Source organism: Anaerocolumna jejuensis DSM 15929, assembly GCF_900142215.1.
Lineage (GTDB): Bacteria > Bacillota > Clostridia > Lachnospirales > Lachnospiraceae > Anaerocolumna > Anaerocolumna jejuensis.
In genome coordinates this window covers 1-57671 of sequence record NZ_FRAC01000012.1, presented here as the reverse complement: position 1 = coordinate 57671, position 57671 = coordinate 1, and the positions used below count along the sequence as shown (strand labels likewise).

Genomic DNA, 57671 nt, shown 5'->3' with positions numbered 1-57671 from the left:
TCGTTCCTGCTTAATCAGAATTCTAAGCGCTTCCACACCAACCTTAACTGCTGCGTCCGTATCATGGACAACCGGATTATCGAGGCCTGATTTCTCTCTTTCCTGATTTGCGACTACCAGGAAATTAGAGCCGCAGCGAACTCCCAGGTAACTTGCTACAATAAACAATGCGGCTGATTCCATTTCGGAAGCTTTGCAGCCCAGACGAAGCCAGGCTTCCCACTTGCTCATTAATTCATAGCTTACCGGCTTTATTTCAGGTTCATGCTGGCCATAAAACGAGTCCTTGCATTCTACAATTCCAGCATGGTAGGAATTCCCCAGGTTCTTTGCTGCCTGTATCAAAGCGTTGGTAACCTCAATGTCGGCCACTGCCGGAAATTCAATGGGTGCATATTCCTTACTGGTTCCTTCCATACGGATGGCACCGGTAGCAACTACAATATCTCCGCCCTTTACTTTCGTATCCATGCCGCCGCAGGTTCCTACACGAATAAAGGTATCTGCACCGCACTTCACAAGTTCCTCCATTGCTATGGAAGCGGAGGGTCCGCCGATACCGGTAGAGGTTACACTCACCTTTTCCCCTTCCAGATATCCCGTATACGTAACAAACTCTCTGCTGTCCGCCACCAGACTGGCATTATCAAAATATTGGGCAATCATGGCGCATCTCTTAGGGTCTCCGGGAAGAATAACATATCTTCCTACATCTCCCTTTTTAATGGCAAGATGATATTGCATTCCTTCTTCTGCATATTTCATATTAAAGGCTCCTTTCGCGAACATGAATCTTTGATTTCATATTCCTTACCATATAGTTATTCATTTTCCAATTTTAAAGCTTATTTATTCAGACAAATATGTCTATTATTTTATACTTGTATAATACCATTTATCTGGCTTTATTGTCAACTGTTAATCCTGTGGTTTTCTATGAATTTAATACGAAACCCATTATATTATTTGATATTATCTGTATGTTTTCACCATATTATTCTGATGATGATTTAAATCTGTTGTATTTTTATACTATTTGACAGGCTAATGTATTTAGGGTATACTTAAAAGTGCCGGATCATTTATAGAAGAAACTTGTCTAGACAAAGGAGACAGTATGATTTTAGAAGATAATATTGAATCAGGAACTAATATCTCCGAAGAAAAACAGAAAAAATTGAAATATGTTAAAATATATGATGCCCTTTATCTTAAAATCATGAATGGTGAATTTCCGCCGGGAAGCCAGCTTCCCAGTGAACCGGAACTTGCCAGAATGATGGGGGTAAGCCGCATGACCCTTCGCCAGGCACTTTCCCTGCTAAAGGAAGATGGTTTAATCAGCAACGCAAGAGGTAAGGGAACATTTATAATTGATGCTAAAAACAACATTACCTTTGAACAGCCCTTTACCGGACATCCTGTTTATAACTGGTGCTCTGTCACTCCGGAAAAGACAGAGCTGGAATTTCGTATTGAGCCCCCTTCCGAATCCATAACAAGAACCCTCCAGCAAAAAACACCTGCCGTTGTGATTGCTGACCGGTGGTATAAAAATGACGGCCGGGTATTTGCCTATTCTCTTTCCTTTTTACCCATCGAGACCATTTCAAAATACGGGATTGATTTAAATGACAACGCGGGCTTTCTTAATTTTATCCAGAAAAATCTATATGAAAAATCGGAAAGCACCCGCATTAACATCCGTTTTTCCGGTGCCGGAAATTTTACTGCCCAGAAATATACCCTGTCTGAAAAAGGGCATTTTTTAATGATACAGGAAACACTGCTGGACGAAAGAAAAATACCGATAGCAGTAACAAAGCATTATATTCCGGTGGATACCACTAATATTAATTTTACTCTTAATAATTCAACTATTTAGCAGATATTATTTATCCGCTCTTCCTGAAGGATTATCCTTTTTAAGACTTGCCGCAGGATATGCATATATGTCCTTCGGCTACTCTTTTGTCCAAAATCTGCCCTCCCTGGCTTTCTTAAACTTCCCAAGTCTTTTCAAAGTATTCAAGAATCTTTTCAGTCTGATCAAGATAAGTTTCAGGTATATCGCATATCTGCATTGCTTTGATAAACTGCAGATAGGCATCCTTTTCCCACCTTAAATGCTCCTGTTGGGCAAGCTTCCCTTCTTCCGTAATTTCAAGAGCGTAGGACCTGCGGTCCTGCTTGTTAATAACCCGGCGCAAAAATCCCAACTCTTCCAGTTTATCGATGACTCCTGTCATGGTACTTTTTGATACTTGAAGCCATTCACTCATATCCCGCATAATCATCTGCGGATTTTCGCAAAGGAGACTTAAAACGGATATTTCTATTTTGCTCATATTTTTAATTCTATGAAACGAATTTTCGTCATACTGTTCATTCAATCTTACAATCCGGTGTGAAAGCCGGTTTACGCGCTCTAAGAGACGCTCTGTATTACTATCTGGCTGCATTGTATAGCTCCTCCCTTTTCGTACAATAAAATTATAACACAGGATGGATTGTTTTTAAATCATTTTGTTTTAATAAAATATATTTCAATACATAAACTATTTATAAAATAGACTATTGACTATCCGTACTATTTGTTTTATGATAAAAATCGGATTTATTCTAATAAAAGGAAAGGAAGCTGTTATGATGTCAATTAAAAGTTCAGAAGACCCGGTAATCCGTTTTGCAAAATTATCAGCAGAACTCTATTATTTTCTTGCCGATGCACTGATTGAAAATCTTGGTGAAGAAAAAGGAACAGCAGCAATAGAGGAATCCCTGAGGAACTTTGCCGAAAAACGAGTTGCCGATATGAAAAAAGAAGCAAAAGAAAGGGGACTGCCGCCGGATGCCCCTGACACCTACCTGAAAGTACGTGATATGCCCTCAAATGGCTGGGAGCATGATTCCGAAAATACGCTGCTTATAACACAATGCCCGATGTTCGATATCTGGAAAAGTTTTGGTGAAAAAGGGATAGCCATGGGTGCCCTATACTGTGAAATTGACCACATTCTTTTTAATGGCTTTGGTTTAGTACTTAACCGTTCACAATGTAAAACCAATGGTGACCAGGTATGTGATTTCAGGGTACAGCTGAAAGAGGGGCAAAGAACTGATGGAGAAAGATAATATACAGATTGTACATACCGATGTGCTTTGCATTGGCGGAGGCGGTGCTGGAATTACGGCTGCCATATCCGCTAAAAAGCAAGGGGCTAGGGTTACACTGATTTCCAAAGGAAAGCTGGGAAACAGCGGGAATACCATTATGATTGGCGGTTCCTATTCGATGGACGGGAAAAGTGCTAAAGATTACGGCTTCAAAAAGGCAGATGCCTCTTTTACTAAAGAGTATTTATTTGAGCAGATTGTTAAACAAAGCTTTTATCTTTCAGAGCAAAATCTTGTGCAGCAGTATGTAGAGGAAAGTCCCAATATTGTTTATCAGTGCTACCAATGGGGTGAGCAGGCGAAAATCAAGCAAAAATTTTTCTCGCCGGGAGGCTGGATGCTATCCGGTCATGCAATGGGAAAGGCGCTTTTACAGGGCATGAAAGAAACACCTGGCATTGAGCTTTTGGAAGACATCATGATTGTGGATTTGCTAAAAAGCGATGGCAAAATTTCAGGTGCCGTGGGATATCATGTATACACCGGGCAGGCAGTGCTGATTCATGCCAAATCCGTAGTAATCGCTACAGGCGGATACCAGCCCTTTTCAGTGACCAGTACCAACAGCGATGTGGTTTCCGGAGACGGCATTGCCATGGCTTACCGTGCCGGCGCACAGCTTGCCGATATGGAATTCCTGCTGTTTATTCCAACAGCCCTGGAGCCCCAGAGCAGCAAGGGCTCCATCCTGCCCTTTCTTCTGTATTCCTCCGGTATTCCAATTGATACGGTTGATTGTGAAGGCAGCCCGGTTAAGATTCCGCCGCAAATGCGTAAAATGGCAAAGGGAAGCGAGCTTGACAAGGTTATTTTCAATTACTATTGGTCCAACCGACTGGCTATGGGTAAGGGAACCGAAAGCGGCGGTCTTTATATGGATTTTTCAAAGCTTGCAAGGCTGCCAAAGTTTATACTTAATTTCGGCTTTCAGGAATCCCTCAAGTATTTTAAAGATTTTTATAAATACGGTTATTACCACAGTGACAATCTATTTTATTTTAAAGAGCTGATGCTGGAAAAAAAGAAGCTTGAGTTCGCTCTTTGCTCCGAATATTCTATGGGAGGGATTGTAATTGACGAAGCAATGGCTACAAGAGTGCCGGGACTATTTGCGGCCGGAGAAGCCGGAAGCGGTGTTTTCGGTGCATGCCGTGTGGCGGATGCAACGACCGAGATGATGGTCCAGGGAGTAAAGGCTGGCTGTTCAGCGACGCAGTATGCCCAATCCAATGCCCAGCCGGCAGTGGATGACGGGCAGCTGCAGAAGCTGCTGGATAAAATTCAGGCACCCCTTGAACGCAGCAGCGGCGTAAATCCCCTTGGAGTTATTCAAAAAATCCATCAGGCAGCTGACAGGGGCTTTGGCTCTATCCGCAATGAAGAAGGGTTAAGCAGAGCATTAGCAGAAATTGAGCAGCTGCGGGATGGTGAACTTCCCTTTTTAGCAGCCCGGTGTAAATCGCCAAGCTATAACTATGAACGGCTATGTGCCATACAGGCTGAAAATATGCTGACCTGTACGGAAGCCGGAATCCGCGCTGCACTTATGCGGCGTGAAAGCCGCGGTTTCCATGTGCGCTCCGATTATCCCCAGGTAGACAATGACGGCTGGTCCGTTCGTATTCTGGAAGAACAGGGACCAGACCATATGATCATGAGTAAACGAAAACCGGTTGTGACAAAGCTTCCCATTCCAAAGGGAACAGAAATGAACATTCCGGAATTCATGATAAAACAAAAATTAAGGTTTAAAAATGCCAGCATTCGATAAGATCTGATGGGAGGGAAAATTTTGAAAATTAAACTGTATCGTTTTAATCCAATGACAGATTCAGAAAGCCGCTTTGACTCCTACAATGTCCCCGCTGCTTCCAACTGGACCGTAATGGATGTACTGGACTATATCAGTGAAAATTTAGACAGTACGATTGCTTATTTTAAACATGGTGCCTGCGACCATGGTATATGCGGCAGGTGTGCCCTGCGTGTAAACGGCATAGCAAAACTGGCCTGTTCCACTGAAATCGCAGAAGAAGAAACTCTTGAAATTACACCAATAAACGAGAAGGTTATAAGAGATCTTGTTGTAAAACCATAAGTTATTTGAGTTTAACCTATCAGAATAATAACTGTCACTTAAAACTATGACTGCCAATACTATGAATACTAAAATCATGAATTCCAAAATCATGAATGCCAATGACATAACTATCAAAACCATAACTGCCCATTATGCATTTTATCTGATTGCATGATGGGCAGTTAGAACTTCTTCTCTTTTACAAGCACTACCGTAAGATAACCACTCTTTTCATCCAGTTCGCTTATACCTGTAGTTATCTTCTCGTTGTCCATACCGCAGTTAGACACTGCGTAAACCTCATACTTTTCCGGCTCATGCTCCAGGAGTGCTTTTTTTAGTTCCGCCAGCTTTTCTCCAGCCTTCATATAAATTCTGGTTCCCTTAAGCTCCAAGGTATGCTGTATATCATAGGAGGCGGGAATGATATGTATTTCATCCTTGTTATCACCCAGGGAAATACCCAATGCGGCAGATGCAGCACAAAAGGATGGGACTCCGTTTATGATGACTGCCCTTCCTCCCTTCTCCGCCACTCTGGTATGGATGTAGCTGTAGGTGGAATATACGCAGGGGTCACCTATGGTAAGAAAAGCAACCTTCTTTTCTTCCGCCAGATATCCCGCTATCCGGTCATATATCTCATTGTGAGCCTTCATAAGCTTTTCTTTATCCTTTAACATCGGAAAAGGCAGACATGCAATTTCCTTTTCCTCTATCTGCGGATATACTTTTTTAACAATTTGGTAGGCGTAGCATTCTTCCTTCGGCTTTGAAGGCAGAATAATAACATTGCTCTCTCTGATACACCGCAATGCTTTTAATGTCATCAGTTCAGGGTCACCGGGACCTACTCCTATACCATACAAAATACTTTCCATCTATGTTTCAGCCTTTCTGAATTCTTTATCTATTAAATAGCTTAAGCAATTAATGAGATTTCAAGCTTTTATCTCTTTATTTTTCAAAATAAAAATGCTTTCTGCCTGCCTCGTCCGTAAAGCTTTGGGCTTTTACCTGAAAGACCTCATCAATTACATGGCTTTCCTGAATTTCTTCCGGAGTACCTATTTTTACGATTTTCCCCTGATTCATGACAGCTATGGAATCAGAAACATCCATGGCATAATCCAAATCATGCAGCACGGTAACCACTGTTTTTCCTTCTTCCTTTAACTGCTTCATCAGCTGCAAAAGCTCCAGCTGATAATGGATATCCAAATAGGTAGTGGGCTCATCCAATAAAAATACATCCGTTTCTCCCGCAAGTGCCATAGCAAGGTAGACCTTCTGTCTTTGCCCGCCGGAAAGCTCCTCCAATTTCTTATCCTGAAGCGGTAGTATTCCCACCTTTTCCATGGCTCGTTTACAATATGCATAATCTTCCTTACTGTATCGCCTGGGATAGGAAAGATAGGGAAATCTACCGTGGAGGACCATTCTTCCCACGGTGATTGCTCCCAAGGTGTGGCTCTGGGACAAATAGGATACCTGCTTGGCAAATTCACGGTTACCCATATCTTCTTTTCTTCTTCCCTTCAGATATACGGTCCCCTGACTGATTTCACAAAGATTCACGATTGCTTTCAGCATTGTACTTTTACCGCTTCCGTTTGGTCCGATAACGGCAGCTATCTTCCCTTTTTCAAATTCAATATTAATGCCCTGAATTACCGGGACTTTTTCATAACCGGCTGTAATATTCTCAAGCTTAAGCATTCTGTCTCCTCTTTCTTCGGTGAAATAGCAGCCATACAAAAAAAGGGGCTCCTACAAAGGATAAAATGATTCCCACCGGAAGTTCATAAGGTGCGAACCAGGTTCTGGCAATGTAATCACAGACCAGCAGGAACAATGCCCCAAGAATAGCGGAGGCTGAAATGAAATATTTGCTTTCCTCCCCTACCAGCATTCTTGCAATATGGGGAATAATCAATCCGACAAAGCCCAGGAGTCCCGCAAAGCTTACTGCCGCACCGGACAGTGCCGCAGCCAGGGCCAGAAACAAAAAGCGGTAAGCGGAAACCGAAAGCCCAAGAGTCCTTGCCGTCTCTTCCCCTAAGGATAAGACTTCCAGCTCATTGTGGAATAAGAGCACCAGAATAAGGGAAATTATCACAACAGCCCCGGCATAGGTTAATACAGATGTATTGATACCGCTTAAGCCTCCGATCCGAAAGGACGTGCTTGCCAGCAGAGATTCCTCCTGAAAGGTATACAGGGCATCCGTTGCGCCATTCAGCAGGCTCCCGATTGCCACTCCGGCCAGTATCAGTGTCATTTGAGAGGCTCCCGTCTTTTTTCCAAGGTAATATACGAACATAACGGTAAGAAAGGCTCCCCCAAAGGCTGCAAAAGGCAGTATCTGATAGGCTTTGGGAAGCAAGGCGCTGCATAGGACAACTGCAAAACCGGCTCCTGAATTTACTCCTATAATATTGGGGCCTGCAAGAGGATTGTTCAGTATTGTCTGTATGATGGCACCGGCTACCGACAACCCCATTCCGGCAATGACGGCGCCGATCATTCTCGGAAGGCGGATATACAGTATTATTCTTCCGGCTGCTGTTATCTCATTCCCTGCAAACAGATTCCAGAAATCATGAAGAGATACCTTTACGGCACCTCCCATGATTCCTGCAACCATCATTAGCAGCAGCAAAAGAAACATAATGCCTATTCTTTTTCTTGTCCTTCTCTCCTGCTTACTTCTTTCCATACAAATAATCAGCTAATATCTGATAGCTTTCCCCCCAACGCTCATTTGGCTTCGTATGGAACAGTGCTTTAGGCAATACATAGTAGTGTTTCTCCTTTACCGCAGTAAGCCCGTTCCAGGCCGGATTTGAAGTCAGGAGCTCATCCACCATGGCAATGGCAGCGTCCTCGGATTCTCCCATGGTAGTCACAAAGATATAATCCGGGTCCTTTTGGACAATGGCTTCCATACTTAAGTTATCCAATAAGCTTTTTTCATCGTCTGCAATATTGATGCAGCCTAAGTCCTTTAACATATGTCCGGTCATGCTGTCACTGTTCTGCGCCTTTACCCCGGAGGAAAAAGCTCTTAAAAACAGCACTGTCTTATGGCTTTCATCTGCCCTGTCTGTCTGCTTTTTAATTTCCGCACTCACATCTTCTACATTTTTCTGGTATAACTCTTTTTTTCCTGTGATATCGGTGAGTATTTTCATCATCCTTGCATAATCCTCAAAGGTCTCCACTTTAAAATATGCAGAGGGAATGCCTGCCTTTTCCAAGGTGTCCTTTAATTTCACCTGGTCGGAAATCGCACCGGATAATATGGCAAAATCAATTCCCTCTGAAATCATGGTTTCAACATTGGGATGATTTAAATCTCCCAGAATAACCATGTCATTTGTAACTTTAATGGTATCACCTGCATCCTTAGTAACCGCAGCAGCCACGCCTCCTGCCAGCTGCCAGGCATCTGCATAGCTGCCGGTCAGTACTGCCGTTTTCTTAGGATGATCTACCGTAATCTTATTTCCAAGGTCATCGGTAAAGGTAACTGCTTCTGTCTGATTTGTTGTCTGCTTACTATCCTGGTCCGTATTTCCGGTTGAATTATCTTTTCCCTTCCCGCATCCGCAAAGCAGGCAGGCAGTCATCACAAGTAGTACTTTTATCATTATTTTTTTCATATTTTAGTCTAAAACCTCTCTCAAATGTTCAATATATATGTTTCGGATATGTTCATACTCGCCAAGGCCTTTTAAGATGCATTGCACTTCATAGCCCTCTGCTTTTAACTTAGCGGCAAAAGAATCCTCTTCTCCTGCCATATCATTTATTGCATGGTCCCCTGCTACCAGCATAAACGGCAGTAAGAGAGCTCTTTTATCTTCCCTCTTAAGCCTGTTCAGCCGATCTATCACAGAATCAATGGTAATACTGCCTTCCACTGTAGCAATATAAATTTCTTTCCCGGTATAGCTTCTCAGTACCTCTTCCAGCTTCCCATAGCAGCTGTCTGCCTCATGAGCGGAGCCATGCCCCATTAAGATTACTGGGGAATTGAAAGCGAGGGACTTAATCTCCTCCCAAAGCCCTTTTGCAATCCTTCGGTAGTCGTCTTCCTTCTCCATAAGAACGCCTGCTGTCTGGATCTTAGTAAATAACCCCCGGCATTCCTCAATGGTCTGCTTCATTCTGCTATTTTCGATTCCATCGATAATATGCGTGGGAAGTACCACCGCCCGGGTAATCCCGTCCCCTGCCATCTGAAGCAGTGCTTCCCTTGTATCCGGGATAATCAGGTTATCCCTGTTTTTTAGAATTTTTCTTACAATATTACTGGAATATGCCTGATAGACCTGCCAGCCAGGGAATTGCTCCTGTACTTCTTCCGCCACCCTGTCAATATTTTTCTCTCTGGTTTCTTTATATGTAGTTCCAAAGCTTACAATCAGAATTCCCTTATTCATTTTAATACCAATACCCTGCTTTTCGCAAGCTTTATTGCGAAACTGCCTCGATAGTTACCATAACTCTGTACGGTACTGCCATTATGAAAGGCTGAAAGAAGCTGGCTGGCATCCTTTCCTTCAATATTTTTTCTTTCAGCCCTGCTCCTATCATACAAGCCGGTTTACACCGCTGTCAATAAGGATACCTCCTGCTGCAAAAAACAGCTTATACATTTGACTCTTTCGTCTTACCATTGGCCCACTTTTTACGTTCTACAAAGCGTCCCATGATAAAAGCAATAATGCCAACTCCAATACCGGTCTGAAGGCAGAAGAAGAGGCTTTCTACTTCTCCCGGGAGCTCTCCGTGTATCATGGTTTCCAGGACAGGTGTAAACCATGGCTCATAGCCTCCGGTAATCTGTTCGATCATAACACTTCCCGCATCATCAGAGCCCCCGAATTCGGCACCCTTTAATGCAAATAACGGTACTAATGCAATCAGTACTGCAACTAATATTAATATGATTACGGTTCTTTTTTTCTTAGTCATTTCCCTCTGCCTCCTTTATAAAATGAATGGACTTTAATTCCGGCTGTGCATAATTTTCCAGAGCCATAATAATAAGGACTGTCAGGATACCTTCCAATATGGCAAGGGGAAGCTGTGTCGGTGCAAATACACCAAGGAATTTTGCAACGGAAGCCATTACGCCGCCCTGTGGGGACGGATAGCTCAAGGCAAGCTGGAAGCTGGTCACACAATAGGTAAAGATATCTCCCAAAAAAGCTGCCAGAAAGATGGATACGAACTTATTTACCTTTAACTTCTTGCACAGGGTATAGATTCCAAAGCTTAAAAGCGGCCCTGCAATAGCCATGGAAAAGGTATTGGCTCCCAGTGTTGTAAGTCCTCCGTGGGCAAGGAGAATTGCCTGGAACAGCAATACGATAATCCCCAGAATACTAACGGTGCTGGCTCCAAATAATATGGCTCCCAGTCCTGTTCCTGTCATATGGGAACAGCTTCCTGTTACAGATGGAATTTTCAGGGAAGAGATTACAAAGATAAATGCTCCTGCCATGGCAAGCAGCGTAATATTTTTTCTGTTCTCCTGTAATTTCTTTTTAATGGACAGAAATCCCGCTGCTAAAAATGGAATACATAAAATTCCCCATGCAATACAGTATTTCGGCGGAAGATAGCCTTCCATTATGTGCATTGCATTGACACTTGGGGTAATGCTGAAGATGACGGACAATATCCCCAGAACTACAATCAGTTTTTTTTGTTTTCTTGACATTGAAACTCCCTCTTTTCATAATTTATATGGAACAAATATAAAATTTGCTGCCACTCTTATAAAAGTAAATCCAGCTCGGCTAACTGCTTTGGATAGACTGGCGATTCCTTCACCTTGCCCTTTTTCCTCAATAATTCGTATAGCTCTAAGTAAACAGGCTTTTTCAGATTTGCCTCTTTTAACAGTTCTTCCTTCTGAAAGATTTCCTGAGGCGTACCATCACCTATCAGCCTGCCCTTACTAAATACCAATACTCTTTCTGCAAAGCGGTATGCAAAATCCACGTCATGGGTGGAAAGAAGAATAGTCCTTCCTTCCTGCTCCATTTTATTCAGCACCTCTTCCAGCATCTGTGCATTTACCGGGTCTAAAGAAGCCGTAGGCTCGTCAAAAATCATGATATCGCAGTCCATTGCCAGAATGTCCGCAATGCTGACCCGCTTCTTCTCACCGCCGCTCAGGTAATGGGGCGGTCTCATTATATAATCCTCAAGGTTCATTTCCCTGATGGCACCCATTGTCCTCTTCTCTACTTCTTCTCTTTCAAGCTTCATATTCATAGGGCCAAAGGCTACCTCTGCCTTGACCGTAGTAGCAATAATCTGGCTGTCCGGGTCCTGAAAGATAATTCCCACATGCCTTCTTAGCTGGCTTCTGTTCTTCTTTCCCATAACCTCGCCCCTGTAGCGGATTTCACCGCATTCCGGTTCCCGGACTCCGTTCAGATTGAGAAAGAAGGTGGATTTTCCTGCCCCATTGGCACCAAGCACTGCAATTTTCTCTTTTTGAAATATCGAAACATTAATATCCTCCAGGGCCCTCCGGCTTTTATCGTAAGCAAATGACAGCCCGCTTACCTTCAGAATTTCTTCCTTCATTTACCCTCTCCTAATTATGTAAAAAATCAGTATCAGCAGCGCCGTATACAAAAATCCGTATACCAGCTGCCCTCCTGTCAGTTCCTTTCTTTCTTCCCAGAACCGGCAGTCACCATCATAGCCCCTGGCTTCCATGGCATCATAATACATATCCGCTTTTTTCATAGACATAACAAAAAGATTGGCAATCTCCCCGCTAAAGGTACGAAAGGATGTCTTAAGGTCACAGTATCCGTTTCTGGATTTTGCCGCTTCTTTCTGTGCACGGTTGGTATCGGAAAGGATGAATATATAGCGGTAAATCAGATGCATCAGTTCTAAAATCAGCCCCGGCACATGGACTTTACGAAACACCGAGATGATTTCTCCCATGGGGGTGGAAAGAGTTACCATATAAAATGCACTGATTGCTGCAAATGCCTTTAATGCGGTATCCAATGCAAGTATCAGGCTGTCCTTTGTGATAAATAGCCTTGTCCAGAAAAACGGGATAGAAAACAGGCTGCCCCTCCCATCTCCAAACTGAATCATTATGGCTGCTCCTCCAAGCAGGATAAAGGCTGCGGGAACCCATAATAATCTAAGATAATCCGTGCACGGTATTCTTCCGCGGCCTACATTCAGATACAGCATAAAGACCATGGTTGCAGCGGACACCAGAATCGAGTCAGCAGCTATTACCGTTAGCAGCGCCCCTAGTGAAAAAATAACCTTATAAACGGTATTCCAGTTACGTAAGCCCGATATATAGGCATAGTAATCAATGGATACATGACTGTGTGCTTTTTTCATACTCTTTTGCCCTTTCTAAAAAACGGCTGACATACTCAGTATTTGAGTAATAGTATAAATGAGGGAACCCCCACCAGTGATTCCTTCCTGCATGGACACACTGCCAGCTCCTCCCTGTCACAGGTTTTTGCGCCACACAGGAGTTTCCGTTATTCTCACTGTCAAAGTAATGGAATTCATGTCCTCTGATTTTGGTGTTTTCCTTCAGATAGCTTTCTGTATTGGCAATCAGCTCGGTAGTGGCAATCCTCTTGGCATCGGCAATCGTCTCGGTATTGGCAATCGTCTCGGTATTGGCAATCGTCTCGGTATTGGCAAACGTCTCGATATTGGCAATCCTCTTGGTATTGGCAGTTATCTCAGTATTAGCAATTACCTCAGTATTAGCAGTTATCTCGGTATTGGCAGTTATCTCGATATAACCGAAGCGTACCAGCTTTCCGGTATAATAACAGCTTCCCTTTACCGCACCAACCATAGGGAAGGTTTCCCCCTCTATGTTCTTTAGCGCTTCATGCAGATATAGGAATCCACCGCATTCTGCAATAGAGGGCATACCCCGGCGGATAGCCTCGTTGATGCTGTCTTTCATTTTCTTATTTTCGGATAGTGCCTTCCCATAAAGCTCCGGGTATCCTCCCCCTAAAACCATGCCCTGGAGATTCTCCGGAAGCCTCGTATCCCGCAGGGGCGAGAAGAAAACCAGCTCTGCATTATGCTGCCTGAGCAGCTTGAGATTATCCTCATAGTAAAAGCAAAAAGCCTCATCCCGTGCTATTCCAATCCGTACCTTTTCCGTCCGTACTGGGATAACTGCTTCTTTTGCCGTAAGCTCCTCTGCCTGTGAAGCAATCCTGCAGAGCATATCTATGTCTGCTGTGGCTGCCATGACTGCCGCCAGCCCTTTTACCTCTTCCTTTAGCCCTTCCACCTCTTCCGGCAGCTTAAGTCCCAGATGCCGGCTTTCCAAATGGATGTCCTTTTGCCTTGGGAAATATCCAAGTACGGATACCGGCAGCTGCCCTTCTATTTCCGGCTTAATGGTCTCATAAAATGCCTTTGAAATACCATTCAGCAGAACTCCCCGTATCAGACGCTCCCTGTCAAACTGTAAGAATCCGCTGATCAGGGGAATTACCGACCTCCCCATACCATGGGCATCAATTACCAGGATAATGGGTGTTTTCGTTACCCTTGCCAGATGATAGGAGGAGGCTTCTTCCTTTATTCCTCCCAACCCGTCATAAAGCCCCATAACACCTTCGATAACAGAAATATCCTTATCCCTGGCTCCCTCTAAAAAAAGGTATCTGGTGGTGTCTTCACTGGTAAAGAAGGTATCCAGATTTTTTGACGGCACTCCGATAATCTTTTGATGAAACATGGGGTCAATATAATCCGGACCACATTTAAAAGCAGCTGTCCTTTTCCCAAGGTCTGACAGGACCTGAAGAAGCGCACAGGTCAGAAGAGTCTTTCCGCTGCCGCTGCTTACCGCAGCAATCATAATTCTTGGCACCTTCATTTTCACTCATCCTTTCCGTCCTTTGTGAAGAAAAAGGACAGGATATACACCGGGTTCTCTGCCTGCATCAAATGATAGCCTCCTGCCGCCTTCGCCCTTGAGACCTGTATCTGTATAACCTCTTCCTTTTCAACCGGCATGGTTTTTAAGAGCCCTGTTACTTCGCCGACGGTTTCCAGGGTAATGGCATTGACAACGATACGAGCTTTGGGATTCTTCTGATACAATACCGCCAGTATCTCCTTCATATTCCCGCTGCTGCCTCCGATAAATACGTGGGTAGGTGCCGGCAGGCCGTTTAATGCCTCCGGTGCTTCTCCCCTTACGAGCGTCAGGTTGGAAAGGCCGTACTGTGAGCGGTTTTCTTCTATAAGCTCTGCTGCCTCTTTCTTCTTTTCGATGGCAAATACCTGAATCCCATCCGATAACCTGGCACACTCTACCGCAATCGAGCCGGTACCGCTGCCCACATCATAAAGAACAGCTTCTTTTGTTAACCCCAGCTTACAGACGGATACCTCCCTAACTTCCTCCTTGGTCATAGGCACCTTTCCTCTTAGAAAGGCTTCATCGGGCAGACCATGGGTCAGCCTTCGCCTTTCCGCCCTTTCATTCTCAAGAAGGCAGACATATAAGCCTTCCTCCTCAAGAGTCAGACATTCCCCGGGAGTTAGAGTCAAAATCTTCTCTTCCGGATAGGAAAGCTGGTATCCGGCAGATATTCCTACCTCTTCCATTCCTGCTGTTAGCAGCATATTTCCAATGGCTCTCATATCCGCCACCCCCGATACCAAAAGGAAGGTCTTTTTATTTTCCCTGACTGCCTCCAGCACATTGGCAGCTCTTCCATGGATACTTACAATCTCTGCTTCCTGCCAGCTTGTATGAAGCCTTGCCGCCAGATAAGCAACGGAGGAAATGCCGGGATAAATGCTTACTTCTGCTCTCAGACCTCCCTCCTCTGTCTCGTTCTTTAATGCTTCATAAAGCTTTTCAGCCCCGCTGTAAAAGCCGGTATCGCCGGAAAAGAGAATTGCAGCCCGCTTCCCCTTACTTTCCTTCAGATATGGAATAATATCCTGTGCCAGATAATAAGGGATCTTCTCCTTCTGCCAGGGAATCCCTTCCAAAAGTCTCCTGGCACCGATTATAAAATCCGCTTCCTTCAACTTTTCTTCCGCTTCCCTTGTCAGGAGCTTCAGGCTTCCCATTCCCATACCAATGAAGGAAATCTGCATTTTCTCTTCCTCTAAAAGAGCCTTCCCCGTCAGCTTCTCCAATTCCGTGTAGACTTCATTATCTGTTAAGCCCCCTGCCCCTTCGGGATTTCCGATTACCATTACCTTGGTTCTGTTCTTCCCTGCTGCCTGTATTTTTTCAAAGAATCCTCCGGTGCTTCCGCTTTCCTTGGTTACCAGACAGCTGATATCAAATTGTTTCAGGATTGCTTCATTCATTTCCACGGAGAAAGGGCCCTGCATGGCAATTATCTGCTTTCCGGTTATTCCGTTCTCATAGCAAAGGGATATACTCTCCAGCCCCGGCAGTACTCTCACATATAAACGTCCTTTCAGCTCCGCTATTCTGCTGTATACAGCCAGCTCCTTGCTTCCTGTGGTAAGCAGGATATTTCCGGCAGTCTCCTTTAAGGCCTCCGCACATGCCTGACTGGTTGGATAACAGGATATATTCTTCTCATGGGAGAACATTGATTTCGTATCCCGTTTTAAACGCAGATATGGTATTCCGCTTCCCGCCATGCTGTCCCTGATATTTTCGGAAACAACCGTCGCAAAGGGATGGGTAGCATCTACCACCGCAAGGTAATCTCCCTGTGTAAGAAAATCCTTCATTTCCATAGCGGTCATTCTGCCCTGCCGGACTGTAAGTCCCTCCAGTCCTTCCAGCCTTTCCATGACCATTTCCCCATATTCCGTGGCTACACAGGCCGTACAGCGAATGCCGTTTCTGCATAGAACTTCCGCCAGCCTCCGCCCTTCTGTTGTTCCTGAATAAATCAGTATCTGCTTCATAAATGATATCCTCTTTTTGCCACCAGTTTTTCTTTGATAAGCTCTGTCCTGGAATTACCGATAAATACTGTTGTGAACATGTTTACCTGCTTCTCTTTCAGTTCCTTTAAGGTACAGGTAACCGTTTTGGTTCCTTCCCTTCCGATGTTCTCCACATACCCGCAGGCTCTCTCTTCCTCTATCTGTTCCAGCAAAATCTCACAGGCTTTTTTTAGATAATCCCCTCTCTTATGGCTGGAAGGGTTATAGAGTGCAATGGAAAAATCTCCGATGGCTGCCGCTCTAAGCCTTTTCTCTATCTGCTCCCAGGGTGTCAGTAAATCACTGAGGCTTATAACACAATAATCATGGTTCAGGGGAGCTCCAAGGCAGGCAGCGCCGCTGTTGGCTGCCGTAATTCCCGGAATGACGGTAAGCTCGCAATCCGGATATTCCTTTCCGATTTCATACAGTAAGGAGGCCATTCCATAGACTCCCGCATCTCCGCTGCATAGCATTGCCACCTTTTTTCCTTTTTCTGCTTCCTCAAAGCACATTTGGCAGCGCTCCACTTCCTTACGCATCGGTGTGGATAAGAATTCCTTTCCGGAAAAACGCTCTCCCAACAGGTTCAGGTACACGGGGTATCCGATGATAACATCACTGTCCTCCAGAGCCCTCACTGCTTGAAAGGTCATCATATCCTCTGTTCCCGGACCCATTCCGACTACATAAATATTATGCTTCATCAAAAGCCACACTCCATTTCCTTTTTGCTATTGCAACTGTAATCCCGTTTTCTGCGTATTTTGATAATAGTAAGCTTCCACCCTCCTTACAGGCTGCCATGGCAGAACGCTCACATACATTGTCAACTCCTACCTGTTCCTCCACAAAGGAAGAGGTGGTAAATTCTCCGGTAATTTCCCTTAAGACTTCACTGGAAAAGGTCATAAAGGGCAGCCTGTATTTTTCGGCATACCGGACCAGTCCTTCCTCCCCCTTCTTCCTGTCAATGGAGGCCAGGGCTGCTACCGCTTCCAGCCTTATACCGGCCTGCTCCAACTGCCTGCCGACTACTTCTTCTATCTCCTTCAGGGCCTTTCCGCGCTTACAGCCAATTCCCACCACATAAGCCTTGGGACATAGCTGCAGGTCCGCATATTCTGCATCTGCCAGGAAGGGAGAGACAAGAAAGGATACCCGCTGCGTTACAGGATAGGGGACAAGGGTCAGCTCCTCCGGCACCTTCCCCCTATATTCACCTGCAACCGCTGCTGTCACCGTCTCCTGATTTAAAACAGCAGAAGCTACTTTGGCGATTCCTTTTCGGTTGCAGATGGCAAGCTCATTCTTTCTGGCAAACACATCCACTGCAAAAAGCCCATTTACGTCCGAAGCTGTTGTGAGGACTGCCGTCCCGCCCAGCTTTTCCGCAATTTCTTCCGCCAGCTCGTTGGCACCGCCGTAATGGCCGGATAATATGGGAATAACAAAGCTCCCTGCCTCATCCATTACCAGAACCGGTGAATCGGAAAGCTTATCCTTCACAAAAGGTGCAATGGTACGGACAGCGATTCCGCAGGCTCCGATAAATAACACTGCATTCCCTTCCTCAAACTGTTCCCCGGTCCACCTGGACAGGTTTTCTATGATACGGACTGCCATTCTGTGTTCACATACTTTATCCGTGCTTTCCGGCTTCTCTTTATATTCCCTTTCTGAAAAGCCTCCGAACTTAGTAAATAAATCTGTCTCTCTTTCCTCTTTCAGAGCTTCCCCGACCCTCCGGGAAAGCTCCATACCCCTTCTGGTAAAGCTAACTATACGAAGCTTCATACCCTCTTCCCCCGGTATTCCGTTTCAAAGTCCGGCGCATATAATCTGGAACGCTTATAATTCTGATGAGCTATGGCAGCTCCTACCAGAATCAAGGCTGTCTTTGTTATATTATGGGCTTTTGCTGTTTCATCCAGGGTGCTGATGGTGCAAAGGTAAGCCTCTTCCTCCGGCCAGGTGGCCTTGTAAACAATGGCTGCCGGCGTATCCGGAGAATACCCCCCCTTTACCAGCCTGTCCCTTAGCTCCCGGAGCATACCGGTGCTTAAATAAATTGCCATGGAAGCCTTATGTGCTGCCAGGCTTTCAATACTCTCTGCCTCCGGTACGGCTGTCTTCCCTTCCATTCTTGTAATAATCAGACTTTGGGAAATTCCCGGCAGCGTATATTCTAAATTCAGGGAAGCAGCAGCTCCAAAGCAGGCACTTACTCCAGGGCAGCTTTCATAAGCTATTCCAAGGCTCTCCAAAATATCCATCTGTTCTCTGACTGCACCATAGATACTAGGGTCCCCCGTGTGAAGGCGTACGGTTGTCTTCCCTTCTCCCTCGGCCTGTGTTATCACTTCTATTACTTCCTCCAGGGTCATCCTGGCACTGTTATGGATACAGCAGGCCTTCCCGGTATAATTCAAAAGCTCCGGATTAACAAGAGAGCCTGCATAAATGACCACATCTGCCTTTTCCAACAGCTTCCTTCCTCTTACCGTAATCAAATCCGCTGCTCCGGTTCCGGCTCCTACAAAATAAACCATTTCTACTCTCCCGCCTTTTTTATTTTCTGTAACAGTTCCGCTGCTCCGGCGCTCCTTACAAGCTCTCCGCATTCATTTGCATACATAATACATTCTATATGAAGCTTTCTATCCGCCCGTTTGTTCAGATGAAAGCTGGCTTTCTCCATAATAACAGCCATGGTCTCACTAAGGCTTCCACTTCTTTCCAAAATCCTGACTGCTTCTTCCGTTGTGACACAGCCAAGGATTGCCTTTGCAGCTGCCGCATCAATTCCGGCCTGTATTCCGGCCGCTGCCATAAGCTCCATCCGGCAGTCCCCTTCCCTGGAATGAGTATTCATCATCCCACCGGAAAGCTTGATTAATTTCCCGATATGTCCGGTCAAAAGCAGCTCTTCAAAGCCCGCTTCTATTGCCATATCAATGGTATTTCCTATGAAATTACTGCACTTGATACTTTTGTCAAGCTCGTACTGGTATGCCTCTTTCATAAAGGCCTGTCCGTAATTTCCCGGCGCCACTGCAACAGCCTTACAGCCTTCTGCCCTTTTTACATTCAACTCCACCCGTATGGTATCGAGTAAGGCCTGGCTGCTCATGGGCTCTACAATTCCGGTGGTCCCAAGAATAGATATACCGCCGGTTATTCCAAGCCTTGGATTAAAGGTCTGCTCCGCCAGCCTTTCGCCCTCCGGGACAGAAATTACCACTTTTAACGTGCCTTTGTAATCCGTTAGCTCACAGATTTCCGTCACTTCCTTTACAATCATCTCCCTTGGCACATGATTGATGGCGGCATTGCCAACTGGCTGGTCTAATCCGGGCTTTGTTACTCTTCCTACTCCAACGCCACCGTCGATTAGTATTTTTCCGCCTTCCTCTCCCTCTGTCCTATCTGACAATAGAACTGTGGCAAATACCAGAGTTCCATTCGTCACATCCGGGTCATCTCCGCTGTCTTTTCTGACGGCACAACAAACCATGGCTTCCGTCCTTGTAATCTCTTCCACCTCAGCCTGAAAGGGAATTCCTTTGGGCGTATCAATTATAATTGTCTTTTTCTCTTTTCCGGTAAGCAGCATATAGGCCGCTGCCTTTGCCGCTGCCGCTGCACAGCTTCCGGTGGTAAAGCCATATCTCATATTAGGCTCCCATCTGCGTGCTTTAGCACGCATACTAAATCAGGGGGAGTAAAAGATTTCGTTTTCACTCTTCCCGGCATAATGCCGCTTTATGGCATCACAAACTTCTTCTGTGTGAAAGTGTTTTTTTTTCACACTTGCTCCCATTGCATGCCGCAGACTGGTCTGCGGTACTATACATAGTCGAATTTAATAGTCTTAAAATATGATTATGACCCTCCTCTTTCAAGATCATAAAGTATGGCATTTACAATTGCTGCTGCCACATTGCTTCCACCCTTTCTGCCCCGGTTTATGATGGAGGGTATCTCAGTTGACAAAATCAATTCCTTTGCCTGTACCACATTTACAAAACCAACGGGGACACCGATAATAAAAGCCGGATAGTAGGTCCCTTCTTTTATCATTTCATAGAGCTTGAGCAGTGCGGTTGGTGCATTCCCAATAGCAAATAGCACCGGCTTTTCTATTTTTGCTGCCATCTCCATGCTGACTGTGGCTCTGGTGGAGTGATTTTGCTTTGCCAGCTCACCCACCTCCTTTTCTGCCATAAAGCAATGAGCCTCTCCCCCAAAGCGAGCCAATACGTTCTTATTGATTCCCGCCAGGGCCATATTGGTATCTGTCACGATGTCTGCGCCCTTTTGAATCAATTCCCTGGCCTTTTCCACGGCACCCTGTGAAAAGGCAAGAGTCTCTGCATAATCAAAATCCGCACTGGTATGGATAACCCGCTTTGTAACCATCTCCTGCTCCGGTTTTAATAGGATATTCCTCTCCTTCAGCTCTGCCGTGATGATTTCAAAGCTTCTCTTTTCAATCTCTTCCGGAAGCACAAATTCTATTTCCTGCATTCTTTCGCTTCCTCCATCTCTTTTATCGTTTTTATCAGCAGTTCATTCTCAGAATGGGCCTTTACGGCTATCCGGTAAAAATCCTTTCCCAATCCCCTGAAATTACTGCAGTCTCTGATTAATATTTCTTTGTCAAGAAGCCTTTCATAAAGGAGCCAGCCTGTCTTTAACAGCAGATAATCGGCCCTGGAAGGATATACCCTGATGCCCGCCTGCCTCAATTCTCCTGCCAGGTACTCCCGTTCCTCCTTTACAAGGCTTACGGTTTCCTTCAGATATTCTCCTTCCTCACAGGCTGCCCTGCCGGCTGCCTGAGCAAAAACAGACAGGTTCCATTCCGGCAGCTGCCTCTTGATGTCATTCTTTAACTCCTGATTTCCGCATAAGAGATACCCAAGCCTTACTCCCGGTATAGCAAATATCTTGGTAAAGGCCCGCACAACAATTACGTTAGGATACTCCGCCAGTTTATTTTTAAAGCTGCGACTTCCTTCCTCCCCTGTAAATTCCAGAAAACACTCATCCAGAACAATGAGAATTCCTTTCTCTTTACAGTGCTCTGCCATTTCCTCCAGGAGGGAAGCCTCTATCATATTTCCCACCGGATTGTTGGGATTTGCCAGGAAGAGCAGGTCTGTTTCATCCGTAAGGAATTCTTTGATTCCTTCCTTCAGGCTAAATTGATGCTCTTCTTTCATTTCATAGTAGACGACCTCTGCTCCGGTAGAGGCGGCCGTCCATTCATACCCGTAGAAGGAGGGCACCGGTATTACAATCCGCTCAGGCTTTACGGCATGTACAATAGCCATAAATAATTCCGACGCACCGTTTCCAAAAAGGAGGGAATCCTCACTGACACCTGCCATCCCGGCTACGCTCTTTGTAAGCTCCTCTGCCTTTATGTCCGGGTATTTACTGCACTCTCCGACAGCTTCGATTAAGGCCCTTTTCACGGAATCCGGTATCCCCAGGGGATTCACGTTTACTGAAAAATCCATCTTTACTTTATTCCGGTAGATATCTCCGCCATGACGCATACTCTAGTTCCTCACCTTTCGCCCTTGTTCTCAATTTCTCTATGTAAACCATTATCTTGCAGCTATAAAAGCAGCCAGTAGCAGACACAGCAGGCAGATTCCTTCACAAAGTCCTGCTGTCAGATACAGAAGGCGGTTCGCACGGGCAATGTCCTCATATTCCACTGCCCTTTTCTCATCCCCGATAAAGGGCTTATGATGTATCCTTCCAAAATAGCTGGCATCTCCCGCAAGACGTATGCCCAGTGCTCCGGCACAGACTGCTTCTGTGTGGGCGGAGTTCGGACTGGCATGATTTCTCCTGTCTCTTTTATATATCCTTCCAGCTTCCTTTCCGCTGTATTCTTTGCCGGCAAGATAGCTGGCCAGTATCATAAGCAGGGCACTGATTCTGGCAGGGATGAAATTCATGGCATCATCAAGCTTTGCTGCTGCTCTTCCAAAGTAAAGATATCTGTCATTCTTATAGCCCACCATGGAATCCAGGGTATTGACCGCTTTATAGAAAAATCCAAGGACCGGTCCTCCGACAGCCAGACAGAGCATTGGCGCTATTACACCATCGGAGGTATTTTCCGCCACCGTTTCAATGGCAGCCTTTGCAACACCTGTTTCGTCAAGGCATTCCGTATCCCTCCCTACAATCATGGAAACTGCCTTTCTGGCTCCCTGCAGGTCCTCTTCCTTTAACTTTTTATATACCTTCATGCTCTCCTGCTTCAGGCACTTGGTCGCAAGAATCTGATAGGTCATGATGCTCTCCACTGCAAATCCCAGACAGGGAGTGATTTTATATGCCGCATACAGAATAAGAAGGGTAATGGTCACAGTAATCACTAGTACCAGAATTGTTAAAAGAACCCCTCTTCGAAATTCCTTTCTGTTATCTCTTTGTTCTCCCTCTTTTTCCGGAAGCAGCCCATGGTCTAATTTTGCTATCAGACTTCCGATCAGCCGGATTGGATGAGGAAGCCAGTATGGGTCTCCCAGGATAAGATCCAATAGAAAACCGGTAAAAAAGCCTGCGATATGGTATATCATCATCAATTCCTCTATAACTTTCGTATTATTTCCAGCATTGGCTCCTGCTCATTCAGAAGCTTTAAGCTGCATACATAGCCTTCTGCGTTCTTACACTGGTAATCATAGTAACTTCCCCCCTTACAATAACAGCTGAGAAGTGCCATGATAGTACCGCCATGGACCACTGCGGCGGCATTGAAGGACGCTGTTCCCACATTTGTTACCAGCTCCTTCCATACCTTTTGCAGACCCTTTTGGCATCTTATAAGGAATTCTTCCCTGCTTTCACCTCCGGGAAAAGGCAGCTCACCGTTACTGTCTATCCAGGCCTGATAATCTGCATCCCCGTTAAGCTCTTTATAATTTTTTCCTTCAAAGCTGCCAAAATTAATCTCTCTCCACTCTTCTATCAGGACCGGAACCTTACCTCCATAAAGGAGTTCTGCTGTCTGGGTACAGCGTTTCATGGGACTTGAAAAAAGAATATCAGCTTTAGGATATTTCCCCATTTCCTTCTGGTAAAGGAGTTTCTCCCTTCCTGCCTCCGACAAATCCTCCTCCCCCCTTCCAAGGTATCTTCCCAATGCGTTGGAGGGAGTTTCCCCATGCCGTATAAATATCAGGTTTATTTGATTCTCTGTCCAATTCCGCATATGATCCGCTCCACCTTAACCGCTTCCTCTGCCAGTCCGCACAGAATACGGCCAAGCCTTTCCCTGTATTCTCTTTCTTCCGCTTCCATGGGTACGATTCCGTTTCCCACTTCATCACTGATAATAATCAGCTCCCTGTTCTTTGCTGTGATAGCTTTTATCAAATCCTCCGGGTCTTTGCCCTGCCTTAACAGGCTTCTGATAAGCATATGGAAATGATTGATGACCCTCACTTCTTCCATCTCGTTTTCCGATATTTCTGCAGCATCTATTACCTTATCTCGTCCAATTCCCGTCTGCTTTAAAACATAATTCAACTTTCCCTGGGCACATCCGCCAATATACAGTTCCATATTCATCCTTTCCGATTGCCTCCGGTAATCAAATCTGTTACTTTTCATGATAGTTCATATATACAGCATCCATATTGGGGTCATTCTTTTTTATATTGCGTGCCGAATAGATGAAGATTCCTATTAGATTCCAATCAAATATTTCAAAAGTTATCACACACAGATCCGCCTGCATATCACAAGCCTGTTTGTGATGCAACTTAGCTAGAAGACTGAAAAGTACACTTCATTTTCAAGCTAAATTACCTTCATAATGCAGCATGCGGAAACAATCACCACTGTAATGACCTCACTGATTGTCACATAATACCCTGCCGTATCCCCTGTTATTCCGCCGAATTCCTTGTAGCAGCGGTAACGGTAATAGAGAAAGGTCAAGGCAGCTCCTATTGTGATGGCAATTCCTGTCACGAAGGAAAGATAGAGCATAAACAGCACGCATAAAACAAGCTGAATATACAGGGAAATCTTCACGACCTTTTCATGTGCCTTGCTGGAGAAGAGGTATAGCAGTCCTTCTTTTTTCGCACATTTAAGGCTCACTACTCCAATTCCGCTTACGATGCGGGATAGGACAAATCCCGCTCCCACCGTCGCCATGGCCCTAAGACCGCTGATTTCTGAATAAGCTCCTGTAAAAATGAAATAGTACAGGATTATCTGTATGACGGAAAAGGCACCAATGTGGGAATCCTTTAAGATTTCAAGCTTCCTTTCCCTGCTCTGGTAGGAATGAAGGGCATCCATGGTATCCATAAAACCGTCCACATGAAATCCGCCGGATACCAGCAGCGGAAGAGCTGTTCCCACTGCCGCAAATATAAGCTTACCCAGCTGAAAATCCTTACAGATAATCCCCCAAAGATAGGTTAAAATACCGATTACGGCTCCAACCCAAGGAAAAAAGCAAAGTACATATTTCATGTCCTGGTCCTTCCACTCAAATTGCGGAACCGGTATCTTGGAATACATTGAAAATGAAATAAAGAATGATTTTACAACTGCCATGGTTTTACTCTCCCCCTATAATCGGTTTTCCTTTTACCGGAACCGGAATACCAACTACAACCTCTGTTACAATATCCGCTATTCCTGCCAGCTTCTCATTTATTCTGCCAAGAGCCTCCAGGTAGCCTTTCGTTGAAGCATCATATAGAATGCCATCCTCAAATACATTGTTGGTAACAATCAGCAGATTTTCCGCCTTTTCTTTTAGAAGGGCCACTTCCTCACAGACCTTTCCGGCGACCTCCTCCGGCTTCTTGCATACACCGGAAGAAAACATTTCATTGGCTGCAAGATTTGACATGCATTCCAGCAGTATGGTTTTCTTACCAGCTTTCATTTTATCAATAGCCTCTGAAAGATTATGGGGCTGCTCTATGGTCTGAAAGCCCTTTCCGGCCCTTAAACGCTGATGCCGCTCTATTTTCTTCCTGCCTTCGTCATCATAAACCTGCATCGTTGCAAGATAATACAGAGTACCTTCCTGTCCCAGCAAAACGGCTGCCTTCTCTGCATAGGCAGATTTCCCGCTGCCGCTTCCTCCTGTAATAAGCACCATCATAGGCTGCTATTGATATCATCAAAGGTTGAGCTGCCTTCGTATACGGACAGCACCGTATCCAGTAAGGGAAACAAAAATACAGCCCCGGTACCTTCACCAAGAGCCAGAGAGGCATCCAGCACCGGATGGAGTCCAAGTTCCTCCAATAATCTTTTTGCGGCAGGTTCCTTGCTCAGGTGGGAGGGTATCATATACTCCTTCACGCCGGGAACCAGCCTTTCAGCTGTTAAAGCAGCCACAGCACTGATGACTCCGTCTATTATGACCGGAATATGGTATAGGGCACCGCCGATAAATACTCCTGCAAGTCCTGCTATATCAAGTCCTCCCACCGTCTCAAGAATCCGAAGGGTCTCTTCCTTTTTAAAGCGGTATTTCTCTAAGGCTTCCTTTATCACTTCACCTTTACGCTGGAAGCCTTCTCTGCTGAGTCCGGCTCCTATACCCACGACCTCCTCCGCGCTGCAGCCAAGAAGTGCGGCTGCCATGGCACTGCTGGTGGTGGTATTGCCCATACCCAATTCTCCGGTTGCCAGAAGGGTATAGCCCTTTTCCTTACATTCCTTTACGGTTTCCATTCCAATTTCAATTGCCCTTAGAGCTTCCTCCTCCGACATAGCAGGTTCAAATCTGAAATTCTTCGTTCCGCAGACAACCCTTTGCTGAATCATACCCCTTATCTCTTCTACCTGATGAATTCCAATATTCACCGGCAGCACATCCGCCCTGGCACTTAATGCCATTCTGCTGACAGAGGCTGTCCCCTTTACCATTTCTCCGGCAATAATGGCTGTCATCTCATATCCGAAATGGCTTATTCCTTCTTCTGCGATTCCGTTGTCGGCACACATAACAATTACTGCCCTTTTCGAGATATCGATATCAGAAGTCCCTGTTATGGCACCAATCTGAGCAACAATAGCTTCAAACTGCCCAAGCCCGTTGACAGGTTTTGCAATTCCGTCCCAGACAGCTTTTACCCTCTGCCTCTGCTCCTTATCCGGCCTATCTGTTTTTAGTTCCTTTAACGCTTCTTTCGTCATGTTCTTCCTCGTTTCTATGTAATTTTGACACCTCGCATGTTTACTGTTACAAACCAGGCGCCAACAATTTTATATCTTCATTATTTTATAAATTTCATCCATGTCCAAATACTCTCTTAAGGTCTCTGCCAGCTTATCGTACTGGGTTTCCTTAAAAGCTTTATAGTCCATCATTAATCCATCTTCCAGAGTCAGTCCTTTTTTTCCGGCCAGCTCTCTGACTATAACCGATGCTGCTCCGCCTTCATCAAATATGCCATGGACATAGGTTCCATACACATTTCCTGCGGCAATTCCATCTGCTTTTTCCTGCCCGTCCAATTGGTTTGTAAGGCTGCAGAAGGAATCAAAGCCTTGCTCCTTTACCGTACTTCTTCCCATATGAATCTCATAGCCCTTTAATTCCATGCCCGACAGCCCGGACAAGAGCCCCGGTACTTTTCCGAAGGTTCCCTGGACCTGGGTCCGCACCTTTTCTTTCTCCAATACCGTGTCCATGGGAAAGAAGCCCATACCGGTAAGCTCTCCGCCCTCTTCGATTCCATAAGGGTCTGCTAACCTTTGACCCAGCATCTGAAAGCCCCCGCAGATTCCGAAAATAACGCAATCCTCCTGCCTTTTTTTCACTGCCGCTTCCAGCCCGTTCTGCCTCATCCATTTCAAATCGCCCATGGTATTTTTACTACCCGGCAGTATTATCATATCGGGATGATGGAGCTGCAGGACAGAATCCACATATCGGACGGATACTCCCTCTATCTGCTCAAATACCATAAAATCTGTGAAATTTGAAATTCTGGGGAATCTGATTACGGCAATATCGATCTGTGCTTCCTCTCTCCTCTCAAACCGGCTGCTAAGGCTGTCCTCATCCTCTATGGAAAGCTTCATATAGGGAACTACGCCGATTACCGGAACCTGGCCCTTTTCTTCCAGCATGGTAATCCCAGGGTCAAGAATGGTTTTATCTCCCCGGAACTTATTGATAATAAGTCCCTTGACCCTTGCCTTTTCCTTCTCTTCCAGCAGCATCAGAGTCCCCACAAGCTGGGCAAAAACGCCGCCTCTGTCGATATCCCCCACCAGGAGAACAGGCGCATCCAGAAGCTCTGCCAGCCCCATGTTTACAATGTCATTCTCCTTCAGGTTAATTTCCGCCGGGCTTCCCGCCCCTTCTACCACAATAATGTCAGCCTGCATTTCCAGGGCATGAAATGCTTTTTTGATATCCGGCACCAGCTTTTTCTTATAGGCAAAATAATCCCTTGCCTTCATGTTCCCGATGACCTCCCCATTTACAATTACCTGGGAGCCGATATCATTGGTCGGCTTTAAGAGGATTGGGTTCATTAATACCGAAGGCTTTATTCCTGCCGCTTCCGCCTGCATTACCTGCGCCCTTCCCATTTCCAGCCCTTCCTCCGTAATATAGGAATTTAACGCCATATTCTGAGATTTAAAAGGAGCCACCCGGTAGCCGTCCTGTTTAAAGATTCTGCACAGACCGGCTGTCAGCAGGCTTTTTCCCGCATTGGACATGGTTCCTTGGATCATTATCACTTTTGACATAAAAAAACCTCCATTGCCACGAATGGGCATGGAGGTATAAAAAGACGTAATTCAAGACAAAGTCCGACCTGTCTTATCCATTCCAAACCAGTTTCTCGTGGCTGTACAAGCTTCATTTAAGGCAGGTCTCCTGGCTGAAAGATCATAATTTACGGCAGCCTTCCCGATTAATATCAGTGACTTTTTTGCCGCAACTCCCTTATCACAGTGACGAGTTCGTACAGGATTTGCACCTGTTTCCCTTTTCATCAGAACAAAGCATATGCTTTTCTGACACCTTAAATGTATTTAATTTTCAGTAAACTATTATATTATAAATCAGAAGCTTTTACCAGTCTTTTTTTCCTCGCGGATAGTTTCTGTTGTTACAGCTCAGTATTCGACTTTTGGTCTTCATTAGATTTAAGTCTTGGGAAACGGACGATGGTTTCTGGTTCCGTTCAGGAATTTTCTCGTTCACGGTTCCAATTCCACTAAAATGCCAGCCGTTATTCCTGGAAGGTTAAATTGCACCAAACTCGCTTTACAGTTACTGGGTATATTAATACTGTGCGCTCAAACACTGGTGTAATTTAACCAGTCATAACGGCTGCCATTTAAGTGTCATAAGGAACCCCTCAATAGAAAATGCCTGAACGGAACCAGAAACCATCTGTATTTTGCCTTAAAATTTCTGTAAGTTGATGTGCAAGGCTGAACAGGCTTAACTGGAACTTCCTGTTTTTTTTGCGGGTTCTCTGACTGATTTAAGAAATTACCTTCCGAAATAAAATACACTGCTAAAGCTTACTTTGGGATTCTGCATGACTTTAATATATCTGATGCTCGCCTTCTAATGCATCGTCTAACCGTTTATCGGTACATCTTCTTGCAGCTTCTATGTCACGCTCTTTGACACATTTATATAAGCAAAGTACACTGTCATATAAGGCTTCTTTTCCATAACGGTGGCAGAAGCGCTTCCAGAGCTGTGTCACAACAGGTTCAAAGGAGATATAAATCAAGGGCATTATACTGTTTCCGCTAATCACGGAGAGTCTGTGATGAAAGGAAAAGGTAGCTGATACCGTCTCCTGAATCGATTTTGCAGCTGCAACTTCCTCCAGTAATCCTTCCAGCCCCAGGATATCCTCATCGGCAGCATTTTTAATGACGGAGTCCGTTGCCAGATGCTCCAAGGCCCGGCGGACCTCCAAGATGGAGTAAATTTGAGACTTTCCAAGGGTATCTCCGTGATATTCCATGATGGCGTTCAGGGTATTGATGTTTCCATTCTTACCGTAATCTGCCACAAATACTCCCTGCCTTGGATAGATATCTAAAAAGCCCTGTTTTTCCAGCTCCGCAAACCCGCCATTTATCACTGCCCGGCTGACCTGCATCTGCTTGGATAGCTCTCTTTCAGGTGGTAATTTGCTTCCGACGGGAAGGTGTCCTGATAAAATCATGTCACGAATCTGACAAATAAACATCTCTTTTAAGCTCAAAGCACTAAGCTTCTGAAATTCCATTGCAATTTCCTCTCATTCTGCTGCCGGAAGCGGCATAGGCTCCCTCATACTGGCTCTGGTCATACCAGGAGCCAATACTATTTTATCATACATTCTCACTAAAATCCAACAAATAAATATGTAATAGTGACAAATTTTTTTTGCATTATTGCTAGTATTCATAGAATATTCTATAATAATATTGTTAAAAAATATACGAATCTATTTCCTTGGCTGAACCAGAAAACTTATGAGAAATAATCCTGCGACTTAATTGTAAAAAGGCCTTCCGGCGACAGGAAAAATACCATAAACTGGTTCTCTTAGCCAAATAACTGAATTAGAATGTAAAAGAAAGGAGCGTGACACATGGAAGAATTTAAAGTTCTTGAGATAAAAACAAGTGTCTTTGCTGACAACAACATACAGGCCGGAAAGCTTCGTGAGGAATTAAAGGCTGAAAAGGTCTTTCTTCTTAACCTGATGTCCAGTCCCGGCGCCGGTAAGACCACAACTCTGACCCGTACCATTGAAGCCTTAAAGAGCGACCTGAGAATCGGCGTTATGGAAGCGGATATTGACTCTGACGTGGATGCCCGTACCATACAGCAGACCGGTGCCAGGGCAATCCAGCTGCATACCGGCGGTATGTGCCACCTGGATGCTGAAATGACCCGCCAGGGATTAGAGGGACTGAATACGGACGGACTTGACCTTGTAATACTGGAAAATGTGGGCAACCTGGTCTGTCCCGCCGAATTTGACACCGGTGCAGTCAAAAATGCCATGATTCTCTCCGTACCGGAAGGGGACGACAAGCCTCTTAAATATCCGCTGATGTTCTCTATCTGCGATGTGGTACTGATAAACAAGGTGGATGTTATGCCGTATTTTAACTTTGATATGGAAAAATGCAAGGCTAACATCAAGCTCCGCAATCCCAAAGCCAAAATCATTCCCATCAGTGCTCTGAAGAACGAAGGCATCAGGGAATGGACCGACTGGCTGGGCAATGCGGTAAAAGCCTGGTGTGAATAGCTGTACGTATAACCATCTTAATAGGAATGAAGTATGAATTTCAAATGCGTATAATAAGCGCAGGAAAGGAAACTATGAGTGAATTAAGACCTAAAATCGTAAAGCTTGCAAAAATGGTAGGCGGTATTGCCGGTGCCATGAATAAAATCGATGAGAATACTCCCGAATATTATTCACTGGACTGTGTCGTAACAGATGACATGGCTGATATTGCCATGATTATCGGCCTGCGTAAGCCCCGTACCTTCGAGTATGTAGCCAAGCGCTCCGGTAAGAGCAAGAAGGAGACAAAGGCTCTTTTAGAGCAGCTGACCTACACCGGTGTTGCGAAGGTATGGAAGGATAAAGAGGATAAGAAAGACAGGTACTTTGTAAATATTTTTGCCCCCGGCATGCTGGAAATGATGGTAAATAACCGTGAACAATTAAACGAGCATCCGGAAATCGGTAAAGCCTTTGAAGAATACACCAGGCTGCGTCTTGCCCCTATGGCTGCCAAGTTCCCTCAGGGTATGGCAATGATGCGTGTTATTCCTGTAGAAGAAGCCATTAAGGATATTCCCGGAACAAAACCCTGGGAACGTCTCTCCTACTATCTGGACAAATATGATACCTTTACCGTATCCGATTGCTCCTGCCGCCAATCCCGCCGTGTACTGGACGAAGGCTGCGGACATCTGGAAAAAGATATCTGCATCCAGATGGGTGAAGGTGCCGAATACTATATCCGAACAGGCAGAGGCCGCCAGATTTCACGTGAGGAAGCAAAGGAAATCATTCAATTTGCAGAAAACAACGGACTGATGCATGAAATGCCCCATACCGACGGCCTTGGTGAATCAGCGGCTATCTGTAACTGCTGCGGCTGCTCCTGCTTCTCCCTGCGGCTTGCAACACTTTTCAATACCCCGGATTCCATACGTTCCAACTTTACTGCCAAAGTTAAGAAGGAAAACTGTGTAGCCTGCGGACAGTGCGTGGAAAACTGTCCTGTCAATGCCCTGAAGCTTGGCCAGAAGCTCTGTTCCAAAACACCTGTTTCAGTAAAGGCTGAACCTACTGCCCGTGACCATATCTGGCGGGAAAGTGACTGGAATGTGGATTACCGTGAAAACCGCATGGATGTTACGGAAGAAGGTACATCACCTTGCAAAACTGCCTGTCCGGCCCATATTTCCGTACAAGGTTACATAAAGCTTGCTGCTTCCGGCCGTTACCACGAAGCACTGGAGCTGATAAAGAAGGAAAATCCTTTCCCCGCCGTCTGCGGACGGATCTGTCCTCATGGCTGCGAAAGTGAATGTACCCGTGGTGATATTGATGAACCGGTATCCATTGATGAAATCAAGAAATTTATTGCCGATAAAGAGCTGGACGGCTCTATCCGTTATATTCCGCCCATGCGTTACAACCTTGGAAACAAAATCGCAGTGGTAGGCTCCGGTCCTGCCGGTCTTTCCTGCGCTTACTACCTGGCAATCGACGGTTACCAGGTAACCGTGTTCGAAAAGGAAGAAAAGCTTGGCGGCATGCTCACCCTTGGCATTCCCTCCTTCCGTCTGGAAAAAGATGTCCTTAATGCGGAAATCAATGTTCTGCGTGAAATGGGCGTAACCTTTAAGACAGGAGTTGAGGTTGGTAAAGATGTCACCTTGAAGGGGCTTCGCGAAGAGGGCTTTGAAGCTTTCTATCTGGCAATCGGTGCACAGGGCGGAAGAAGCCTTGGCATTGAAGGAGAAGAGGCAGAAGGTGTTATTGCTGGTGTTGATTTCCTCCGTGATGTAAACCTGGGAAGAAAAGCAGAGCTATCCGGAAATGTAATAGTTATCGGCGGCGGAAATGTGGCAATTGACGTAGCACGTACTGGTACAAGGCAGGGTGCTGCAGCCGTTGACCTGTACTGCCTGGAAAGCCCCAGTGAAATGCCGGCATTACCGGATGAAATTGCAGAGGCCGAGGAGGATAGCGTGACCTTCCACAATGGCTGGGGCCCGAAACGTATCCTGACAGAAAACGGCAGGGTAACCGGTGTGGAATTCAAGCGCTGTATCAGCGTATTCGATGCAGACCACCGTTTTGCTCCTAAGTATGATGACAATGATACCATCATAGTAGAATCAGATACCGTACTGCTTTCCATCGGCCAATCCATCCAGTGGGGCGGACTCCTCTCAGAAAGCAAGGTCGAGCTTGGACGCGGCGGCATTGCAAAGGCTGATAGTCTGACCTTACAGACTTCCGAGCCGGATGTTTTTGTAGGCGGTGACTGCTTTACCGGACCTAAATTCGCTATTCATGCCATTGCAGCCGGAAAAGAGGGCGCCATCTCCATCCACCGCTATGTACAGCCCGGTCAGTCCCTCGTATTTGGCCGTGACAAACGTGAATACCATGCCTTTGATAAGAATAATGTCGCTGTAGGCGTACAGGATTTCGATACCACTCCCCGCCAGAATCCTGGCCATTCTCCCGAGAAAAAGGGCAGCTTTCTGGATGACCGTATGACCTTTACCGAGGAGCAGTTAAAGAAAGAGACCGAGCGCTGCCTTGGCTGCGGTGCTGTGGAAATTGACAGCTATATGTGCATTGGCTGCGGCATGTGTACCACGAAATGTAAATTTGACGCAATCCATCTGGAACGCACCTATAACACAGTTCCCAATACCTATGAAAAGCTTCCTGTCAAAATAGCGACCAACGCAATTGTACGTACCGGAAAGATAGCTGCTACTACACTGAAAGAAGGAGTTAGAAGGAGCTAGGGAATGGATTGCCGCTAAAAGCGGCGGAATGAGAGGTAACAATGCATGAGCTTGGTGTATTGAACTCTATGGTTCATACCATTGAACGAATCGTTAAGGAGCAGAACGTAACAGAGGTCCGCAAGCTTGTCATAGAAGTTGGTGAGCTGTCCGGTATTGTACCCAGATACCTGGAGCAAAGCTGGCCTGCTGCCTCCTACAAGACTTTTATGGAAAAAACAGAACTGGAGCTTATTGTGATTCCTGGTATTGTCAAATGCAAAAGCTGCGGCAGGGTGTTCAATGCAGTCTACAGTGATTTACAATGTCCTGATTGCGGCAGCAAGGATATGGAAATCCTGGAAGGTGATGACATGATAATCAAGGAAATCCTGTGCAGCTAACGGCTGGTTCCATACTCTATTTTTATAAGTTAAATTTTATGCATATCCCAGGTTCGCCTGGGATATTGCTTATATAGGCAGTGAATTTGTGCACTTTCTTCTAATCGCTTGATTTTACATACTGATTATGGGGTATTGAGCATTTATAAATGGCAATTATAACTTCCATCTGACTGTGAGTAATTCCTTTTATGAAAAGACTTCTCACCCAGATACTTCTGAATCAATCAGGTCATAGTGAAGATTAACTGCCTGCATGCCAAGTAACAGGTCTCCGGTCATAAGCCCTTTTAGCATATTTTCATGGGTTTCCATAAAAATACGCTGTAATTCAGGTGCGGAGCCAGTGACCACTTTTTCAATTAAGCTGCTGCATACATTGGATAAAGAATCCATAATGCTGATAATCAAAGTATTATTGCTGCCGGCAATTATCATGTCATGAAACCGCTTATCCATTAAGGCTTTTTCCCGTCCTGTGTTCTGTTTCATGCTTTCGGTGATTTCAGCCAGTTCTTCCAGCTGGGAATCCGATAATTGCTTAAGGGCACAGCCATAAGCATAAAGCTCAATGGCACGGCGCAGCTTGCTGATCTGGCTGTAGTCAATTTCCTTAATCAGGAGCATCAGTTCCATGGATTCCGTGAGGTTTTTTTCAATGTTCGTTACCAGATAATTTCCGGAGCCCTGCCTGCTCTCTATCATTCCCAGGGCATCCATGATTCTTATCGCCTCGCGGATAGAATACCGGCCAACGGATAGAATGTCCGCCAGCTCCCTTTCTGTGGGAAGCTTATCCCCGGAATGGAGCTCACCACCGGCAATCCGTTCTTTGACATATGTGATTACTTTCTTATATTCTCTGTTTTCCATATCCTATTTTATGAGGTTCCTTTTCTTTTTTTCAATAAATTCAGAAATCAGCTGGGTACAGGCTTCCAATCCAATTTCACCGCTATTGATTGCAAGGTGATAATTTCTGGAATCTCCCCACTCCTGGTCCGTATAAAATTTATGGAAGGAGGCCCGGCCTTTATCGGTCTTTTCAATAACTGCTTTCAGATTCTTATCGTGGACTCCATATATATCCCTGACCCGCTGGATTCGTTCATTGATGTCAGCGTGAATGAACACACTTACGGTATCGGGAGTGTCCTTGAAGATATAATTTCCGCATCTGCCAATAATGACACAGGCTTTATTTTCCGTAATACTCCGGATAAGGTCAAATTGCATCTTACCGATATTCTCCGAATAGGTATTCATTGCTATGGCATACAAAAGGCTGTTTACAGGCTTTTCATCATAAAAGGAAATGATTTCATCATATACCCCTTTTTCCTTTGCGATTTTTACCAGTGCATCTTTATCATAAAAGGGTATCTGGTATTGTTCGGCCAGTCTTTTCCCGATTTCATGACCGCCGCTTCCGTATTCTCTTCCGACTGTAATAATCATATAGCATCCTCCATTTGAATTTGCTTACATAAAGTTGGCAAAGACAGAAGCCCCGACAACGGTAATAAGCCCTGCAACGGCAATTGCCAGGCTGCTCATTGCTCCTTCCACTTCTCCCATCTCCATGGCCTTTGCTGTGCCGATCGCATGGGCTGCCGTTCCAATAGCGACACCCTTTGCAATGGGGTCCTTGATACGGAATATTTTGCAGACCTTCTCAGCAATTATATTTCCAAGGACTCCGGTAACAATAATGACCGTAACGGTAATTGTCACAATACCGCCCAGTTCTTCGGAAACTCCCATCCCGATAGCTGTTGTAATAGACTTCGGAAGCAGCGTGGCATATTCCCTGTGAGAGAAATGGAACAGAAGGGAAAAGAGAAGAATACTGCCAAGGCTTGCCGCAACACCGGATATAATTCCTGTAAGAATTGCCTTTAAGTTATTCTTCAGCAGTTCCATCTGCTCATAAAGAGGAACTGCAAGGCATATGGTCGCAGGCGTAAGTAAATAGCTCAGATATTTGGCACCGCTGTTATAGCTGTCATATTTCACATGAAATGCCAGCAATACTATTATAACGAAGATAATGGATATAAGCAGCGGATTGAAAATGGCCAGTTTGAATTTCCTCCTTAAAAACAGCCCTATCTCGTATCCTATTATGCTGATTAACACACCAAAGAATGTTGATTCTGCCAGTAAATTCCTCATGATTTTCTCCTCTTATCCATTCTTATGACCAGCTGTGTTACCCTTCCCGTGACCACCATTACAAAAACTGTCGTAACAACCGTAATAATGACGATTGGAATAAAGATTCCTTTTAATACTCCCCACGTATTTAGTATCCCCACAGAGGCCGGAATAAACATCAGGGGCATAATTTCAATGAGAAAAGCGGAAACCTCTTTTAACTGCTCCAATTGAATAACTCTGGTCATAAGTGCGGCAAGGAGCAGCACCAGGCCGTATATGCTCGCCGGAATCGGCAAAGGTATAAGGTACTTGCATACTTCCCCAAGAAAGGTAAAGATAAGAATAATTCCAAACTGTTTTAATAATTTCATGATTCCTCCATGCAATCCGCAAGCTTACTTGCAAAACTGCCTCTTTCCGTATGATGTCAATTGCTGTCTGTCCAAACTCCGGATAAATTGGTAACACCAATTTTAGACTATTTTAGACCTTTCAAAATATAAAGTCAATATACTTAATTAATAAAACTAATCTGCAAAACAAGAATAATAATATCTTTCCTATAATTGATTTTTTAAGCTTCTTGTGCTATTCTGCTTAATATATTTAAACGAAAGTGAGTACTCCATGCGAATAGGATTATGTGATGATGATTCCGTCTTTCTGAACTATCTGCTTCATCTGATGAAGCAATATTTTGTTAATGACAGGGACACCACTCTTTCCGCTTTTATGCCTGATAAATTAAATTCCTACATAGAAGCTTCCCAATTTCCCTTTGACATTTTCATAACTGATATTGACATGGGCAAAATAAACGGTATTAAAATTACTGCCAAGATTAACCGCATCAACTCCTCCTGTATTATTATATTTCTAAGCAATTATATTAACTTTGCTACGGAAGTATATGATGTAAGGCATATCTATTTTGTCTTAAAGTCCCAGCTTGAAGAGCGCCTTCCAAAGGCAATTGACAAAGCTCTGGCCTTATACCGGCAACGAGCCAGTCATTATTTGACTATTCGATACCAGAATAGAGAATTTCTTATACCCTTGGAGGATATTCTTTATATGGAAGCCCTGGGGCGCTATCTTTATATTCATACTGCTGCGGAAACAATTAAGAGCATTAACACCTTAAAGGATATTTCCCATCAATTGACGGATGAATTCATACGCTGTCATCACAGTTATATTGTTAATTTTTACCATATTCGTTCAGTGAGCCGAACCGAATGCGTCTTAACGGCAAACCATAAGATTTCTATCAGCCAGACTTACTCCAAGAGTTTTCAGGCAGCCTATGTACAGTTTGTCTCCCGGAAACTCTCATAAGCAGCCGACGTTAAAGAACTTCCAACACTGTGAATATTGGAAGTTCTTTGCTTTTATTATTCAATTACACCAGAGTTGTATCCAACTAATTCGATTGAACTCCCCCCAGTGTACGAGCAGTTTTTAATTTTAGAATTATTTCTGCCAGAAATCCCACCTGAATTTTTATTATCTTTACTTGATATTTCTCCTGATACGGTGCAATTTTCTATTGAACCATCATTAACAGCACTGATACCTCCTGTATAATAGCTGTTATTATAAGTACTGATAGAATCCAGTACAGCAGCAGAAGAATTACTTAATATAATGCGGCCTGTCTTGCCATTAATTCCGGTTATACCGCCAGATGCTATATAATTGTAATCCCAGGTTGATTTAACAGTTCCACTTGTAGTACAGGATTTGATTAACCCTTCATTGTCACCTGCCAACAGACCTGTTGCACCATTTCCACTTATGAAACCATCTGTAATACTGCACCTTTCTACGGTTCCTGAATTTGTTCTTACCAAAATCCCAATATATGCAGAATCTGTATTTAATGTTGCATTTACCAGGTTCATATTAACTAAAGTTCCATTAGTGCCAAGGGCTGTAAACAAAGAGCTGCTTAAGTTTAAATTAAAGAGTGATTTATTATTTCCGTCATAATAGCCTGTAAAAGGCACATCGCTTGTAAACAGTGATTTAACTACGGAATCTCCAAAGTCCAGATCAGATGTCTGTTTAAAATAGCGTCCATTGTACATTGCAACTAATTTGAATTGTTCTGCTGAACTGATCAGGTATGGATTTTCTTTTGAACCTGTTCCTCCTGCAAAGGGACAATTAACATATATTTTGAATTCATTTGTATCCGTTTTTATTGTCCCTGCTGTAACACTTATTTTATAATATCCCTCTTCCAATAAATTACCATTTTTATCTGTACCATTCCAAACAAGTAAATTTTCCTTTTTCGCATTTATGGTATTAAAAGTTTTGCTATAAACAACTATATTAGAATCATTCATTATCGATAGGATTACATCTGTTGATTTTTTATCCAAGCTGAAGGTGATTCTGCAATCCGTTTTATCAGAATAAAAATCCCCATCCCATTTACTATTGATTATTGCTGCAGCATCTGCATTTTTAACGTTTACAGCATATTTGTAGGTATCCTTTCCAATTTTTACGCTAACAGTTGTTTTTCCGGCTTTAATACCCTTTACTTTTCCTGCTGCACTAACTGTTGCAATCTTTTTGTTAGCTGATGTCCAGACTACTTTTCCTGTAGTACCTGTTTTTAAGGTGCTGCTATCCCCTACCGTTAATGTTACATTTCCTTTTGAAATAGCCGCAGCGTTTACCGGACTTGGGTTCATCATTGCAGTTGAAATCAGGACTGCAATGATAATCATAATAATTCCTTTGAAACCAGGATTTTTACTTTTCATTCTCATATAATTTTCTCCCTTACATATGTATTGTTATTTCCATTGTAAAGACAGGAAGTATGAAGCTATGAACAAATACAATTGCTATCATAAATCTTTTTATATATACTTCCTGCCCTTTAATGATTTATCCTTCTATACCAGATTAAATAATTCTTTCTTTAATTTCTATAGGAATGTCATAATTCATTATAATCCGGTTATAACTAAACATTTATGAATCATCACTGCTTTATAACTTTATAATAAAAAACGGCACAATAAGCCTGCGACTTATCATGCCTGTTCTAGTTTTTATTACTATTGATGCAATAATTATAAAAGCACCTATATCTGGCCCTAATAATCATTACAAAATCAATTCACAGAAACAATATTGGGTTTTTTAAGTTTAATACTTATTGATATTTCCTTTTCCTCTATTTTTTGTTCCATACTGCCTTTATAACGCTCAATTATTATGCTGAGCGTTTTCATCTCTCCGCTGACAGCCAAAGGACTTTTTTTGCTGATTTTATTAAGCTTGCTATAAGCTACTTCCGATGACGATCTGCTATATATAACCTCTACTATAAGCCAGAATCCCTCCATGTTTGCATTTATTTTTATAAAACTGTTTTCATTGCAATTGTTTTGGCAATTCTTTTTGGCAACTTCTATCAGGTTTGCGAAAATACTAACCAGGTCCAACTCATTTATAAAAATATCATCCGATAGATTAATATTCACTTCCGTAACAATATTTAATGAATTGCACTGTTTCACCTTATCTGAAATAACAGTGTTAATAATACTATTCTTACTATACACAGTTCCATTAATGGCATTGTATTCCTTTAGCAGCATATCCATATATTTCTTTGCTTCCTTTACTTCCCCGTTATGAACCAAAAGCTGTATTGTCCTTAAATGATTACCGCTATCATGGTGCATTCGGTAAATCCTGATTTCCTGCTGTTCCATAATGAGATAGTTTTCCATCTGCAATTTACTCTGCTCCTTCAGCATCCTGTTTTCCGTAAGTAAATGTTGTCTTTGCATATAAGTAATCAGCAGTATCATTATCAACATGATAATGAAGAATGCAAAAGAAAAGTAATCTATATTTCCTATGCCCTCTTTCCAAATATTACTTTTGTTTATTTCCCTTGCTGTATGATTGGTATAGGATTTATTACCTGTTATCACTAAAAAAACTATGATAATATTTAATAACAGCCAGAAAAAATCTGGCAGTATATGATTTGATATAAGTTTATAAATAATTTTCAGGATTTTTATCAGTAAGAATGCTAAAATTATAAGCAGTATGCTTAACAGAATTATTTGGTATACATTATTCCAGGATATAGCTTTAAGCATATGATAGTTTCCCTGGTGATATGTGTTTATATTAATATAGGTATACTGCCCAACAAGTGCAATGCTCAATTCAACTATGAAAAATATAAGCCAATAAATATGATACCATAAAGCTGCCACAAACCTTGCTATAAAAGTGATAAGTATAAATTCACTTAAAACAGCCAGGCATTTATTTAATAGCAGAATAGCAGCCGTCTCCTCTATATACCCCTGGCCAATAAATACCACTGAAAAAGCTGAGGTTATGCAACCAAACAATGAATAATACAGTCCCTTTATAATAGCTCTTTTCCTGCTTATTTTTAACGGAAAGCTAAAGCATACAACAAAATACGGTACATAATAGATGATTAAAAAGACAATATGCATACTAAGCACCTGGTTTAACAACAAAATATTCAAAGTATCCTCATTTCTTCCTTTCGTGCTTCATCCTGTGATATCGAAAGCATTACCAAGGCAGAAAACTCCTCTCCCAAATCCAGAAATTCTTCATGACCTTTATAACGTTCTACTATTTCCTTAAGTATCTTAGTTCCCTGCCCATGTACTTTCTTATCCTTCTTCCAGGTCACATGGAACTTATCGATTATTTCATCTGCCTTTTTATTGTTTATCACCTTAACCGCCAGATAATCTCCTACAATGGAGGCTCTGACTTTGATATAATGATTGTTCGAGGTACTTCTATTACAACCCTCAATGGCATTATCCAATAAATTTGCAAATATACTCATCAGGTCTATCTCACGGATGGACAGCTGGATTGGAATGTTTATATCAATATCCGCTGTTATATGGCATCTCTCGCACTGCTTTGCTTTATCCGTTAAAACTGCATTAATGATTCTGTTTGTACAATAATTGTACTTGTAGATACTTTTATATTCTTCCAATAGATTATCTGTGTATTTTTGAGCTTCTTCCTTTTCACCATTTTCTACCAGAATCTGAATCGTCCTTATATGGTTTCCTATATCATGATATAGTTGATGCACTCTCGTTTCCTGTTGCTGCATAGCCAGGTAATTGTTATACTGAAGCTCATTCTGTTCCTTCAGCATACTGTTTTCAAGCAGTAAAAACCGGCGTTGTATAAAATATAGGGTTATAACAAATATAACAAGAACTGCCAATATTATTACAAGGGCAACATAGAAACTCCCAATCCCTCTGGTCCAATGAAATGCTTCCCCCTGAGCCGCTGTATATCCTTTGTTTATGCTTAGAATAAGAATTCCCAGCAAAACGTTTACAATAATCCATATTTTTACAGGTATTTCAGGGGATTTAACATGGTTTCTTACCCAGCGTATTAAGATAATTAATACGGTAACACAAATTGACTGTATTATCAGGGTGGAAAAGAGAAAGTCAGGCAGATTGTTCCAGGTTATAAGCTTAATCGTAATAAATTCATCGGAATATTTTAAATACCTGTCTATATATAATACTTTACTAAAGAAAGAAATTACAACAGAAACAACTAACCAATCAACCCAATAAATACGGTACCAGGGGGTTTTAACCGCTTTATGTAAGTAAGCCACCATGATGCTCTCCCCTATCAAAGTAATAATTCGGTATAAGAGCTTCATTTCAAAGGTTTCATGTATTTTATAATGATTTATAAAAACACATAATACTGCTGAAATAATCGATACAAAATTAGAACAAATAAACCCCCACAAAATAGCCTTGCTTCTGCTTACTTTAATAGGAAAACTGTTCCCCATTACCAGGTAAATCCCAAAATAATTTGATAGATATACAAGGTAACTGCTTATTAACTGGTTTACCAAAATTTCCATTACCATTCCTCATTTAACACCATGCATTTCGCAAGTTAACTTATGAAACTGTATGTATTGCATTTTTCAAATTAATTCTTTACTCTAATAATTTGGGAATATTATACAACAGCTCATCAAAATTTTTGGAATAATACTCTTTGCTGATTAATTTTCTTGCAGAAGAAGAATTCCCTAGATACTGAGTGCCCTTTCCTATTTCAATGGTCAAAGTTTTAAAGGTACTGTTTGATGGGCTCAATTTAAAATCGGCTCTATCCAGATCTTTTAACTCTAAAAGTGTATATTCCTTCTTTTTATTTATAATAACTCCAAATCCATATGCTCTGGAGTATTTACTCCCCATAGCCAGTCCTGTGGCATAATCTGTTATAGTAGCTCCGACACCCTCCAAGCCGTAAGTTGAACCGTCATTTGCGTTTGTATAAGTGCTTCCGCTCTTATTTAACAGCCCTAACACCTTCGTCCGGAAATGATTACTGGCTTTTTCCTGTTTTTGCGTGGACCATTCTTTTCCGGCATATACTATGCCGCCTTGCTGATGCATGTCAATTAAACAATCCGCTTTCTCTACGGCTACATAATGGTACAGCCACTTCATAAGGGCCTGTGTCTCCGTGTTGGAACCGCCGAAGCTGCCGCGATACATACCGGAAGCCGGAGAGCTTACGGCCGTATAGCTTAACTTATTACCGCCGGATAACTGAGCCCAGGATAATCCAGGGAAATTCCTGTTTCCGTCTGTACCATTCACATAAGCCTTCCAGCTATTCCATTTTGACGAATTATTAATTATATTTTCTCTGGTGTCTACATTTATAATCGGTACTGCAACAAATTTTGTATTTTGCAGCAGCTTCATGACAGATTTATCCTTTTGGGCATCCTGAACCAAATCTACAAGCTGCTTTACGATATAAGTCCCGCCGGCAAATTCTCTGCCATGTACATTTCCCGTCAGCATGACTATTTTTTTATTGGTATTCTTGGAATCCACATCTATGTCTATAGCATATATATCACGCCCATTCGTGGAACTTCCGATCTTATACAAATAAACTCCATCGTACCTTGATAATTTCTTCAGTATGGAGCTGTATTTCGTATATGACATGGTTTGTGTCAAATCAACCGATAACTTTTCTGGTTTATTCTTATAATCAGTCAGATCCTGCCATTCATATCCCATTGTTTTTTTATATAGGTTATAACTCATTCCATCTGCAACTACTTTTCCATATCGGCTTAATTTTTGATTCATCTCTGAAACAGACAGTTTATGTACAGATATCGTAGAAGTACTTTCCTCAACATAATTATGATTTTTCATAATTGATAAGGTGTTTGGAATAAATGGTGTGGGCGTTGGTGCCGGTGTAGGTGTTTCTGTCGGTATGGGTGTGACTGTTGGTGTGGGCGTTTCTGTTGGTGCTGGTGTTTCTGTTGGTGTCACCGTTTCTGCCGGAGTCACTGTATCTATCGGCGTAGGTGTCACAGTTTCTGTTGGTATCACCGCCTCTGCTGGTGTCACTGTTCCTGTTAATGTCGGTATCACTGATTCTGCCGGTGTCACCATTTCTGCCAGCATAACTATTTTCGCTGCCTTAGATGTTTTCGCTTCCTTAGCTGTTTTTACAGATATCACTGTCTTTGCTGGTTTCACTTCTGACACACCTGCCAGCTTTTCTATTGCTGTATTAGTACTGATATTGCCTCTCTCTACTATGCTGCTTCCTTCAGCAACTTTATAATTTCCCCAAAAAGCAGATACAAAAAACAATAATGCAAATAAGATTGTCCCTGTCTTACGCTTCAATGTGTACTCCTTCCCATCCTGCTCCGCTAATAATTGTCCGGTACAACATTTTATTACTTATTTAAATTCCAGGCTATTTCATTCGTTTAAATTTCTTAGATTTCAGACGATAGACAATGGTTCTGCATTAATTTCATACATATGCTGATACATATTTTGTACAAACTCGCCTTCCGTTTTTATGTATTTTATTTTAATCCCATGCATATCGCAAGTCTGCTTGCGATATTGCTTATTTTTACTGCTATTCCCCATGCATTGACAATCTTGCTTGGGATACTGCTTAGCTAGTAAGATTAAAAATGTAACGCATTTTACAATCTAGCTGTCATCGGCATGATGAAAGCCCCTCAACCAATAATCGGCCTTCCTTTTTTCATTCCTTCATATACTCTTTTGTCTTTATAATATTTTTGCCGCTTTTTACATTAAAGGTCAGTTTAATTTTAACTGTCCCGCTGGTATTATTTGATACCAGTGCAAAAGCCCCAAAGGTTGAGCTATTGGAGGCATAGGCCGACAGTGTCTTTTTCGCTCCTGCTTTGAGAGGAGAAATACTATAGGAATATTCATCATCGGGACCTAAAAAATTAATTGTTACTTTTTCGTTCTTTTTTACTCCCTTTAAACTAACTATATTGTAGGTCAAGGGAACCTCTCCCCTTGCCTTGGAAGCTAGTATCCAGGTCATTGTCTCTCCCGGCTGTAAGGTCACCGTCTTTGTCAGGGATTTGGTATAAGCCGCAGCATAAGTCTCCGATAGCGGCATGCCTGTAAATACCAAAGCCAGGACAATAACCATGGTAATTATTACCTTCCATGTAACTGATTTTTTTAAACTCATGTTGTTCATCCTTTCACATATTTATACAAATAGAATGTATAAGCTGCCTGTATAATGTTTATTTGCTCCTCCATTCTAATGTTTTTTCCATTTTAGAACTTCTGTTTTCTTCTTTCAATACAGGTGTCATAATATGATAAAATTCGGTTATAACTAGTTATTTTCTCCCTGTATTCCGCTATTTTATTTCAATTTACTTAAAGATTCTATCATTATTGACACTATTCCTCAACAAGAAAAAGCAAAATCCCGTTATATTTTCAGAAAATCTTTCAGACCCATGTTTTAAGCTGGGATTTAAACTTCTCCCAGCCTTTACCAGTATCACTAAAATTGTAATTCCGCCTGATTATAGCAATACTTTCCAATGCTATGTATCAAATTGTTCTATAATACTTCCACTTCGCAATCGAAGTCATTGAAACATAACGTACAAAGGGTTCATTGAAATTCATACTGCAATATCACTCCTTCTAACACGTATACTCCTTATATTTAAAATAATTAATAACCCTTCGGCTGCCATAAGTTAATCTCAGCTTTCCTATGTATATTTGGAGTATAAAAATGCAACGAAGCGACTTTCACGGAGCTGAGTGTATTTTTATACTCCAAATATACATTCAATAAAGTCGAAATTGATTTATAATTTGCAAAATTATCCTTCAATATTAAATTAAAAATACAGTTTATCTCCCGTTCTGTATACTAGCTAAAAATGAGATATTAATAACTTCCTAATCAATTATTAATCAATTAATCACACATAAAAAAACACGTTCATTACCAGGAAGTTTCCTGCATAATGAACGTGCTAAGCGAATAACTTATTGATAAATTCTAACTTACTGTTAAAGTTTAATTTATTGTTAAAATTTAATTTATAGTTAAAATTCAATTTATTGTTACCGATTAATTTTATTATAAAATTCAAATTGCATTATTAAAGATTATACAAGTGCACCGCCACCGTCTACGATGATAAACTGACCCTGTACATAGCTGGAGGCATCGGAGGAAAGAAAAAGGATTGAGCCGTTCAATTCTCCTTTTTTACCAGGGCGGCCTGCGGGATTTACCATATTGTAGGCATTTAAGAACTGCTCGGATTTGAATAAGGTTCCTGCTGTCATCTCGGATTCAAAAAGGGCAGGTCCAATGGCATTAACTGTAATACCAAATCTTGCATAGGATGCCGCCATACCTTTTGTCAGTCCGAGAACGGCTGATTTGGAGGCATTATAGGAATGTCTGATAAAGGTATCATTTTTATCGGCAATTACCGCATTCACAGATGCAATGTTTACAATCTTTCCATATCCTCTTTCCTTCATCTGAGGAATCACATATTTACTTGCCAGGAAGATTCCCTTAACGTTGGTATCAAAGGACTTATCCCACTCTTCCACGGACATGCTGTCCACACCGCCGCGTACGGCAACACCTGCATTATTCAGTAAAATATCAATATGTCCGAAGGTACTGAGTACCTCCTCCATTGCTGCCTTTACACTTTCTTCCTTTGTGACATCACACGCTATGGCAGCAACTTTACGGCCTGTGCTCTCGATTGCGGCTTTTACTTCATTCAGCTTTTCTATACGTCTTGCTAATAGGGCAACGTCTGCTCCGGCCTGCGCATAGGCAAGTGCCGCATCTGCTCCAAGACCTGAACTTGCTCCTGTTACTACTGCTACTTTTCCAGTTAAATCAAATAAATTCTCCATATTATTTAATCCTTTCAATTTTTATTTTGAGGTAGATATTACCCTTCAATCTTTCACTAACAGCCATACCTTCACAACACGCCGTAAGATTGGGCCGAGGATTTCGCAGGCGCAATCTTGCGTGTGAAAATTGCTTTTTTAATTTTCACACTAACTGCTATGCTTTCCCAATGCGCCGTAAGATTGGGCCGAGGATTTCGCAGGCGCAATCTTGCGTGTGAAAATTGCTTTTTAATTTTCACACTCGTCCGGTTTCCATAAATGCCGTACGGTCATAGCGTCCGCTCAGCAAATAGGGAATTACTTCCTCCGCATCTAATTTTTCTACCAGGTTCAGCTTATGCACCAGAAGGCTGTTCTTAGAATAAGCTCCTCCTATTATCGTATTAATCGGAAGCTCTGCCCAAGGGTCATCAATACTGGATTTTAAATCCAAGGTCACTATGCCCGGTTCCCAGGATTGATAATTATATTCACACTGATTCATAAGCAAAGCACCATTCATAAAGTGGGATACTCCGTTTTCATCGGGTTCACGGTCAAAATGATAATAGAAACCGCCACCGAAGGTCTGCTTTCCGGCTGCCGGGAACTGATAGAGTGCCGCTGTCAGCGGGCTGTTGTATTCGCCCAGTTTCATAGTTATATCTACAAGCTGGGTACCTCTTCTGGTAACTCCTGCTGTTACGGTATCTCCGTTTCTTCGGATGACAAATTCTGCACCAAGCTTTTTGGGAATACTTCCGTTGTCACGGCCGCATTGTACTGCCATTTCTGCTCCGGGTCCTCCAAGTACCAGCCCCATTGTATACAGGCCAAGTGTTTTGCCGTAAGTTGCATAGACACCAAGAATTGCTTCATAGTAATCATCCGCAAAGGTTGGATTGTTCACGTGGCAGACGGACAGGGTAACGACCGGCATGGAAAATGGTTTCAAAGGCGGCGGAAGTATCTTTGCAATGGCTGCCGGGTCAGTCAGATAGCTGATGTAGAGTCCTTCCTGATTGTCCATAAGTGAGATTTTACCGAAGTTAGGAATATCCTCCATCGGAACTCTAAAGCTTGCTGGCTTTTGATTATCACTGAAGAGCTTACGTCCTGTCTCATAGCCTGTACGTACGGCCGGCGCAATTGTGCCGTCTTTTATGGCACTACCAATCAGCTCCACCTCAACACCCTTTGCTTCCAGCTCGGAGACCAGGGACTGGTCAGGTCTGAAACCAAGGGAAAGTACGACAGCTTCTGCAGCAGCCTCTGTTTCCTCGTGGTTTTCCAGATTTTCCAATACAACATGATCATCTTTGATTTCTTTTAAGGAATGTCCCAACATATATTTTACACCAGATTTTGCCAAACGTCCACAAACATCGGCTACATTGGTATGATTTGCATTTGGAGCGGGTTTATCAAGCATATCAATAATTGTTACCTGATTTCCCTCTTCGCAAAGATATTCTGCTGTTTCAAGTCCGGTAAGCCCTGCACCGATAACAGCTACTTTTTTCCCTTTTAAGGCTGCTTTACCGGATAATACCGCTTCAACCGTATATACATTCTTACCCTTAACTCCGGGAAGCTTTTCCGGTACTATCGAAACTGAACCTGTTGCAAGAATGACGGCATCAGGCTTGCAAGCCATTATATTTTCTGCATTAGCTTCTGTATTTAACTGAACTTCTACTCCAAGACGGTCAAACTCATTGCCGTAGTAGTCCGCTACCCACTGCATGCGTTCCTTTAACGGAGGCATCTTGGCCAGGTTAACGGTTCCGCCAAGGTCATTCTGTCTGTCGATAAGAGTTACTTTCACTCCTCTGAGTGCCAGTGTCTGGGCTGCACACATACCGGCAGGACCGCCTCCTACTACGACTGCCCTGTGTCCCTTGGTATCACGGACCAGGTTTCCATATTTACGCTCTCTTGCAAAGGTCGGATTTAATGCACATTCCGGCGGCAGGCCGGCAGCATTATATTCATTTAAGCTTTCAAAGCAGCGCAGGCAGGAAATACATTTGCGTAATTCCTTTTCTCTTCCTTCCTGTACCTTTTTACCCCATTCGGGGTCTGCATTCCAGGTACGTCCCATGGAAATAAAGTCTACTACTCCGTCTTCCAGGAACTTCTCTGCAGCGGCAGGCTCTCTGATAACGGAAACACCGATTACAGGAATGCTTACGTGACTCTTGACTGCCAAAAGCAGGTCATGCCTCCAGCCCTGGGGGAAGGAAATAGGCTCTACACAGGTCATACCTGTTTCATATAAGCCGCAGCTGGGGTCAATAAAATCAATACCAGTCTGCTCCAGTGCCATGGCAATCTTCACACCGTCCTGCACATGGATATAATCCTCTGTTACTCCTGTCTTATCCAGGAATTCTTCAATACTTAATCTGACACCAATAGGGAAATCAGGCCCGCACTCCTTGCGGATTCCTTCAATAATTTCTACAATCATTCTGAGACGGTTTTCGAAGCTTCCGCCGTACTCATCTTCCCTTTTATTTGTATAAGGGGATAAAAACTGGTGCAGCAGATATCCATGGGCCGCATGCAATTCCACGCCGTCACAGCCTGCTTTTTGCACTCTGACAGCTCCGTCGATAAACTGCCTGATCAGCTGTTTTACTTCCTCAGTGGTCAGGGCACGGGTTTCCTGATTCAGTAACTTACAGGGAATTGCAGAAGGAGCGACTACCGGCTGTCCGCCAAGAAGTGCGGATACTGTCTCACGTCCCGGATGATGGAGCTGGATAAATATCCTGCTGCCATGCTTATGTACCGCTTCCGCAAGCCTTGAAAGGGGCTCAATATGCCTGTCCTTTGTAACGGACAGCTGCCTCATAAGTCCTGCTCCATTAACATCATTAATACGGGTAATCTCCGGTATAATAAGCCCTGCCCCGCCGATTGCCCTTGCTTCATAATATGCAATCATATCCTCTGAAGGTGTTCCATCAAGATTAGCAAGTCCACACCCCATGGGAGACATTACCAGACGGTTTTTAAAAGTAACCTTTCCAATGCTTCCCTCTTCAAATAATTTGTTGTACATTCTATACCTCCACCTGTTATTGTTAAAAAAATAACATTCTTGATGCTATAAGAATACACGATTATCAATGATTTTACAACGTGCATCATGAATGATAAAGCTTTGACAATTTGTTTACGATGCACTAAAATAGAATTATGACTTAATTCTTTCATTTCAAAACGAGGTAAACCATGACATATAAAAAACTAATAGACAGAATTTCAGAAGAATATTGCATAGATCTTCTTTCTAAAGAAGAAGATATTGAAATACAGGATATTGCATTCATCGATAACAAGCATGGAAATGCAAGTAAGAATACTCTTTACTTTGGTTATGATAAACAAATAACAAACATCGCTCCGCCCTCTCAATGTATTCTTGCCCGTACTGAGGAGACTGCCTCTCCCATTTCCGGCAGGGGAAATATTGCCCTGGTAGCGGAGGACTCTCTCTTTGCCATCTTCAATACGGCAAAAAATCTGATTGAAACCACCCGGGGTGAAGGAATTTACGAGGAACTCACTGCCCTGGCTGATGAAACACAGAATCTCGAAGCCGTTATTGATGCAGCCTCGGTGAGACTTGGAAACTTTCTTGTCTTTTGTGATATGAATTTTAAAATTATTGCCAGTTCCGTATCAATTCCTGTTCTGGACCCCCTATGGAAGGAAAATACCGTTCAGGGATATTGCGGTTATGAATTTATCAGTGAGGTTAAGGAGCTAAGCTCCATACGGAATGCTTCTCCTACTACATCAGCCGTAGAAGTTACCTGCAGCCAGTCCCCCTACCGCAAATTAAGCAGCAAAGTCTTTCATAACAAGACCCAGATAGGGTTTCTTTTGATGATTGAAGGAGAAAACCATTTACTCCCCTCCCATTATGAAATGCTGAGTACAATAAGCCGTGTTATCAGCAATACCATAGCTTACTATACACCGGATTTTTTTGAAGAGACCAGCCGCTATCATGAATTATTATATGATATGTTAATCGGAGCACCTGCGAAGGATATTATGCCCCGTCTGATAGGACTTCATTTCCCGGCAAAAATGCTGGTTCTGTTTCTTCGCCCCACCAGATATCTGGGTCAGCAGTTTCTGAAGAACCATACCAGCAAGAACCTGAAAGCCATCATTCCAGGCACTCATGTTACCTATCATAAGAGCGGCATGGCTGCGGTTATTCCCTTGAAGGAAGATGCGGAAATGACTGCGGAGCTGTTAGAGCTTTTAAAGGATTTTTCCATGAAGGAATATGTACGGATTGGAATCAGCCATTCCTTTACCAGTATTGAAAGCTTTGCAGGCCATTTTGACCAGGCTTATACGGCTCTGGAGCTGGGACAGAAATTAAAGACGGAAGAATTGATATGCCGTTATCAGGACTATCAGATTTTTGATCTGCTTTCGGAAGTAAAAAACTCGGAAAAACTGGGCCGCTACTGCCACCCGGCATTGGCGGTACTCAGGCAGTATGACCATGCAAACAACTCCAAGCTGTATAAGACCCTGTGTGTTTACATTGAAAAAGGCTGTAATATCAAATTAACCTCAGAAAGCCTGTTTATTCACCGGAATTCCCTTGTCTACCGCCTGGACCGTATTACTGAAATATGCTGTATTGACCTTACGGATATTAATACGCTTTTCCTGCTTCGGCTTTCCTACCTTATAGACCGGTATAATGAACTGAACACAAGCATGGAATGGGGATAAAACCTGGTGTGCCTTAAGAATTCTGATCAGTTCCCAGCTTATTTGCCAGCTGTTTTGACAGAATTACCAGGGAACTGCCCAGATTTTCATTCTGCACCAGGACATGGTCCGGTACTGCCAGATGCACCGGTGCAAAATTCCATATTGCCATTACCCCGTTTTCAACAAGCATATTACTGGCCTTCTGGGCGTCTTTTGCTTCTACGGTAATAATGCCGATATTTATCTTCCTTTCAGAACAGACAGCAGGCAGCTTTTCCACGGAAAAGACCTGCTTTCCATTCATTGTTGTATCCTTCATACTCCGGTCAATATCAAATGCAGCAACAATATCAATTCCATACTCCGTAAACCCTTCATAGGTAAGTAAAGCACAGCCAAGTTCTCCCGCTCCTATGATTACAGCCCTATCCCCATTGCCATATCCCAGACAATGCTCGATATCCGAAATTAGGTTCTTAATCTCATATCCTGTTTTAGGACGGCCGCTGCCGCTTACAAGGGCCAGATCCTTTCTTACCTGTACATCATTTAAGTTCAGTTCACAAGCAATCATGGTTGCTGATATATTGACAGCTCCCTTTTTAAGGAGTACCCGAAGGTAATGCAGATAAGCCGGTAAACGCCGTAATGTCTGGGGTGATATTGTTTTTTGCAATGCATTTACCTCGCATTCCGCCGCTTCTAGCGGCACTACATTCGAAATCGGAAGTATTTTTATGCTTCCTTCTTGCCAAGGATGTATTCATCAATGGCTGCTGCTGCATTTTTTCCGGCTCCCATGGCCAAAATTACAGTTGCTGCACCGGTTACGGCATCTCCGCCTGCATAAACTCCGGTCCTTGAGGTTAATCCGGTTCCTTCTTCTGCTATGATGCCTCCCCATTTTTGGGTTTCCAGGCCTTTGGTAGTAGCTTTGATCAGAGGATTGGGAGAAGTACCGATGGATATGATCACACTGTCTACATCCACTACGAATTCACTTCCTTCTACTGCAACCGGTCTCTGTCTTCCGGAAGCATCCGGTTCGCCAAGCTCCATCTTCTGGCATACAAGACCTTTTACCCATCCGTCTTCGGTACCAGTAACTTCCAGAGGGTTTGTCAGGAAGGAAAAATGAATTCCCTCTTCCTTGGCATGCTCCACCTCTTCCAGACGTGCCGGCAATTCCTTTTCCGTACGGCGGTAAACTATTGTAACATCTGCTCCAAGGCGCTTAGCACATCTGGCTGCATCCATTGCCACATTGCCGCCGCCGACAACTGCAACTCTGCTTCCCTTTTGAATAGGAGTATTGGAATCTGCTTTGTAAGCCTTCATCAGGTTAATTCTGGTCAAGAATTCATTTGCGGAATATACTCCCTTTAAGTTCTCACCCTTGATATTCATAAAATTAGGAAGACCGGCACCGGACCCGATGAATACGCCTTCAAATCCAAAATCCTCCATCAATTCATCTATGGAGATGGTTTTTCCGATTACAACATTGGTTTGTATGGTAACTCCCAAATCTTTTAAGGAATCAATTTCCTTCTGCACAATGGCTTTGGGAAGTCTGAATTCCGGAATTCCGTATACCAGAACACCTCCGGCAAGATGCAGGGCTTCAAATACTGTGACCTCATATCCTTTACGTGCCAGGTCTCCGGCGCAGGCAAGACCGGAGGGGCCTGAACCTATTATGGCTACCTTATGGCCGTTGAGTACCGGCTTTGTTGCTTTTGCCTTACTGTTCGCATTGTGGTAATCCGCTACAAAGCGTTCCAGTCTTCCGATTGCTACGGGCTCGCCTTTAATACCGCGTACACATTTAGCCTCACACTGGGATTCCTGGGGACATACTCTGCCGCACACAGCCGGCAGGGAACTGGAACGGCTGATAACCTGAAAAGCCTCCTCAAAATTACCTTCTGATACTTCTTTAATAAATTCAGGAATATCAATCTGTACAGGACATCCCGTAACACAGGGCCTGTTCTTGCAGTTCAAACAGCGTTTTGCTTCATCAATGGCCTGCTCCTTGGTATATCCAAGTGTAACCTCTTTAAAATTTTTATTTCTTACTTCCGGGTCCTGTGTAGGCATTTCATTCTTCACTAAAGACATATTTGCAGCCATTTATCTTACCTCCTTATGAAACAGATTACAAGTCTCTTCATGTGCTTTACGTTCAAAAGGACGGTACATCGTGCTTCTTTCCATTGCCTCATCAAAGTCTACCTCGTGGGCATCAAATTCCGGTCCGTCTACACAGGCAAACTTTGTCTTCCCGCCAACACTCAAACGGCAGCCGCCGCACATACCTGTTCCGTCAACCATTACCGGATTCATACTTGCCACGGTCTTTATTCCATATTCCTTCGTTAACTTGCTGACGAATTTCATCATAATAAGAGGTCCAATGGTAATAACCTCATCATACTTTTCACCGGAATCAATTAATCTCTTTAAAGCATCTGTTACCAGACCTTTTTCACCGCAGCTTCCGTCATCGGACATTAAAAACAGCTTGCTGCTGTTTGCCCTGAATTCATCCTCTAAAATAACAAGGTCTTTATTACGGAAACCAACGATAGCATGAACCTCCGCACCCTGCTCGTGGAATTTCTTAACCACCGGATATGCAATAGCGCAGCCTACTCCGCCGCCAACTACAGCGACCTTTTTCTTACCCTCTGTCTCAGTAGCTCTGCCAAGAGGTCCTACAAAGTCATGAAGGCTGTCGCCTTCTTCTAAATGATTCAAGGCTTCCGTTGTAGCTCCAACAATCTGGTAGATAATCGTTACGGTACCTTTCTCACGATTATAATCAGCTATGGTTAATGGTATTCTTTCTCCCTCTTCATCTGCCCTCAGAATGATAAACTGTCCGGGTTCTGCTTTTCTTGCAACCATAGGGGCATCTATTTCCATTAAAGTTACTGTGGGATTCAGTACTTCTTTTTTCAAAATCTGATACATAACAACCTCCGTTGACTGGATTACTGGTTAAATAGCAGTAGAAAAGGCTCCTGCCGGCAATGGCTGCAGCCTTTTCTACTGCGATATATTGATTAGTAATTCACAAATCCATTTTTATGATGTGACAGGAGGGGTTAGACCCTTCTATCTATTTCACTATCAGCAGGTCCTGCTAATCGTGTATTATGCAGTTATTGATTAGAATGTAACTTCTGTGTCGAAGTAGCAGCAATATAACAGTTTTTCCATAACCTCAGGAGTAATTGCTCTCGGGTTGGTTCCTGTACATGCATCACCTACTGCAAGCTCTGCAACCTTAGGAAGCTTTTCTAAGAATTCCTTCTCATCGATAATGCCGCCTTCATATTCCTTGATGCTGGAAGGTATATTTAAAGCTTTGTTCATTTTCTTAATGTGTTCAATCAAAGCATCTGCGCTGGGCTCCAAACCAATGAAGGCAGCAATCTGTGCGTATCTTGCAGCTGCTGTTTCATCCTTTGCGTTATATTTGATAACCTTGGGAAGATACATTGCATTGGCACAGCCATGAACAATATGTCCGCCGCTGTAAGCTGCTCCTGTTTTATGAGCCATGGAATGAACAATACCAAGTAAAGCATTGGAAAATGCCATACCTGCAAGACATTGTGCATTGTGCATATTAGCACGGGCATCCATGTCCCCGTTGTAGGATTTGAGAAGGTTCTCGCTGACCATCTTTATTGCATGAAGGGCAAGAGGATCGGTATAATCGCAGTTCATAGTGGAGACATAAGCTTCGATAGCATGTGTTATTGCATCCATACCGGTGTGTGCCGTAAGTTTTGCAGGCATTGTCTCAGCAAGATCAGGGTCAACAATAGCAACATCCGGAGTAATATTAAAATCAGCCAAAGGATACTTGATACCCTTTGCATAATCGGTAATTACTGAAAATGCGGTTACCTCGGTAGCAGTACCGGAGGTAGAAGGAATTGCGCAGAACTTTGCTTTTGTACGCAGCGTGGGGAAGTTAAACGGAATGCAAAGAGCATCAAAGGTCGTATCCGGATATTCATAAAATGTCCACATTGCCTTTGCAGCATCAATAGGTGAACCACCGCCGATTGAAACAATCCAATCCGGCTCAAATTTACGCATTGCTTCGGCACCCTTCATTACTGTTTCTACGGAAGGATCGGGTTCTACACCCTCAAATAATTGAACTTCCATTCCGGCTTCTTTTAAGTAGCTCTCTACCTTATCCAGAAAGCCAAAACGTTTCATGCTTCCGCCGCCAACAACTACAAATGCTTTCTTTCCTGTAAGGGTTTTTAAAGCATCAAGGCAGCCTTTGCCATGATAGAGATCTCTAGGAAGTGTAAATCTTGCCATTGTTTTATCTCCTTTTCAAATTATGATTAATAATGTTTTCTCTTTCTGCAACGTTTATCACCGTTTGCTTGTTTATATTTTAACAATCTAAGCAGCTAATGTGAAATTCAAAAACCTTATATCGATATTCTATTATCGATATATTTAGTGCTATTAGAAATATTCACCTGAAACATCAGGGTTTTCAGGGGTTTTACCATGGGCTCCCCCCTATGGAAGCCGTCATTTGCCCTATTTTCCTGAGCTTCTTTAACCAGGTATTGAAAATCTGTACCGGAAGCATATTGATAGCACAGCCCAGCTTTCTCAGGGAGATTGGCTGACTGTTGGTATTTCGCTCTTGGAATATCGATATTCAAATACTGATATAGCAAAAATATTCCATTTTGTATAAAAAAAAGAGGTTACGGGAATACTCCCAACCTCTTTTTTGTAAATTTACCTTTATTAGTTAATATTTTGTCTTTTCCTGTTCCAAACGAAAAAGGCTGGAATATATGGCATATTTATAGCTGGAAAAGGGCAGAAATCGGAAGCTGACCTATATATATTCGCAAAAGGTCAATTCATTTTTAGCCTCAAATAATTTATTAACAAACTTACGGTCTAATTCCGTAAATTTGTAATTCTTGGGATAAATCAAAATATCTTTATAGGTATTCCCCAAAGTCTTACATTTCCGCTGTACCAATTGATAACGTTTTAACCATTTTTCCGGTATGGGGGAAGCCCACATAAAGGTAGTCGGAATAGCCGAAAGCAGATCATACTGGCTGCTGCGCTCATAAACATAGATACACTTTGTTGTCTTGGAAGGCATATCTGCAATAATACTGTTATTGGGCATGATATATGGAATTGCCGTATCACCATGGGTAATCTCCGTATACTGCTTCAGCTCCTGATAATCCACCTTTTCGACCTCTGCCAGGGGATGCTTTTCCGACATGAGCGCCAGGTATTCAAATTCCCAAACCGTTTCAAACTTTAACTGTTTTTCTGTCAGATAATCTTTGAAATAATTCTCATATTCTGTCTGGAACCTGATAACCCCCAGATTGAAGGGCCCGTCCATAATATTGCTAATTACCTGAACGGAATTGGTTTCCTGTACATTTACGTTCACCCCTTTACTCTGGTCCAGCTCGGACAGAAGGCTTGTTACTGCATCGGCAATATAGCTGCCTCTGGGTATAGCAATATTAAAGGTCTGGATATCTACGTCGGCAGAATCCGATAAGGCCTCCATCTGCTCTATTTGATGCAGGACATTCCTGGCATAGGAAAGAAATTTAATTCCCTTTCCCGTAGGGGTTACTCCCTTGGAGGTACGCTCAAAAATCGTAAAGCCCAGAGAATCCTCCAATTCTTTTATTGCCTTACTGAGGCTTGGCTGTCCCATAAATAAATTCTCCGCCGCCTGGGATATTGAGTTTGTCCGTTCCACTTCAATGGCATATTTTAAATGTAGGGTATTCATTGTAGTCCATCTTTCTGCAGCTATTTAAGTTGTGTTTGGGTCCTGTTACTGCAAGGTTTTCTTTAAATAGTTGGATAATACGGCAAGGGATGCTGTCAGGTTCTCATTCTGAACCAGAATATGCTCCGGTACGGATAAATGAACCGATGCAAAATTCCAGATTGCCAGAATACCGCCGGCTACTAATTGGTCACAAACAATCTGCGCCTGTCCGGCCGGAACAGTAATGATGCCGATATGTATCTGCATCCGGCGGCACAGATTACTGATCTTATCCGAGGACAGGATCTTAACTCCGCATACCTCCGTATCTCCCTGATTGGGACTCGTATCAAAGGCTGCTACGATTTTCAGCCCAAAGTTCTGAAAGCTGTCATCTGCTATGATAGCCCGGGCAAGTGAGCCGGTCCCTATGATGACTGCCTCATTTACATTATGATACCCCAAAAACTCCTCCATATTATTTAACAGCTCTGTTACCAGAAAACCGGTTTTTGGCTTACCCTTCTCCCGGCAGACAGCAGCGAAGTCCTTACGTACCTGGACTTCGTTCAGATTCAGCAATTCGGCGATTTTAGGTGCGGAAACTGTCTCAACCTTCTTCTCTTTCAGTATTCTAAGCTGTTGAATATAATAAGGCATTCTTTGTAATGCCTGTACTGTAACCACCGGGTGATTACATTCACACATAAGCTATTCCCCATTTGCATCAGTTTTTACTTATCTTAAGTATAATACCGATAGAACAGGGTGTCAACCGGATGCGGAGCAATTATCTCAATCCAGGGGGGATTGGGAACGGACGATGATTTTGGCTTACCTTTCGTAATTTTCTCGTTCGGGGTTCCAAATTCCACTAAAATGCCGGCAGCTGTTCCTGGCAGGTGAAATTATACCAAACTCGCTGGGA

At 43.2% G+C, this 57671-nt stretch carries 53 protein-coding genes and 1 riboswitch (1 of these 54 running past the window's edge); of the genes, 9 read left to right on the top strand and 44 right to left on the bottom strand.

What is annotated here, in order from left to right; translation table 11 throughout:
* Positions 1–765: the 5' portion of a uridine phosphorylase gene (udp, locus tag BUB77_RS12615; RefSeq protein WP_073276420.1), read on the bottom strand. The gene continues 12 nt to the left of window position 1, outside the view; 765 of the gene's 777 nt are visible here — the first part of the coding sequence; its start codon is at positions 763–765; its stop codon lies off the left edge, out of view.
* 352 nt (positions 766–1117) lie between these two features.
* Between udp and BUB77_RS12610 the strand changes: the two genes are divergently transcribed.
* The gene (locus BUB77_RS12610; protein WP_073276418.1) at positions 1118–1885 is read left to right on the top strand and encodes a GntR family transcriptional regulator; all 768 of its coding nucleotides are present in this window, start codon (positions 1118–1120) and stop codon (positions 1883–1885) included.
* Positions 1886–2000: 115 nt separating this feature from the next.
* Here the strand turns inward: BUB77_RS12610 and BUB77_RS12605 are convergent, their stop codons facing one another.
* Positions 2001–2462: a MarR family winged helix-turn-helix transcriptional regulator gene (locus BUB77_RS12605; protein ID WP_073276416.1), complete on the bottom strand. Its 462-nt coding sequence runs from the start codon at positions 2460–2462 to the stop codon at positions 2001–2003.
* A 184-nt stretch (positions 2463–2646) separates the two neighbouring features.
* Between BUB77_RS12605 and BUB77_RS12600 the strand changes: the two genes are divergently transcribed.
* Genes BUB77_RS12600 through BUB77_RS12590 form a run of 3 tightly spaced genes read left to right on the top strand, consistent with a single transcriptional unit; the run spans position 2647 to position 5275 of the window.
* Positions 2647–3135 (top strand): L-2-amino-thiazoline-4-carboxylic acid hydrolase, encoded by a 489-nt coding sequence (locus BUB77_RS12600; RefSeq protein ID WP_073276414.1) that lies wholly within the window; start codon positions 2647–2649, stop codon positions 3133–3135.
* Positions 3122–4948: an FAD-dependent oxidoreductase gene (locus BUB77_RS12595; protein WP_073276412.1), complete on the top strand. Its 1827-nt coding sequence runs from the start codon at positions 3122–3124 to the stop codon at positions 4946–4948. Before BUB77_RS12600 ends, BUB77_RS12595 begins: the two co-directional genes overlap by 14 nt.
* Positions 4949–4969: 21 nt before the next feature.
* On the top strand, positions 4970–5275 hold the full coding sequence (locus BUB77_RS12590) for a 2Fe-2S iron-sulfur cluster-binding protein (protein ID WP_073276410.1): 306 nt from the start codon (positions 4970–4972) through the stop codon (positions 5273–5275).
* A gap of 164 nt (positions 5276–5439) precedes the next feature.
* On the opposite strand, the gene cobI is transcribed toward BUB77_RS12590, so the two are convergent.
* The 25 genes from cobI to BUB77_RS12465 all read right to left on the bottom strand — a co-directional run bounded on the left by cobI (position 5440) and on the right by BUB77_RS12465 (position 29526).
* Positions 5440–6138, bottom strand: a complete 699-nt coding sequence (cobI, locus tag BUB77_RS12585; protein WP_073276408.1) for a precorrin-2 C(20)-methyltransferase — start codon at positions 6136–6138, stop codon at positions 5440–5442.
* Between the two features lie 76 nt (positions 6139–6214).
* Positions 6215–6976 carry an ABC transporter ATP-binding protein gene (locus tag BUB77_RS12580; protein ID WP_073276406.1) on the bottom strand — a complete coding sequence of 254 codons (762 nt, stop codon included), beginning with the start codon at positions 6974–6976 and terminating at the stop codon, positions 6215–6217.
* Positions 6969–7976: a FecCD family ABC transporter permease gene (locus BUB77_RS12575; protein ID WP_073276404.1), complete on the bottom strand. Its 1008-nt coding sequence runs from the start codon at positions 7974–7976 to the stop codon at positions 6969–6971. Before BUB77_RS12575 ends, BUB77_RS12580 begins: the two co-directional genes overlap by 8 nt.
* Positions 7963–8922 carry an ABC transporter substrate-binding protein gene (locus tag BUB77_RS12570; RefSeq protein WP_073276402.1) on the bottom strand — a complete coding sequence of 320 codons (960 nt, stop codon included), beginning with the start codon at positions 8920–8922 and terminating at the stop codon, positions 7963–7965. Before BUB77_RS12570 ends, BUB77_RS12575 begins: the two co-directional genes overlap by 14 nt.
* Before the next feature lie 3 nt (positions 8923–8925).
* The gene (locus tag BUB77_RS12565; RefSeq protein WP_073276400.1) at positions 8926–9705 is read right to left on the bottom strand and encodes a sirohydrochlorin cobaltochelatase; all 780 of its coding nucleotides are present in this window, start codon (positions 9703–9705) and stop codon (positions 8926–8928) included.
* A gap of 208 nt (positions 9706–9913) precedes the next feature.
* Positions 9914–10240: an energy-coupling factor ABC transporter substrate-binding protein gene (locus BUB77_RS12560; protein ID WP_073276398.1), complete on the bottom strand. Its 327-nt coding sequence runs from the start codon at positions 10238–10240 to the stop codon at positions 9914–9916.
* Positions 10233–10991, bottom strand: a complete 759-nt coding sequence (locus BUB77_RS12555) for an energy-coupling factor ABC transporter permease (RefSeq protein ID WP_073276396.1) — start codon at positions 10989–10991, stop codon at positions 10233–10235. The genes BUB77_RS12560 and BUB77_RS12555 overlap by 8 nt, the downstream gene beginning before the upstream one ends.
* Before the next feature lie 56 nt (positions 10992–11047).
* Positions 11048–11869: an energy-coupling factor ABC transporter ATP-binding protein gene (locus BUB77_RS12550; protein WP_073276394.1), complete on the bottom strand. Its 822-nt coding sequence runs from the start codon at positions 11867–11869 to the stop codon at positions 11048–11050.
* The gene (gene cbiQ, locus BUB77_RS12545; RefSeq protein WP_073276392.1) at positions 11870–12661 is read right to left on the bottom strand and encodes a cobalt ECF transporter T component CbiQ; all 792 of its coding nucleotides are present in this window, start codon (positions 12659–12661) and stop codon (positions 11870–11872) included.
* Complete coding sequence (locus BUB77_RS12540; RefSeq protein ID WP_073276390.1) at positions 12630–14186, bottom strand: cobyrinic acid a,c-diamide synthase CobB; 1557 nt, start codon at positions 14184–14186, stop codon at positions 12630–12632. The genes cbiQ and BUB77_RS12540 overlap by 32 nt, the downstream gene beginning before the upstream one ends.
* A 2-nt stretch (positions 14187–14188) precedes the next feature.
* A complete protein-coding gene (locus tag BUB77_RS12535) occupies positions 14189–16219 on the bottom strand; it encodes a bifunctional cobalt-precorrin-7 (C(5))-methyltransferase/cobalt-precorrin-6B (C(15))-methyltransferase (RefSeq protein ID WP_073276388.1) in 2031 nt (676 codons plus the stop codon).
* A complete protein-coding gene (gene cobJ / locus BUB77_RS12530; RefSeq protein WP_073276386.1) occupies positions 16216–16947 on the bottom strand; it encodes a precorrin-3B C(17)-methyltransferase in 732 nt (243 codons plus the stop codon). Before cobJ ends, BUB77_RS12535 begins: the two co-directional genes overlap by 4 nt.
* A complete protein-coding gene (locus BUB77_RS12525) occupies positions 16937–18037 on the bottom strand; it encodes a cobalt-precorrin 5A hydrolase (RefSeq protein ID WP_073276384.1) in 1101 nt (366 codons plus the stop codon). The genes cobJ and BUB77_RS12525 overlap by 11 nt, the downstream gene beginning before the upstream one ends.
* Positions 18034–18792, bottom strand: a complete 759-nt coding sequence (gene cobM, locus BUB77_RS12520) for a precorrin-4 C(11)-methyltransferase (RefSeq protein ID WP_073276382.1) — start codon at positions 18790–18792, stop codon at positions 18034–18036. The genes BUB77_RS12525 and cobM overlap by 4 nt, the downstream gene beginning before the upstream one ends.
* 2 nt (positions 18793–18794) lie before the next feature.
* Entirely contained in the window at positions 18795–19916 is a 1122-nt protein-coding gene (cbiD, locus tag BUB77_RS12515) for a cobalt-precorrin-5B (C(1))-methyltransferase CbiD (RefSeq protein WP_073276380.1), read from the bottom strand.
* Positions 19917–20125: 209 nt separating this feature from the next.
* Positions 20126–20770 carry a precorrin-8X methylmutase gene (locus tag BUB77_RS12510; protein ID WP_073276378.1) on the bottom strand — a complete coding sequence of 215 codons (645 nt, stop codon included), beginning with the start codon at positions 20768–20770 and terminating at the stop codon, positions 20126–20128.
* On the bottom strand, positions 20758–21807 hold the full coding sequence (locus BUB77_RS12505) for a pyridoxal phosphate-dependent aminotransferase (RefSeq protein WP_073276376.1): 1050 nt from the start codon (positions 21805–21807) through the stop codon (positions 20758–20760). The genes BUB77_RS12510 and BUB77_RS12505 overlap by 13 nt, the downstream gene beginning before the upstream one ends.
* A gap of 51 nt (positions 21808–21858) precedes the next feature.
* Positions 21859–22848 (bottom strand): adenosylcobinamide-phosphate synthase CbiB, encoded by a 990-nt coding sequence (cbiB, locus tag BUB77_RS12500; protein WP_073276685.1) that lies wholly within the window; start codon positions 22846–22848, stop codon positions 21859–21861.
* Between the two features lie 11 nt (positions 22849–22859).
* Positions 22860–23483 carry a histidine phosphatase family protein gene (locus BUB77_RS12495; protein WP_073276374.1) on the bottom strand — a complete coding sequence of 208 codons (624 nt, stop codon included), beginning with the start codon at positions 23481–23483 and terminating at the stop codon, positions 22860–22862.
* Positions 23456–23842, bottom strand: coding sequence for a bifunctional adenosylcobinamide kinase/adenosylcobinamide-phosphate guanylyltransferase (locus tag BUB77_RS12490; RefSeq protein ID WP_242962490.1), 387 nt, complete (start codon positions 23840–23842; stop codon positions 23456–23458). The genes BUB77_RS12495 and BUB77_RS12490 overlap by 28 nt, the downstream gene beginning before the upstream one ends.
* A gap of 231 nt (positions 23843–24073) precedes the next feature.
* On the bottom strand, positions 24074–24844 hold the full coding sequence (locus BUB77_RS12485; RefSeq protein WP_073276372.1) for an adenosylcobinamide-GDP ribazoletransferase: 771 nt from the start codon (positions 24842–24844) through the stop codon (positions 24074–24076).
* Positions 24845–24848: 4 nt separating this feature from the next.
* Positions 24849–25400, bottom strand: a complete 552-nt coding sequence (locus tag BUB77_RS12480) for a bifunctional adenosylcobinamide kinase/adenosylcobinamide-phosphate guanylyltransferase (protein ID WP_330392557.1) — start codon at positions 25398–25400, stop codon at positions 24849–24851.
* Positions 25400–26446, bottom strand: coding sequence for a nicotinate-nucleotide--dimethylbenzimidazole phosphoribosyltransferase (gene cobT, locus BUB77_RS12475; RefSeq protein ID WP_073276368.1), 1047 nt, complete (start codon positions 26444–26446; stop codon positions 25400–25402). The genes BUB77_RS12480 and cobT overlap by 1 nt, the downstream gene beginning before the upstream one ends.
* Positions 26447–26515: 69 nt before the next feature.
* Positions 26516–28015 (bottom strand): cobyric acid synthase, encoded by a 1500-nt coding sequence (locus BUB77_RS12470; protein WP_073276366.1) that lies wholly within the window; start codon positions 28013–28015, stop codon positions 26516–26518.
* Positions 28016–28118: 103 nt separating this feature from the next.
* Positions 28119–28311, bottom strand: a riboswitch (cobalamin riboswitch).
* Positions 28312–28824: 513 nt separating this feature from the next.
* A complete protein-coding gene (locus tag BUB77_RS12465) occupies positions 28825–29526 on the bottom strand; it encodes a FadR/GntR family transcriptional regulator (protein ID WP_073276365.1) in 702 nt (233 codons plus the stop codon).
* A gap of 348 nt (positions 29527–29874) precedes the next feature.
* Here BUB77_RS12465 and hypB point away from each other — a divergent pair, with 348 nt between their 5' ends.
* From hypB to BUB77_RS12450, 3 genes are all read left to right on the top strand, one after another.
* Complete coding sequence (gene hypB / locus BUB77_RS12460) at positions 29875–30543, top strand: hydrogenase nickel incorporation protein HypB (protein WP_073276363.1); 669 nt, start codon at positions 29875–29877, stop codon at positions 30541–30543.
* Positions 30544–30617: 74 nt separating this feature from the next.
* Positions 30618–33305, top strand: a complete 2688-nt coding sequence (locus BUB77_RS12455) for an FAD-dependent oxidoreductase (RefSeq protein WP_242962488.1) — start codon at positions 30618–30620, stop codon at positions 33303–33305.
* Between the two features lie 41 nt (positions 33306–33346).
* Positions 33347–33688: a hydrogenase maturation nickel metallochaperone HypA/HybF gene (locus BUB77_RS12450; RefSeq protein ID WP_073276359.1), complete on the top strand. Its 342-nt coding sequence runs from the start codon at positions 33347–33349 to the stop codon at positions 33686–33688.
* A 204-nt stretch (positions 33689–33892) separates the two neighbouring features.
* On the opposite strand, the gene BUB77_RS12445 is transcribed toward BUB77_RS12450, so the two are convergent.
* From BUB77_RS12445 to BUB77_RS12430, 4 genes are read right to left on the bottom strand one after another with little or no spacing between them, the layout of a single operon-like run.
* Entirely contained in the window at positions 33893–34561 is a 669-nt protein-coding gene (locus tag BUB77_RS12445; RefSeq protein ID WP_073276357.1) for a FadR/GntR family transcriptional regulator, read from the bottom strand.
* A gap of 3 nt (positions 34562–34564) precedes the next feature.
* Complete coding sequence (locus BUB77_RS12440) at positions 34565–35146, bottom strand: cytidylate kinase-like family protein (protein WP_073276355.1); 582 nt, start codon at positions 35144–35146, stop codon at positions 34565–34567.
* A 24-nt stretch (positions 35147–35170) separates the two neighbouring features.
* Positions 35171–35863, bottom strand: a complete 693-nt coding sequence (locus tag BUB77_RS12435; RefSeq protein ID WP_073276353.1) for an LrgB family protein — start codon at positions 35861–35863, stop codon at positions 35171–35173.
* Positions 35860–36219 (bottom strand): CidA/LrgA family protein, encoded by a 360-nt coding sequence (locus tag BUB77_RS12430; protein ID WP_073276351.1) that lies wholly within the window; start codon positions 36217–36219, stop codon positions 35860–35862. The genes BUB77_RS12435 and BUB77_RS12430 overlap by 4 nt, the downstream gene beginning before the upstream one ends.
* A 256-nt stretch (positions 36220–36475) precedes the next feature.
* Here BUB77_RS12430 and BUB77_RS12425 point away from each other — a divergent pair, with 256 nt between their 5' ends.
* Positions 36476–37186, top strand: a complete 711-nt coding sequence (locus tag BUB77_RS12425; RefSeq protein ID WP_073276349.1) for a LytR/AlgR family response regulator transcription factor — start codon at positions 36476–36478, stop codon at positions 37184–37186.
* Positions 37187–37242: 56 nt separating this feature from the next.
* Here BUB77_RS12425 and BUB77_RS12420 read toward each other — a convergent pair whose 3' ends face one another.
* The 7 genes from BUB77_RS12420 to BUB77_RS12390 all read right to left on the bottom strand — a co-directional run bounded on the left by BUB77_RS12420 (position 37243) and on the right by BUB77_RS12390 (position 49243).
* The gene (locus BUB77_RS12420; RefSeq protein ID WP_073276347.1) at positions 37243–38634 is read right to left on the bottom strand and encodes a FlgD immunoglobulin-like domain containing protein; all 1392 of its coding nucleotides are present in this window, start codon (positions 38632–38634) and stop codon (positions 37243–37245) included.
* Between the two features lie 351 nt (positions 38635–38985).
* Positions 38986–39669 (bottom strand): ATP-binding protein, encoded by a 684-nt coding sequence (locus tag BUB77_RS29450; protein WP_139241174.1) that lies wholly within the window; start codon positions 39667–39669, stop codon positions 38986–38988.
* A gap of 722 nt (positions 39670–40391) precedes the next feature.
* A complete protein-coding gene (locus tag BUB77_RS12410; protein ID WP_073276343.1) occupies positions 40392–41804 on the bottom strand; it encodes a sensor histidine kinase in 1413 nt (470 codons plus the stop codon).
* A gap of 79 nt (positions 41805–41883) precedes the next feature.
* Positions 41884–43620: a M14 family metallopeptidase gene (locus tag BUB77_RS12405; RefSeq protein ID WP_073276341.1), complete on the bottom strand. Its 1737-nt coding sequence runs from the start codon at positions 43618–43620 to the stop codon at positions 41884–41886.
* 376 nt (positions 43621–43996) lie between these two features.
* Positions 43997–44464 (bottom strand): hypothetical protein, encoded by a 468-nt coding sequence (locus tag BUB77_RS12400; protein WP_073276339.1) that lies wholly within the window; start codon positions 44462–44464, stop codon positions 43997–43999.
* Positions 44465–45414: 950 nt separating this feature from the next.
* Entirely contained in the window at positions 45415–46191 is a 777-nt protein-coding gene (locus BUB77_RS12395) for an SDR family NAD(P)-dependent oxidoreductase (protein ID WP_073276337.1), read from the bottom strand.
* A 238-nt stretch (positions 46192–46429) separates the two neighbouring features.
* Positions 46430–49243, bottom strand: a complete 2814-nt coding sequence (locus BUB77_RS12390; RefSeq protein ID WP_073276335.1) for an oxidoreductase — start codon at positions 49241–49243, stop codon at positions 46430–46432.
* 173 nt (positions 49244–49416) lie between these two features.
* On the opposite strand from BUB77_RS12390, the gene BUB77_RS12385 reads away from it, so the two are divergent.
* Positions 49417–50946 (top strand): PucR family transcriptional regulator, encoded by a 1530-nt coding sequence (locus tag BUB77_RS12385; protein ID WP_073276333.1) that lies wholly within the window; start codon positions 49417–49419, stop codon positions 50944–50946.
* Positions 50947–50959: 13 nt separating this feature from the next.
* Here the strand turns inward: BUB77_RS12385 and BUB77_RS12380 are convergent, their stop codons facing one another.
* The 6 genes from BUB77_RS12380 to BUB77_RS12350 all read right to left on the bottom strand — a co-directional run bounded on the left by BUB77_RS12380 (position 50960) and on the right by BUB77_RS12350 (position 57451).
* The gene (locus BUB77_RS12380; RefSeq protein ID WP_073276683.1) at positions 50960–51604 is read right to left on the bottom strand and encodes a redox-sensing transcriptional repressor Rex; all 645 of its coding nucleotides are present in this window, start codon (positions 51602–51604) and stop codon (positions 50960–50962) included.
* Positions 51605–51663: 59 nt separating this feature from the next.
* A complete protein-coding gene (gltA, locus tag BUB77_RS12375; protein WP_073276331.1) occupies positions 51664–53064 on the bottom strand; it encodes an NADPH-dependent glutamate synthase in 1401 nt (466 codons plus the stop codon).
* A complete protein-coding gene (locus tag BUB77_RS12370; RefSeq protein ID WP_073276329.1) occupies positions 53065–53907 on the bottom strand; it encodes a sulfide/dihydroorotate dehydrogenase-like FAD/NAD-binding protein in 843 nt (280 codons plus the stop codon). It abuts the gene before it with no gap.
* Between the two features lie 198 nt (positions 53908–54105).
* A complete protein-coding gene (locus BUB77_RS12365) occupies positions 54106–55281 on the bottom strand; it encodes an iron-containing alcohol dehydrogenase (RefSeq protein ID WP_073276327.1) in 1176 nt (391 codons plus the stop codon).
* 541 nt (positions 55282–55822) lie between these two features.
* Positions 55823–56761: a LysR family transcriptional regulator gene (locus tag BUB77_RS12355; protein ID WP_073276323.1), complete on the bottom strand. Its 939-nt coding sequence runs from the start codon at positions 56759–56761 to the stop codon at positions 55823–55825.
* Between the two features lie 45 nt (positions 56762–56806).
* Positions 56807–57451, bottom strand: coding sequence for a redox-sensing transcriptional repressor Rex (locus tag BUB77_RS12350; RefSeq protein WP_073276321.1), 645 nt, complete (start codon positions 57449–57451; stop codon positions 56807–56809).
* Positions 57452–57671 lie beyond the last annotated feature (220 nt).

Excerpts from the sequence above, each read along its gene's own strand:
- BUB77_RS12610 (WP_073276418.1), top strand. The coding sequence starts at position 1,118 with ATGATTTTAGAAGATAATATTGAATCAGGAACTAATATCTCCGAAGAA.
- BUB77_RS12605 (WP_073276416.1), bottom strand. The coding sequence starts at position 2,462 with ATGCAGCCAGATAGTAATACAGAGCGTCTCTTAGAGCGCGTAAACCGG.
- BUB77_RS12600 (WP_073276414.1), top strand. The coding sequence starts at position 2,647 with ATGATGTCAATTAAAAGTTCAGAAGACCCGGTAATCCGTTTTGCAAAA.
- BUB77_RS12595 (WP_073276412.1), top strand. The coding sequence starts at position 3,122 with ATGGAGAAAGATAATATACAGATTGTACATACCGATGTGCTTTGCATT.
- cobI (WP_073276408.1), bottom strand. The coding sequence starts at position 6,138 with ATGGAAAGTATTTTGTATGGTATAGGAGTAGGTCCCGGTGACCCTGAA.
- BUB77_RS12580 (WP_073276406.1), bottom strand. The coding sequence starts at position 6,976 with ATGCTTAAGCTTGAGAATATTACAGCCGGTTATGAAAAAGTCCCGGTA.
- BUB77_RS12575 (WP_073276404.1), bottom strand. The coding sequence starts at position 7,976 with ATGGAAAGAAGTAAGCAGGAGAGAAGGACAAGAAAAAGAATAGGCATT.
- BUB77_RS12570 (WP_073276402.1), bottom strand. The coding sequence starts at position 8,922 with ATGAAAAAAATAATGATAAAAGTACTACTTGTGATGACTGCCTGCCTG.
- BUB77_RS12565 (WP_073276400.1), bottom strand. The coding sequence starts at position 9,705 with ATGAATAAGGGAATTCTGATTGTAAGCTTTGGAACTACATATAAAGAA.
- BUB77_RS12560 (WP_073276398.1), bottom strand. The coding sequence starts at position 10,240 with ATGACTAAGAAAAAAAGAACCGTAATCATATTAATATTAGTTGCAGTA.
- BUB77_RS12555 (WP_073276396.1), bottom strand. The coding sequence starts at position 10,991 with ATGTCAAGAAAACAAAAAAAACTGATTGTAGTTCTGGGGATATTGTCC.
- BUB77_RS12550 (WP_073276394.1), bottom strand. The coding sequence starts at position 11,869 with ATGAAGGAAGAAATTCTGAAGGTAAGCGGGCTGTCATTTGCTTACGAT.
- cbiQ (WP_073276392.1), bottom strand. The coding sequence starts at position 12,661 with ATGAAAAAAGCACACAGTCATGTATCCATTGATTACTATGCCTATATA.
- BUB77_RS12540 (WP_073276390.1), bottom strand. The coding sequence starts at position 14,186 with ATGAAGGTGCCAAGAATTATGATTGCTGCGGTAAGCAGCGGCAGCGGA.
- BUB77_RS12535 (WP_073276388.1), bottom strand. The coding sequence starts at position 16,219 with ATGAAGCAGATACTGATTTATTCAGGAACAACAGAAGGGCGGAGGCTG.
- cobJ (WP_073276386.1), bottom strand. The coding sequence starts at position 16,947 with ATGAAGCATAATATTTATGTAGTCGGAATGGGTCCGGGAACAGAGGAT.
- BUB77_RS12525 (WP_073276384.1), bottom strand. The coding sequence starts at position 18,037 with ATGAAGCTTCGTATAGTTAGCTTTACCAGAAGGGGTATGGAGCTTTCC.
- cobM (WP_073276382.1), bottom strand. The coding sequence starts at position 18,792 with ATGGTTTATTTTGTAGGAGCCGGAACCGGAGCAGCGGATTTGATTACG.
- cbiD (WP_073276380.1), bottom strand. The coding sequence starts at position 19,916 with ATGAGATATGGCTTTACCACCGGAAGCTGTGCAGCGGCAGCGGCAAAG.
- BUB77_RS12510 (WP_073276378.1), bottom strand. The coding sequence starts at position 20,770 with ATGCAGGAAATAGAATTTGTGCTTCCGGAAGAGATTGAAAAGAGAAGC.
- BUB77_RS12505 (WP_073276376.1), bottom strand. The coding sequence starts at position 21,807 with ATGCGTCATGGCGGAGATATCTACCGGAATAAAGTAAAGATGGATTTT.
- cbiB (WP_073276685.1), bottom strand. The coding sequence starts at position 22,848 with ATGATATACCATATCGCAGGCTTTTTTACCGGTTTTCTATTGGATCTT.
- BUB77_RS12495 (WP_073276374.1), bottom strand. The coding sequence starts at position 23,483 with ATGCGGAATTGGACAGAGAATCAAATAAACCTGATATTTATACGGCAT.
- BUB77_RS12490 (WP_242962490.1), bottom strand. The coding sequence starts at position 23,842 with ATGAATATGGAACTGTATATTGGCGGATGTGCCCAGGGAAAGTTGAAT.
- BUB77_RS12485 (WP_073276372.1), bottom strand. The coding sequence starts at position 24,844 with ATGGCAGTTGTAAAATCATTCTTTATTTCATTTTCAATGTATTCCAAG.
- BUB77_RS12480 (WP_330392557.1), bottom strand. The coding sequence starts at position 25,400 with ATGGTGCTTATTACAGGAGGAAGCGGCAGCGGGAAATCTGCCTATGCA.
- cobT (WP_073276368.1), bottom strand. The coding sequence starts at position 26,446 with ATGACGAAAGAAGCGTTAAAGGAACTAAAAACAGATAGGCCGGATAAG.
- BUB77_RS12470 (WP_073276366.1), bottom strand. The coding sequence starts at position 28,015 with ATGTCAAAAGTGATAATGATCCAAGGAACCATGTCCAATGCGGGAAAA.
- BUB77_RS12465 (WP_073276365.1), bottom strand. The coding sequence starts at position 29,526 with ATGGAATTTCAGAAGCTTAGTGCTTTGAGCTTAAAAGAGATGTTTATT.
- hypB (WP_073276363.1), top strand. The coding sequence starts at position 29,875 with ATGGAAGAATTTAAAGTTCTTGAGATAAAAACAAGTGTCTTTGCTGAC.
- BUB77_RS12455 (WP_242962488.1), top strand. The coding sequence starts at position 30,618 with ATGAGTGAATTAAGACCTAAAATCGTAAAGCTTGCAAAAATGGTAGGC.
- BUB77_RS12450 (WP_073276359.1), top strand. The coding sequence starts at position 33,347 with ATGCATGAGCTTGGTGTATTGAACTCTATGGTTCATACCATTGAACGA.
- BUB77_RS12445 (WP_073276357.1), bottom strand. The coding sequence starts at position 34,561 with ATGGAAAACAGAGAATATAAGAAAGTAATCACATATGTCAAAGAACGG.
- BUB77_RS12440 (WP_073276355.1), bottom strand. The coding sequence starts at position 35,146 with ATGATTATTACAGTCGGAAGAGAATACGGAAGCGGCGGTCATGAAATC.
- BUB77_RS12435 (WP_073276353.1), bottom strand. The coding sequence starts at position 35,863 with ATGAGGAATTTACTGGCAGAATCAACATTCTTTGGTGTGTTAATCAGC.
- BUB77_RS12430 (WP_073276351.1), bottom strand. The coding sequence starts at position 36,219 with ATGAAATTATTAAAACAGTTTGGAATTATTCTTATCTTTACCTTTCTT.
- BUB77_RS12425 (WP_073276349.1), top strand. The coding sequence starts at position 36,476 with ATGCGAATAGGATTATGTGATGATGATTCCGTCTTTCTGAACTATCTG.
- BUB77_RS12420 (WP_073276347.1), bottom strand. The coding sequence starts at position 38,634 with ATGAGAATGAAAAGTAAAAATCCTGGTTTCAAAGGAATTATTATGATT.
- BUB77_RS29450 (WP_139241174.1), bottom strand. The coding sequence starts at position 39,669 with ATGCAAAGACAACATTTACTTACGGAAAACAGGATGCTGAAGGAGCAG.
- BUB77_RS12410 (WP_073276343.1), bottom strand. The coding sequence starts at position 41,804 with ATGGAAATTTTGGTAAACCAGTTAATAAGCAGTTACCTTGTATATCTA.
- BUB77_RS12400 (WP_073276339.1), bottom strand. The coding sequence starts at position 44,464 with ATGAGTTTAAAAAAATCAGTTACATGGAAGGTAATAATTACCATGGTT.
- BUB77_RS12395 (WP_073276337.1), bottom strand. The coding sequence starts at position 46,191 with ATGGAGAATTTATTTGATTTAACTGGAAAAGTAGCAGTAGTAACAGGA.
- BUB77_RS12390 (WP_073276335.1), bottom strand. The coding sequence starts at position 49,243 with ATGTACAACAAATTATTTGAAGAGGGAAGCATTGGAAAGGTTACTTTT.
- BUB77_RS12385 (WP_073276333.1), top strand. The coding sequence starts at position 49,417 with ATGACATATAAAAAACTAATAGACAGAATTTCAGAAGAATATTGCATA.
- gltA (WP_073276331.1), bottom strand. The coding sequence starts at position 53,064 with ATGGCTGCAAATATGTCTTTAGTGAAGAATGAAATGCCTACACAGGAC.
- BUB77_RS12370 (WP_073276329.1), bottom strand. The coding sequence starts at position 53,907 with ATGTATCAGATTTTGAAAAAAGAAGTACTGAATCCCACAGTAACTTTA.
- BUB77_RS12365 (WP_073276327.1), bottom strand. The coding sequence starts at position 55,281 with ATGGCAAGATTTACACTTCCTAGAGATCTCTATCATGGCAAAGGCTGC.
- BUB77_RS12355 (WP_073276323.1), bottom strand. The coding sequence starts at position 56,761 with ATGAATACCCTACATTTAAAATATGCCATTGAAGTGGAACGGACAAAC.
- BUB77_RS12350 (WP_073276321.1), bottom strand. The coding sequence starts at position 57,451 with ATGTGTGAATGTAATCACCCGGTGGTTACAGTACAGGCATTACAAAGA.